Below are 57,671 nucleotides of genomic sequence, written 5' to 3'. Positions count from 1 at the left end.
TTTACACACGTTATTACGGTGTTGCTGTTGGGGCTTATTGTACCAAATAGTTACGAATACATGTTTTTACAAATAATAGCCGGTATTGTAACCATTTTAACGGTGTCTGAACTTTACAAACGTGCTAATTTATTTATTTCTGTAGGCCAAATTACACTTATTTATTTTGTGGCCTACTTTGCTTTTTTCGTGATTCACGAAGGCAGCGTTGAAACTCTAAAATGGGAAACTTTCGGTTTATTTATACTCTGTGGTTTAGCCACTTTATTTGTGCAACCGTTAATTTATGCTTTTGAAAAACTGTTCGGTCTTGTTTCCGATGTTTCGTTATTGGAGCTTTCGGATACCAATAGCAAACTGCTTAAAGAATTGTCCAATACAGCACCAGGCACGTTTCATCACTCCTTAAATGTGGCCAACTTGGCAGAAGCTGCGGCAAACGAAATTGGTGCTAACGCTATGCTCGTTAGAGTGGGTGCCTTGTACCACGATATAGGAAAAATGAAAAATCCAACCTATTTTACAGAAAACCAAGCCACAGGCATTAATCCGCATGATGAGCTAGCACCACTAGAGAGTGCGGCCATAATAATTAACCACGTAATAGATGGGATAGAAATTGCGCGAAAAAATAATTTACCAGACCGTGTAATGGATTTTATCCGTACGCACCATGGTACAAGTCTTGTGTACTATTTCTTCAAAAAAGAGGAGGAACGGGACCCGCAAGTAAAACGAGAAGATTTTATGTATCCCGGACCAAAACCTTTTAGTAAGGAAACGGCTATTTTAATGATGTGCGATAGCGTGGAAGCGGCATCCAAAAGTTTAAAGGAACCTACGTCTGCAAAAATTAACGATTTTGTTGAAAGTATTTTGAATAAGCAAATGCAAGACGATCAGTTTATTAATGCAAATATAACCTTCAAAGAAATTCAATCTATTAAAAAAGTTCTGAAACAAAAACTAGCTAATATTTATCATTTGCGTATTGAATATCCCGAATAACAGTTAATTTTTTAGTAGCATCTTGGCTTTAACATTACTTAACAAATAATTCTTTTATTTTTGTCCGTTACTCAAACTAAACACAACACTATGAGGAAATCATTATTATGTGTTCTGGCATTAAGCACAATTGTGGCTTGTAAAGATAACCAGAGCAAAACAGAAAACAGTTCACAAAATATGGCATTAACTTACCCCGAAACTAAAAAAGTAGATACGGTAGATACCTATTTTGGTACAGCGGTTAACGACCCATACCGATGGCTAGAAGACGATTATGCAGACGATACTAAGGCGTGGGTAACAGAACAAAATAAGGTAACGTTCAATTATCTCGATCAAATTCCATTAAGAGGTGCCCTAAAAGAGCGCATGGAAAAATTATGGAATTACGAAAAAATTTCAGCGCCATTTAAGGAAGGTAAATACACCTACTTTTATAAAAATGACGGTCTTCAAAACCAATCTGTTTTATACAGAAAGGACGAAACAGGCAATGAAGAAATTTTTTTGGACCCAAATGCATTTTCTGAAGATGGCACAACTTCTTTAGGTGGATTAAGTTTTACCGAAGATGGCTCGTTAGCCGCCTATGCCATTTCTGAAGGTGGTAGCGATTGGCGAAAAATTATAGTGTTAAACACCGAAACAAAAGAAATTATTGGCGACACGATTAAAGATGTTAAGTTTAGCGGTATGTCCTGGTACAAAAATGATGGATTTTACTACTCGAGTTACGAGAAGCCAAAAGGCAGCGAATTATCTGCTAAAACCGATCAGCACAGATTATTTTACCATAAATTAGGAACGCCGCAAAGTGCCGATAAAATTATATTTGGCGACTTAGAAAAGCGTCGATACGTAGGGGGTTCAGTTACACAGGATGAAAATTACCTGGTTATTACTGCAGCAAATTCCACCTATGGGAACGAATTATATGTAAAAGATTTACGTAATAATGGCCCGATAATTAAAGTGGTAGATAATTTTAATAGCAGTAATGGTGTATTAGACACAGAAGGCGATACGTTTTATGTGGTAACAGATTTTGAAGCGCCTAACAAGCGTATTGCAAAATTTACATTAAATAAGCGTAACCAGTCGGAATGGGTAGACGTTATTCCTGAAACCGAAAACGTACTATCGGTAACCAAAGGGGCCGGTTATTTGTTTGCAGAATACATGAAAGATGCTGTTTCTATTGTAAAACAATACAATTTTGACGGTACTTTAGTGCGCGATGTAGCGCTGCCTGGTATTGGATCTGTTGGTGGTTTTGCTGGTAAAAAAGAAGATACCACATTGTATTACTCGTTTACTAATTACACCGCACCGGGCACTATTTATAGCTATAACCCTGAAACGGGCGAATCAGCGGTATATCAAAAACCTGCAATCGATTTTAATTCGGATGATTTTGAGTCTAAACAAGTATTCTACACATCTAAAGATGGTACAAAAGTACCTATGATTATTACTCATAAAAAAGGTACCGTATTAAACGGTAAAAATCCTACCATGTTATATGGCTATGGCGGCTTTAATATTAGCTTAACACCTTCTTTTAGCATTGCAAATGCTGTTTGGATGGAAAATGGTGGTATTTATGCTGTTGCTAATTTACGAGGCGGTGGCGAATATGGGAAAAAATGGCACAACGCCGGGACACAAATGCAAAAACAAAATGTATTTGACGATTTCATTGCAGCTGCCGAATATTTAATAAACGAACAATACACCTCATCCGATTACTTGGCAATAAAAGGTGGTTCTAACGGAGGTTTATTAGTAGGGGCAACCATGACGCAACGTCCTGATTTAATGAAAGTAGCCATTCCACAAGTAGGTGTGTTGGATATGTTACGCTACCATACGTTTACGGCTGGTGCTGGTTGGGCATTCGATTATGGTACCGCAGAACAAAGTAAAGAAATGTTTGAATACCTAAAAGCGTATTCCCCAGTTCATAATGTTAAACCAAACGTAGCGTACCCTGCAACTATGGTAACTACCGGCGATCACGACGATAGGGTAGTGCCAGCTCATAGTTTTAAATTTGCTGCCGAACTGCAAGACAAGCAAACAGGTGCCAATCCAACGTTAATAAGAATAGATGTAAATGCAGGACATGGCGCAGGAAAATCTACCGAGGCCATAATTAACGAACAGGTAGATATTCAGGCCTTTGCCTTATATAATATGGGTATTACAACATTAAAATAACGTCAAAAACATTGTAATCCAATTTTAGGTTATCAAAAACCCGAACACCTGTTCGGGTTTTTTTATAACCCTATTTTTTATTAAAGCCACATGGGGGTTTAGGTTTAAGTTAAGGTATGGCATACCGAATTACGGATTTACGTACATACCAACTTCAACGGGTGCAAACATATGTTTGTCGGCAACAAGCTCCAAAGCCTGATTAACTTGAGGTGAGACTCTGGAATTATCTCTAATTATTTGAAGCGCTGCTGCCAAAAGCGGTTCGTTTTCGGTTCCCAAGGTACCCATATTGGCGTAATTTTCGGGAAATAAAACATCGGGAACAAGACCAAAACTATAGTCCGTATAGCCTACGGCATTTAAAGATTTTAAAACCAAAGGTTGCATGGCATACAAATGAGCTGGATTGGCGTTAATACGCCTAAAATCGGGTGCATCGTAAACAGTAATTGACGCTTGAAACTTTCCGGCGGTTTCTGTTCCTATGTGAATAACATCTATGTAAGGATCCAAACAATTAATTACCAATTCGCTTGCCGAGGCGGAGCGTTTACTGGTTAAAATATATACTTTGCTTAAGTTTAAAATATTTAAAGGAACACCATTGTCACTATTCGTGAAATAGTTGGTAGTTTGCGCAACAGATAAAGCCGACTGGATATCGGTATTCCAAACTTCGGTACTAAACACATTGCCCGTTTGTCCGGCTATCATACTGGACAACAAAATGGCGGTATTAACTGATCCTCCCGAGTTGTATCTTAAATCGATTATTAAATTTTGAACATTATTTGCTTTAAAATCGCCAAAAACAGCGTTTAATTGCGCATCAAAATTTCGCGTAAAACCGTTGTACATTAGGTAACCAACTTGTTGTTCGGCAATGGTGAATAATGCTGTTTTAAAAATAGGGTTTTCTGTTAAGGCACTTTTAGTGAGTGTAATGGATTGGCCATTTGGGATTATGGTGTCGTCCAATACATCGGGCGTGCCATTATCGTTGTAATTGGCTAAATTTATAGTAAAGCTTCTATTTTGTAGCAAGCTAGAAAAATTACTTCTGGTTAATGGCACATCATTAACCGCGTAAAAAATTGTACCGCGTGTAACACCTTGTAAACTGGCACTAGAGTTAGGTAAAACATACCCAACATAACCAAATATATTATTACTACCGTTGGGGTGTCTTACAAGTCCAAAATCCATACCAGTGCTCAAGCTTGTGCCGTTTAAGAGTTGCTCTAATTCGATGTAGTTATTGGTTATCCAGCTAAACCTATCTACTGTTTGAGGTTGGTATCGTAAATGTTCAAATAAAGCTTCGGGTGAATTAAAACTATTTAAAAAGTTTTCATATTCCGAAGTAGTAAATCTACTATTCCCTAAATCTGGTACCTCATCTTTATACAAATAGTAGGTATTTAAACCGCGCCATACAAAATTGTTTAAATCACGTACAGACGCTGGGTTATCATCCAAATCTTCAAAACATCCAAAAAATAAAAAAGCGGTAAAACAGATTAAGAATACTTTGTAAGGGTTAGTCATTTTTAAATATTTAAGCACCGTTTATGTGCAATAAAAATACTTACTTTATTACGTAATAAAAATAAATTGTAACAAATTGTTTGGTTCTGCGTCGAATACATAGAAACCATAATTTGTATCTGGACCAAACCTCATGTATGACACAGCAGGAGTTTTTAAACATTATTATGCCTTTTAAAGACAAAGTTTTTCGTTTAGCTAAACGATTGCTAGTGTCCCAGGAGGAAGCAGAAGATGCCACGCAGGAGGTTATTTTAAAGTTATGGAAAAATAAAGCAGACATAAGTCGTTATAAAAATGTAGAAGCCTTTTCCATGACCATGACTAAAAACTTTTGTTTGGACAGATTAAAATCGAAGCAGGCGCAAAATTTAAAAATTGTTCACAACAATTATGAAGATTCCAACATGTCTTTACAGGGCAGGGCAGAACTTCATGATAACCTGGATTGGGTACATAAAATTATAAATCAGTTGCCAGAGCAGCAAAAAATGGTTATTCAATTACGAGATATTGAGCAATACGACTTTGATGAAATTGCTAAAATTTTAGATATGAAACCAACAGCAGTACGCGTGGCATTATCGCGTGCTAGGAAAACAATACGCGAGACATTAATTAAAATGCATAATTATGGCATTACAAAATATTGAAAACTTACTTGAAAAATACGAAAGCGGCCAAACAAGTCTGGAAGAAGAGGCCGTATTAAAATCTTATTTTTCCGAGAAGAATTGGCCAGCTCATTTACAGGTGTATGCCGCTATGTTTGGCTATTTTGACAGCGAAAAAAATCAGGAATTTAAACAGGAATTACCCTTAAAAAATAAATCGGTGTTTTCTTTAAAATGGTTGGCCGTTAGTGCTGTTGCCGTACTGTTTTTGGGCGTGTATTTTACAACTGTTAAAAATACTGACAATGATTTAGGAACACATTCAGACCCTATGTTGGCCTACCAGGAAGTGGTGAAATCTTTGGAGCTTATTTCGCAGAGTTTAAATAAAGGTATTTACAAGGTAAATTACTTAAATACGGTTTCCGAAGGTGTTTCCAAGGTTCATTATTTATCGGAATTAGAAAATCCCGTGCAACGCATTTTTAAATAAGGCCGCCATAAAGATTACGGATATTAAAACATTAAAAACAATAATTAAAAAACAAATTTTATGAAAAAGCAACGCATTTTAATACTAGCGGTACTTCTATTAGTACCATTTTTTAATCAAGCACAAGATATTTTTTCTAAGTACAGTGAAAGTCCAGAGGTTACTTATGTATCCATTAAGCCTAAAATGTTTCAAATGTTGGCCAAAATAGATATTAATACAGACGATCCCGAGGCCCAAGAATATTTAGATATGGTTAATAGTATTACCAGTTTTAAGGTAATATCTACAGGTAATAAAACGATTTCGGCAGATGTTGCTAAATGGGTGCAATCCAAAAAATCCTCACTAGAAGAACTAATGGAAGTTAAAGACGATGGGGTAAATATGATTTTTTATGTAAAAGAAGGCAAGGATAGCAATCATGTAAGCGAGTTTTTAATGTTTGTAGATGGGTTATCTGCTGTAACCGAAAATATGGAAATAAGCACTAATGGTAAAAAACGCAGTTTTGAAACCGTGGTCGTGTCTTTAACAGGTGATATTAATTTGAATCAAATTTCAAAATTAACTCGGAAAATGAATATTCCTGGTGGTGAACATTTGGATAAAAACACTAAAAAGTAATTATACATGAGGCTCTTATTTCGTTATGTATTCTATTGTACGCTGGTAATTTTGCTTGCTACAAGTTGCAATTCTGAAGAAACGCTGCAAACTTATTTTGTTAATAATCAAGAAACACCTCATTTTATTACGGCAGATGTACCAACAGCTACAATTATTGCCGATGAATCCATTTTAACACCCGCGCAAGCAGCAGCTTTTAAAACGGTAAGGCATTTAAACTTTTTAGGTTTTAATTTAAACGATACCAATAAAGCCACCTACCATGCAGAATTAGAAAAGGTAAAGACTTTGTTAGAGCATGATAAGTATCAGGAGTTGCTTACTTTTAACGACAGTGGTAACACGGTTACTTTAAAGTATGTAGGTACTGAAACAAAAGCCGATGAAGTAATTGTTTTAGCCAATTCCGATCGCATGGGCTTCGGGATTATCCGAATTTTAGGGTCTCATATGCGCCCGGAAGATATCGGACTGTTGGTGGCGGGATTTCAAAATAATCAAGTTGAAAACATAGCGCAACTCAATACCATTTTAAATTTTTTCAAATAAGGGTAAATGCGCAATTTTGGTATTTTAAAAGTTGTCCCGCAAGAAGGTATGCCATACGCGTAAGGTACTAAATATAAGAAACTAACACAGGCAGGAAAGCCGTCCTGTGTTAGTTTTATTTTTTTCGGCGCTTAAAAAATACGATGGCTATATTTACTAAAACAACTAAAAACAGCGTCATAAAAATACCGCCTATAAAATAGTTTTCTAGCAAGCCCATAATGCCCGCCACAGAAAAACCAATACCAACAAAGCCACTTAAAATTAACGATTGTTTGTCTGTTAGCATGTTTATATACCAGTATAATTACTTGGTGTAATAGCTTTCAATTCGGTTTTAATAGCATCGGACACCTCCAAAGTATCAATAAATTGAGAAATAGACAGTTGGTTAATTGTACTATTTGTTCGTGTAAGGCCTTTTAAAGCTTCGTATGGATTTGGGTAACCTTCCCTGCGTAATATGGTTTGAATAGCTTCGGCAACTACAGCCCAATTGTTTTCTAAATCGTCAGCAAATTTTTGTTCATTTAAAAGCAATTTATTTAAACCTTTAAGGGTAGCTTTAAAACCAATTAGTGTATGGCCAAATGGTACGCCAATATTTCGCAAAACAGTGCTATCTGTTAAATCGCGCTGCAGTCTTGAAATAGGTAATTTGGCTGAAAGATGTTCAAAAATGGCATTGGCTATTCCTAAATTACCTTCACTATTTTCAAAGTCAATTGGATTTACTTTGTGGGGCATAGCGGAGCTACCCACTTCGCCCGCTTTTATACGTTGCTTAAAATAATCCATGGACACATAGGACCAAATATCGCGATCCAAATCGATTAGAATCGTATTAATGCGCTTTAAAGTATCAAATAAAGCAGCCATATAATCGTAATGTTCTATTTGCGTTGTGGGGAAGGAATGATGTAACCCCAACGTTTTTTCAACAAAATCTTTTCCAAACTGTTTCCAATTTATTTCCGGATAAGCTACATGGTGTGCATTAAAGTTACCCGTGGCGCCACCAAATTTTGCGGCATTAGGAATGTCTTTCAGCAAGTTACATTGCATGTGTAATCGGGTAATAAACACGTCTATTTCTTTTCCTAAACGTGTTGGCGATGCTGGCTGGCCGTGGGTTCTTGCTAGCATTGGAATAGCTTCCCATTCCTTGGATAAAGCTGTTAATTTTTCTAAAACCTTATTATATTCTGGCATGTATACATGTTCTAAGGCATCTTTAATGCTTAACGGTACTGCAGTATTGTTGATGTCCTGCGAGGTTAAGCCAAAATGTATAAACTCCTTGTATTGTGAAATGCCCAAAGCTTCAAATTTTTCCTTAATAAAATATTCTACGGCTTTTACATCGTGGTTGGTTACTTCCTCAATTTTTTTTATCGCAGCAGCATCTATGGCCGTAAAATTGGTGTAAATGGCGCGCAAATCGCCTATCAAACCTTTGTCAAAATTGGCTAATTGTGGCAATGGTACATGGCAAAGTGCAATAAAGTATTCAATTTCAACCTGAACCCGGTATTTTATTAAACCTTCTTCCGAGAAAAAAGGCGCTAATTCATTAACTTTATTGCGGTAGCGGCCATCTATTGGCGAAATGGCATTTAAGGAGGATATAGACATGGTTGTTGTGTTTTAAAGGTTGCGAATATACGTATTTTTAGACCAATTTTTAGTGCCTAAACGCGATGTTTTTTTACTTATTTAAGTGATTTTATGTACCTTGAATTTTTATTTTAGACACATGAAACAATTTCTACTTTTCGCTTTTATTATGATTTCACTTACTAGCGGCGCTCAAGTTTATAAACTAGCGGAGCCTTTGGCGCATACCTATTCAATTGTGGCGCGCGATTCGGTAACGGGAGAGATAGGGGTGGCTGTTCAGTCGCATTGGTTTAGCGTGGGGAGCTTGGCTATTTATGCCCACGCTGGTGTAGGCGCTGTGGCCACACAATCCTTTGTAAATCCTAGTTATGGTCCTAATGGTTTGGAACTTATGAAACAAGGTATGAGTGCGCAAAATGCATTGGACAAATTAATAGCAGAGGATACAGGCGCTCCTTACAGGCAGGTTGCTTTTTTGGATAATACAGGTGGTACGGCGGCTTATACCGGATCGCTTTGCATTGCAGAAGCAGGACATATTACTGGTAAGAATTTTTCTGTGCAAGCCAATATGATGCTTAAAAATACCGTTTGGCAAGCTATGGCTCAAGCATTTAAAAATACCACAGGTAGCTTAAGCAAGCGCATGCTAGCCGCTATGAAAGCGGCCGAAGCAGAAAAAGGGGATATTCGCGGTAAACAGTCGGCTGCCATTTTAATCGTAAAGTCGGAAGCTACCGGCAATATTTGGGATGATACGCTAATGGATTTGCGTATTGAAGACCATCCAAATCCAATACAAGAACTGGAGCGCCTTATGGACATACATAAAGCCTACGAATTTATGAATAAAGGCGATTTGGCAACAGAAACGGGTAATACTATGGCCGCCGAAACGTATTACTTAAAAGCACAAGCACTGTATCCAGATAATTTGGAAATGCAATTTTGGTACGCCATAAACCTGTTGAACAACAAAAATTTTGAAAAGGCAACCCCCATTTTAAAACGTATTTACACGGCTAATTCAAATTGGAAAGTACTAACAAAGCGTTTAGTAGCGAGCCAATTGTTAAAAATATCAGAATCGAAACTGCAAACTATTCTTTCCCTGTAAATGTAGTTGGCAGTTGGAAACCTTAAAGATAGTTTAACCGAGTTTATAAAAATAATAATGCTGCTATAATGTCCAGAAAAAGGCTTATTTTGCTACATTTGGTTTATGAAAAATACCAACTTAAAAACTAAATATAAAATAGCTTTGGTACTCCTATTGGTGCTAATCTTAATACAATTTTTTGGTCCAGCTAAAAATAACGAAGGCGTAGAGTCTTTCGAGCCGTTTTTAGCAGAAACCAATCCACCAGAAAATGTAAAAACCATTTTAAAAGCGTCTTGTTTTGACTGCCATAGTAACCACACCAATTACCCGTGGTATGGTACTATAACACCTGTAAATTATTGGTTGGATGCGGATATTATGGCGGGAAAAAAACAATTTAATGTGTCTTTGTGGCCGGGCTATTCCAATAAAAAAAAGGATTATAAGCTGAAAGCCTTAATGCGGGTTATGGATTTTAGGAAAATGCCTTTAAAAAGCTATGCTAATTTTCACGAGTCGGCAAATTTATCGGATGAAGAAATAGCTAGTGTTGTAAATTGGGCCAATAATATGCGCATTGTATATAGTATTAATTCTATTCCCCAATAAGCCTTTCCGGCATGATAACAAAAAACAAATTACTTATAATTGGTGCCGTGTGGCCAGAGCCTAAAAGTTCGGCAGCAGGAAGCAGAATGATGCAGCTAATTGCCCTTTTTAGGGCCCAACAGTATAACATACTTTTTGCTACAGCTACAAGTAAAACAGACAATGCGCACAATTTGGCCGCCGAGGGAATTAATACGGTGCCTATAAAACTAAATGACGCCAGTTTTGATGAGTTTATTAAAAAGGAACAACCAGATATTGTTCTTTTTGATCGCTTTATTACGGAAGAACAATATGGCTGGCGTGTAAGCGAACAGTGTCCGAATGCCTTATTAATTCTAGATACAGAGGATTTACATGGCTTAAGAAAAGCCCGAGAATTAGCGTTTAAAGTTTCTGGCAATTACAGAGATTTTTTGGCAAATTCAGTTGCCAAACGTGAAATAGCCAGTATTTACCGCTGCGATTTGAGTCTTATAATTTCGGAAGCAGAAATGAATCTGCTACACACGTATTTTAAAGTACCCTCTAATTTGCTTTTTTATGTACCGTTTATGCTTGATGAGGTAACTATAAAAAAGCAAAAAGCAATACCTAGTTTTCACGAACGCATGCATTTTGTAACGGTGGGTAATTTTTTTCATAAACCTAATTACCAAGCAGTATGGCATTTAAAAAAGCACATTTGGCCGGGAATTAAGCAGCAGTTATCACAGGCAGAATTGCATATTTATGGCGCTTATGCAGACCAAAAGGTAAAGCAACTTCATAACGAACAAACGGGATTTTTAGTCAAGGGTTTTGTTAGTGATATAAACCAGGCCATGCAAAAAGCGCGCGTGTGTTTGGCTCCCTTACAATTTGGAGCGGGTTTAAAAGGCAAGTTAATAGATGCCATGATTAATGGTACACCAGCCATTATGAGTAGTATTGCTGCTGAAGGTATGTTTGGTTCGTTAAAACCTAACGGCTATATTGCGGACCAACCAGACCTATTTATTGCAAAAGCTGTAGCGCTTTACAACAACGTGCAAGACTGGCATGTCATGCAAAAAAATGGTTATGAGGTTATTAATACCCGGTTTAATGCACATTTATTTAACACCCACCTTTTAGAAACCATTGCCTCCTTGCAGATTAATTTGGCCTTGCATCGTGAAGCAAACTTTACTGGTAGTTTACTGCAGCATCAATCTATGCAGGCCGCAAAGTTTATGAGCAAGTGGATTGAATTAAAAAACGCAACGTCTACCCATACATCTTAATTTTCCTGTAATTCTACAAAAATATGCTATCGGCGGCAAAGTTCTTTTTCATAGCTTTGCGCCTTTAATAACATAAGATGATTTCAGTAGATAATTTAGCAGTAGAATTTAGCGGAAGCACCCTATTTAGCGGCGTTTCATTTACTATAAATGAAAATGATAAAATTGCCCTAATGGGTAAAAATGGTGCAGGAAAATCCACAATGATGAAAATTATTGCCGGTGTTCAAAACCCCACTCGTGGGCACGTGCGCTTTCCTAAAGATGCCGTTATTGCCTATTTACCACAACACTTACTTACCGAGGATAATTGTACCGTATTTGAGGAAGCCTCCAAAGCATTTGCACATATTTTTGCAATGCGCGACGAAATAAATGCTTTGAATAAAGCTTTAGAAACCCGAACCGACTACGAATCTGATGCCTATATGGATATTATTACCAAGGTAGCAGATTTAGGCGAAAAGTTTTACGCTTTAGAAGATGTTAATTACGACGCCGAGGTAGAAAAAGCCCTGTTAGGTTTGGGTTTTAAGCGTAGCGATTTTAACCGACAAACTAGTGAGTTTAGCGGGGGCTACCGCATGCGCATAGAATTAGCTAAAATATTGCTGCAAAAACCCGATCTTATTCTGTTAGACGAACCTACTAACCATATTGATATTGAATCGGTAATCTGGCTGGAAAACTTTTTGCTTCATAAAGCTAATGCTGTTGTGGTTATTTCGCACGATAAAGCTTTTATTGATGCTATTACGAATAGAACCATTGAGGTTACCATGGGGCGTATTTACGATTACAAAGCAAACTACTCGCATTATTTACAATTACGCGCAGAAAGACGCGAACATCAAATAAAAGCTTATAATGAACAGCAGCGATTTATAGCAGATACCAAGGCTTTTATTGAACGTTTTAAAGGAACATACTCAAAAACCAACCAAGTAAACTCGCGCGAGCGTATGTTGGAAAAATTAGAAATAATTGAAATTGATGAGGTAGATACATCGGCTTTAAAATTGCGATTTCCACCAGCACAACGCTCTGGCGATTATCCGGTAATAGTAAAAGATTTATCGAAGTCTTATGGAAATCATGTGGTATTTAAAAACGCCAATATGTCTATTTATAGAGGTCAGAAGGTGTCTTTTGTGGGAAGAAATGGTGAGGGAAAATCTACCATGATTAAAGCCATTATGGGGCAACTAGACGCAACAGGCACTTGTGCGCTTGGTCATAATGTACAAGTGGGTTACTTTGCGCAAAATCAAGCATCGTTACTGGACAATGATCTTACTGTTTTTCAAACAGTTGATGAGGTAGCGCAAGGCGAAGTAAGAACACAAATAAAAAACATATTAGGCGGTTTTATGTTTAAGGGGGACGATATTCATAAAAAAGTTGGCGTATTGTCTGGTGGCGAAAAAACGCGACTTGCCATGGTAAAATTACTTTTGGAACCCGTTAATCTACTTATACTGGATGAGCCTACTAATCATTTGGATTTAAAAAGTAAAGAAGTTTTAAAAGAAGCCTTACTCAATTTTAATGGCACTTTAATTTTAGTATCTCACGACCGCGATTTTCTTCAGGGACTGTCTGAAAAAGTTTTCGAATTTAAAGACCAACGCGTTATAGAGCATTTTGAAACAATTGACGATTTTTTAAAGCGCAACAGAATAGAAAACTTGAAGGAAATAGACTTGCAGTAACTTCCTGTTACTGCGGTTGCGCTTGTTTTAAATAGTTTTTTATTACTTTTTGTACACCTGTTGTAGCAGGTTCTTTTATAACCGTTAGTTGCTTATTTTGTATGTGGGACGGATTAGGGTCTACAAAATAAATAGGGATGTTATCGGGTACATAATGCACCAAGCTAGCAGCTGGGTATACTTGCATACTGGTGCCCACAACCAACAAAACATCGGCTGTTTTACAAATTTCCATCGCCGTTTCAATCATCGGAACTGCCTCGCCAAACCAAACTATATGTGGCCTAATTTGGTGGCCATTTTCGCATGTATCGCCCAATTTTATATCGGTTTTCCAATCCATAATAGCACCACTATTATGAGTACTTCTGGCTTTAAATAGTTCGCCGTGTAAATGAATAACATTGGTGCTTCCGGCGCGTTCATGCAAATCGTCTACATTTTGCGTAATAATACTTACTTTATAATGGCTTTCTAGTGCTGCTAAAGCTTTGTGAGCTTGGTTTGGTTTTACAGTTAGCAGTTGTCTGCGGCGTTGGTTGTAAAAATCTAGTACCAGAGCGGGATTGTCATGAAATCCTTCAACAGATGCCACCTGCATAACATCATGCCCTTCCCATAAACCATCGGCATCCCGAAATGTTTTAATACCACTTTCTGCGCTCATGCCTGCGCCCGACAATACAACAAGATGTTTCATAATACGAGTTAGCTATATAATTTGTTTAAAAATAGAGATAAAATACCTTTCCATTTTTAAATGTTAGTTAAAATTGTAAATTTAGGGCATCTTTAAAACCCTTATATGAAACAGTCCTTTAAATTGTTTGCTTACCTAACAGGTTTGCTATTAGCGTTTAATTGTGCTAGCGATGATAACATTTCGCGTATCGATTCCAAACTAATAGCTACAACCTATACCTTTACTGCTATTAATAATCCGGCTATAACGGGAGAAGCGCGACTTATAAAAAATGAGGATGCTTCGGTAAGTATAGAAATTAAATTATCGGGAACCACTGGAACTGAATTTTATCCGGCTAGCATTCGATTTAATACTGCGGCAGAAGGTGGGGCCGTGGTAGTGGATTTAACAGATGTTAGTAGTGCCACAGGACGAAGTAAAACCACTTTTTCAACTCTAAACGATGGCTCTGACATCACTTACGAAACCTTATTGGATTTTGACGGTTTTATAGATATTCGTACGGATATTAGTAGTACCGCAACTATAATAGCACAAGCAGATATTGGGCAGAACGAATTAACTGGTACCACAAAAACATACAGTTTAAATACGCGCGATGTCCCAGGGATTAGTGGAAGTATTAAATTTTCTGAACGTAAAAATGGCGAAGCTCTAGCCCGTATTGAATTATTAAATACGGTTGCTGGCAGTGTGCATCCAGCGCATATACACAATAACACAGCGCTGGAAGGAGGCGCTATTGCCTTTACATTTAATCCTGTGAGTGGCGATACCGGTGTAAGCCGCACAAACCTTTCCATGCTTGATGATGGAACACCTTTTAACTATAGTAATGTGGTAACGTTTAATGGTTATGTAAATGTTCATGCAAGCGAAACAGATTTAGGAACTATTGTGGCACAGGGCGATATTGGTAAAAATGGTTTAACGGGCGAATTTGTGTCCTATCCACTTAATGAACTGGATGTACCAGGCGTACAAGGAACAGCTACATTTTTTAAGCGTGAAAACGGTAACGCGTTGGCGGTTATAGAACTGGAAAATACCACAGCAGGGCTTATGCATCCGGCTCATATTCATGCCAATAACATAAGCACAACAGGACCGGTTATTTTAAGTTTTAATCCCGTTAATGGCGATACTGGCAAAAGCCAAACAAACATTACCCAATTAGACGATGCCAGCGCTTTTGACTACAATGCGGTTTTGCAGGTTGACGGTTATATAAATGTGCACGAAAGTGCTACTAATTTAAACACCATTATAGCACAAGGAAACATTGGCATTAATGCCGCCAACTAAACGTTATGGCAAATGGTTTTAAGCCGTTTATGGTAGTTATTTGAAAAAGATGATAGATCGGCAGTTACTAAATTATTTAGAAGGGTTTTTAACCACCCATAGGCGCGAGAAGTTCTTGCAGGTGTTAGCTGGGCGTACCAAGCATTTTACTGTGGCAACAGAGGATGTGTATCAGCTGCATAACACCAGCGCTGTAATAAGAAGCTGCGACGTATTTGGTATTCAAAATGTGCATATAGTTGAGGAACGCAATAGCAAACGCATAGACCGAGAAATTGCTATGGGCGCCCAAAAGTGGGTGGATTTAAAAAGGCATCACCGTGTAAAAGATGCCATAAAGCATATTAAACAAGAAGGTTATCAAATTATTGCTACCACACCGCATACAAACGATTGCGATTTGCATGATTTTGATATTACAAAAAAGTCTTGCTTTTTCTTCGGAAGAGAAACAGAAGGCTTATCTGAAGACGTATTGGAGACAGCCGATGGTTTTTTGAAAATCCCGATGGTGGGCTTTACAGAAAGTTTAAATATTTCTGTATCGGCTGCAATTATTTTGCAACACGTAACTACCAAACTTAAACAAAGCTCTATTTCGTGGCAGCTTACCGAGGAAGAGAAACTAGAAAAACGACTAGACTGGGTAAAAAAGACCTTAAAAAGCTACGATGAGGTTGTGGCACGCTATTATCAGAACATATAATCCTGTATTTTATAGAAACTATAGTGCCTTTATTACCTAATACAGAAGGTTTAAAAACGTGTTTGGTAGGGTGTTAAGTGTTATATTTTTTTGCTTTAGTAAGGTGTATTTGGTTTAAACACATGTTTTTTGGTTCGCAATGAAATAGCTAAAAAACATATAAATAAAATTACTTTCCCAAATAAATAGCCGTAGCCATATTCGGTTAATCGGTTTAAATCGGATATTAGTATTTCGGCAATATTTACTAAAAGCATAAGCGCTATTAAAGCCGACATGTAAAATGCAAATTTTTTCATAACGGGGAAAAGTTTAGCAGGTTTGCATCGTGTACAAACCTGCTGTACTTGTTATTTTGTAACAGTTGTTGTAGATGGTGTGTAAATACCAAAAGTTATGGCAGCAACCAAACCGTTAACAAAAGTTTGTCTGGTAAAAACGGTATAGTTTTCGGCGCCTTTAGCCATATCTTTAGAATCGGATACACCTGCTGGTGCTAAACCAAAGATAAGATAGTGGTTCCAAGAAGTTGTTTCGTTGTTTCCTTGAGCACCTTCACCTACAACACTTGTGTACGAGTAACAAGATGATAATAAGATTGTGGCTGTAAATAAAACAGCCATCATTTTTAATGGGTTTTTCATCATTTTAAGTTTTAATGATTTATTGGTTAAAAAAAAATTGCCGTGTCACTGGGCCCAGTTTTCCGGTTATTCAAATATAGTAATAAGTGTAAAATTACAAATGAAAATAACCTTGAAAAAGTAGGATTTTTCTTAAAAAATAGAACGGTTGAGGAAGAGCGAAACTATTAAAAAATACGCAGCAGTATTTGTAGCCTGTGGTACAGGTTTTTCGCTTTTAAAGAAGTTGTGCAATTACGATAAACCGACTGCACGTAACAGCCTGTGTTGTTTGGCTAGAAAGCGGCAAATTAGCGGTTTTTTCTACCTCGGCTTAACACTTTGTACTCCTCGTAACATTCGCTTATGGCATCCAGCATTTGAAGATCGTTGGCGCTGTTTATAAAATCGGCTGAATAATTGCATTGTCTTACAATTTCGTCTAAATCCACCCGATCTACTTGTAGTAAAACCATTAACATTTCTCTGTCGAAACGCGAAGCCAATAAATTTCTAATTTCATCGTCTTGTTTCATTTGCTTCAGCTTTTTCATTTCGTTCGGATTTCTTCCAAACATTTTATACAGAAAATCGGCTGGATTAAATATGGCTCCGAGTGCTTTGGTTATGGCGTTGCTTCTATTTCCGGCTTCGTAGCCTGTAGATGGTAATCCGGATATACTATAGCGGTAGTTATTGTTAATAGGCACATTTTGAATATCTACTTCTAAAATGCCTGTTAAGCGAAACTCATTTATAACCACTTCCTCTAGGGCTAATGCAAGTTCGTTTAGTTGTATGGTAGCGGTTCCAAATTTTATCCAATCGTTGGTCACTCTTACTTTAATAGATTTAAATCCTAAATAGGAGAGGTGCAAGGTGTCATTGGCAGATGCCCGCAAAGTAAATTCGCCTTCCGCATTGGTTGTGGTTCCAATTACTTTTGTAATGTTTACAATGTTTACCCGTTCTAGCGGTTCGCCTTCTGAAGCATTTATAATAACACCGTTTACGTAGGTGTCGGTAGTTTGCGAAAACCCCAAGGATAAGGTAAGTATGGTGCTAATTAATACAAGGTACTGCTTCATGCGGACTAATTTAAACATAAAAGTACTAAACAAAAAAATAGATTTCTTATTTAGTACTTAATTTTACGTATTATTAACAGTTACTATTAACGTCTGGAGCGTCGCGGACGGTCTAAGCTATGCGACTCGCTTCGGGAACTGGCTGTTTTTGGCTTGTCGTTACCCTCGGAGCGTCTGCTACGTCTGTTTCCAGAGGCTGCACTGCGCTCACGTCCTGCACCGGACCGGCGTTCTTTGCGATCGCCATCAAAGGATTTGCGTTTGTTGCCAAAACCACCTCCAGCACTACGGCGTTTGTTTCTGCTGGTACTGCGACCTTTGTCTTCGCTTACTTCTACATTAACAAAGCGACCTTCATGTTTAAAATCTGTAAAGAATGCCAGCACTTTATCCTGCAAACTTTTATCTGTTGTAAAAAATGAAAAGCTATCTTTTACATCCACTTTAAAGACGTCGTCTCTGCCTAACTCTAAAACCTCTTTAAGGAAGTCTTTTAATGTCATCCAATCGTATCCATCCTTACGGCCCACGTTTATAAAATAGCGGGTATCGTTGGCGCTTTCGCCGTTACTGCTGCGCGATTCGGATACGGGTTGGATACGCGATTTTTGGTAATAATTATAAAACCTTGTAAATTCTACTGAAAAAAACTTTTTAATTAGTTCGTCTTTGGTTGTGTTTTCAAACAGTGTGTTTATACGCTCTAAATATTGTTCAATTTCCGGATTAATTTCGGTATTGTGAATTTTATTGGCAAGAGACATCAGCTGCACTTCACAAATTTCCATACCATCGGGAATGTCCTTTTTAATGAAGTCCTTTTTAATAATGCGCTCGATGCTTTTAATTTTACGTACCTCACTTTTTGAAACAATAACCATAGAGATACCCGTTTTACCGGCTCTTCCAGTTCGTCCAGAGCGGTGCGTGTACACTTCAGGTTCGTCTGGTAATTGGTAATTAATAACATGGGTAATATCATCTACATCTATACCACGTGCTGCTACATCTGTAGCTACAAGCATTTGAATTTGCTGGTTTCGAAACGATTTCATTACCAAATCGCGTTGATTTTGGCTTAAGTCGCCATGCAAAGCGCCTGCACTATATCCATCTTCAATAAGTTGTTCGGCAATTTTTTGGGTGTCGCGTTTTGTTCGGCAAAAAATTACCGAAAAAATATCTGGATTGGCATCTGCCAAACGTTTTAAGGCCGCGTAACGATCGCGCGCATTAACTAGGTAATACTCGTGTGTTACCTGGTTGGTACTTTCGTTTTTATTTCCCACGGTAATTTCAACCGGACTAACCATAAAATGTTTTGCAATATTTGCTACTTCTTTTGGCATGGTTGCCGAAAATAACCAAGTATTTTTTTCTTCTGGGGTATGCGCTAAAATATCGGTAATGTCCTCTTTAAAGCCCATGTTTAGCATTTCGTCGGCTTCATCTAAAACAGCATATTCTATTTTAGAAATATCCACCAATCGGCGTTTTATCATATCCTTCATCCGGCCCGGAGTTGCCACAATAATCTGGGCACCTCTTTTAACATCGCGTGCTTGGTCCGTTATACTAGCACCACCATAAATAGCTACCACATTTAGGCCTTTACAATATTTGCCGTATGCTTTAAGTTCGTTGGAAATTTGCAAACACAACTCTCGTGTTGGCGATAGTATAAGCCCTTGCGTTGTGCGACTCTCCAAATGTATTTTTTGTAACATTGGAAAGCCAAAGGCTGCAGTTTTTCCAGTACCTGTTTGGGCTAAAGCCACTAAATCTGTGTCTTGCTCTAATAAAACTGGGATTGCTTTGTTTTGGATGTCGCTGGGTGTTTCAAAACCCATATCCGTAATAGCTTGTAGTAGGTCTGGATTAAGACCTAAATCTTGGAATGTATTCATTCGTTTTTATAAGTAATCGATTATATCTTGCAGTGTTACAACAGAAGAGAATCGACGTACTTAACCTAAACTTCCAGCAACACATCCTCACCTTGAGGAATTTTTTAGCAGCATTTTTTGTTGCTGTTAAATTTCGTGCAAAGGTAGTTTTTTATTTTTAATTTCAGCAGATTTTGTAAGCGAATGTTTATGGATGGTTTTTTGGAAACGAATTAAGCCTCAATAAATTGAAACGGTGGCTTATTTTTTAGGTGTGTTTTTAATAACTATATAGGCTAACGGATTTGTTATAAAATCTTTAATACTTAAGCGAAAAACTTGTCCGAGTTTTTTAATTTTTACACCACGGGATTTTAGTACCAATAAAAAGGTTATAGAAAAACTAACAATAAAGTTTATTAGTCCTATAAAAAGTACGCTGGTTACAGCCATTGCAATAGTGCTAAAGGCAAAACTGTGATTTACAAAACCATATCCTATATTAGCAGAACTAAATGCTATATGCCTTATGTCCACTGGAAATGGCAATATATAAGAGGCTAAAAAGGCCGAACCAAGAAAAAAACCAAGACTAATATTACCGGCATAAATACCAAGGTTTCGCTCTATTACCAAAGCTATGTTTAGCAATGCATCTTGCGAAAAGAAACGACTTAAAAAACTATTATGCTGAATGCGGTAAGCCAGTTGTATGGCTTTCACTTTATTGTCGAAATATCCAGAAATAAAACCGGAGATAGCTAGAAATACACCGGCAATAGCTGCAAAATACAAGGCACCTCCAGAAATAGGAAACACATCGTTTACCAATTTAATAGCTTTGTAAGTAGACACTACTTCTATATTGGATGCTAAATTTAAAATGATGGCTATAACAGTTCCAATTGATAAAGCCATAAGAAAATTACCCATAAGAGAAATAAACTGACTGCGAGAAATTTTACGGAGTAACATAATAATGTCCTGCAGCGAATCTACTTTTAAGTCGCCATCCTTGTCTATATGCTTGGCAATTGTAGAAGCCGTCATGGCAGGTTGTTTGGTTGCAATTGTGCCGCCAACCAAAAAAACAATAATAAAACAAAGCGCATAGTTTATGCTAAATAAGAAGGCCTGTGGCAAGGTGCCTTCTACATGGGCGCTTATTAAAATTTTAAATAGTGTAAATATGGCTATTATAAAACCGCCTAGTAAGCCTTTTTTAAAAAATGTATAATATTCCTTGGTATCGTCTGCTACATATTTTTCGCCTTTTTGAGCTGTGTGTTCCACTATTTCCAAGGCCAATAAATCTGTATGTGCAATAAAATATTTGGATAAACTATTTTTTTCTTTGTTATAGGTAATATAATCCGCTATTAAAAAATCCCATTTTGATGCTGTATGCAGCTCATTTTTTAAATCGAGTAAGGTTTTAATGCGTCTTTTGTAATTTATTAAATTTTTGGTTACCACCGTTAAATGCAGAGAGGTGCCAATTATGTTTTTGTTTTTTCGCAATTTTTTAATGGTGGTATGTATGGCATCTAAACTATCGTGAAATGCCTCTGCTTGACAACTACCATGTTTAGAAAGATTACTAGCTTGATAAAGTAGTGTTTTATAACAGCTAGAATTTATACCCAATTTTTTGAAGTAGGTTTGAAATTTATAATCTAAACCATAGGATACTATTTTTAGCGATAAAGCCGTAATAGCCCGATCTAAATCTTGAGAAATAGCAATTTTATTTTCTGAATTTGTTAGAAAACTTTGAATGTTTGCGGATAATGTGGCTTGTTGCCCTTTGTCAATTTCAGTTTTAAAATAAAATTCAATGGTGTTTTTTTCTGGAATATCGGGAATGAATTTTTTAAAAATACGGCTTGAAAAACCACCCAAAAACCCATAGTTTTCCATTAAAGAGTATTTAACAAAAAACGAATAGAATGAAATATTAGAAATTAAAGTGTTGTTTTTCAATAGGTTGCTTGTTTTTGAAAAAATGATTTCTGGAGTTTCAATTTACCTAAAAAAAACTACTGCCAAAACAATAATAGATAAAATTTATGTAAATAAATCCTTTTAAAAATACGTGTTTATTGGGTATCATAGTATTTCAATTCTGGGATGTGATACAAAAAATAATGACTGTTTTGTGGCAGTAACCATGTTTTCTTTTTAGTTAAAACCGCATAAAAAAACCAGAGGGTTTAGCTCTGGTTTCTTGGTATGGTATTAATCTATTTGCAAATAGGTTGCAATGTGTAAAAAATGTGTTTATTGCAATTAACTTAAGCGCGCGATTTGCGTTTTTTCATTTTCTTTTCTTCTAACTTTTTAAGAATTTTTTCTTGTCTTTTAGCTTGAATTTCTTCTTTTGAAAGCTTTTTACGTAAAACTGCCATAATATGTAAATTAAAATATTAATAATAATTGGTAAACTACAAATGGTGCTTGAAGGTGCATTCCATGCGTTTATTTAGCAACCAAGCACCTGAATAGTACTTAAATTTGAAAACTAAAAAAAGGGTCAGGCATCCGCATAAAGCCTGATTACTTCAGGAAGACTTTTCGCTTTTTGGAGATAGCAGCGCAAACGTTAGAACAAAACAAAGCAATAATTACCTGTTGCTGCAACATTTTCGTTACTAGTAAAGGATTGTTTAACATGTTCTTAAAATTAAATTTGCTTAATTAAAGTTTAAAGATAGCCCTTAAAGGGTAGCTTTCCAAATATGTTTAACTTATTTTAACTATTTAAAAAACAGAAGTTTAAATAACTTCAAAAGTAGGCTATGTAGCTTGTGTATTACCACTAAAATTATACCCTGTTTTCTATTTTATTTGTAGGCCTGGCAAGTTTGTTTCAGTTTTTAATTTTAAATAGATTTTATTTCCGCAAATACAATTAAAAGTTATACTTTATGGGTAATTTGCCTATTGTATTAGATATTCCGTTTATGAAAATAAATAATAACAGACATTGGATACGTGTTTACAGTGTTATTGCTGCTGTACTTATTACCTTGTATTACATACTAAATTTGGCCTTTTTTGATACGTACCAAACGTATTTGCCCTTTATTAGAAATTTAGTTTTAAGTTTATGTTTAATCTGTATAATCCTATTAATAAGTAGGGTAGTTGCTAAAATTATTCACAAACAAGATCATTTGGAAGGCGATAGGTATAACCTATTACGTATTGTTAGATTTTTAGCATTGGTGTGCAGTTTAATAGTAGTGGCCTCCTTTTTATTTCAGAATATTGTTGCAGCCGTGGTAAGTTTCGGACTTATTTCTTTGGTTGTTGGTTTTGCACTACAAGCGCCCATTTCCTCGTTTATTGCTTGGGTGTATTTAATTTTTAGACGCTCTTATTTGGTAGGCGATAGAATTCAAATTAAATCTTTTCGAGGCGATGTTGTAGAAATAGGTTATTTAGATACCTCTATTATGGAATGTAGCGGTGATTATTTGGGTAATGATAGAAGCAGCGGCCGTATAATTAGGTTTCCTAATAGCTTAATTCTTCGGGAGGAAATTATAAATTATTCTGGTTCTGAAGCGCCTTTTATTTGGAATGAAACACCAATTCAAATTGCTTATTCAAGCGATATACAATTTGTAGAGTCTTGTTTATTGGAAGCTGCCAACACCGATTTTAAAGTAGCGTACCCCGAACATTACAGGCAAAAAAAACAAGGGTGGCAGCCCGAAGTTTATTTTAGGGTAAACGCCTATGCTTGGATGGAAGCTGTTATTTCGTATCCGGTGATGCCAAAAGATGCTACCGGCCGAAGAAATAGAATTTTGCGTCTCGCCTTACCTCTATTAAACGCAGCTCCAAATAAAGTACAGTTTCCAGAAGGCACAAACCGATAATGTCCGAATTACTTTATAACAATACGTTGCGTGTAAAAAGCATTGTCTGAATGAATTTTTAATACATATACACCAGGCTTTAGCGCGTTAACAGACATATTAAACTGATTAACTTGGTGGTAATTTTTCTTAACAACAAGCTTTCCTATTATATCGGTTATGAATACATTTAGCTGATTGTAAGTATTGGGTAACACAATATATAAAGTACTGTTTGTTGGGTTTGGGTAAATTTTTAAAGCCTTTTTGGTAATAGCTTCTGTTGCTAAACTGGTTATTTCAATGGTCTCAACTTTACGATTAACTTGGTCACATTTTCTAACTGTTAAAGTTACGGTATAAGCGCCTACTGAAGCATAGGTATGCACAGGATTACTTAATGTAGAAGTGTTACCATCGCCAAATTCCCATAACACCGAATCGTAGTCAGCACTAGTATTGGTAAAGGCAACGGTGCTGGCTGTTACGGTGCTTGTAAAATTGGCCCATGCAGGGTTAACCGTAAAATTCCAATCCGACAGGTTATCGAAAACAACCAATTTCGCTGCGGTTTTAATTGTATTTGCTTGTTCCAGGGGTAAGCTAGAATGCCATGTTATTTGAGTAGGATCTTTTTGATAAATAAGGGTGTAAAATGCGCAGGCTGCTGCGTAGGAACCAACTACCGATGGGTGCGAGCCATCGTTGGTATATAAGTTTATACTTGGGTTTTGGGTGCGTAAATAGCGCCAAAGGGCACCAACCGGAGATACTTTAGCTTGGTTGGTAGCAGCCATAAACATATAAGTAGTGTATATGGCATTGTCCATACCTTCATAGGTGCACATCCACGGCATATCTGGACAATTGCTTGAATCGCCATTTTCTCTGCCCCAAGTCATGTAAAACAAAGGTTGCGCGCATGTATTGCTATTTCGAATAGCTTGGCTTAATTGCGAGGCGTAGGGGTACAACTCGTTTTCTTTATAGCTTTCTGGGAAGGCTGTTTCCTGACTCTGGGCTTGTAACACCACATAATCCCATGAATTGGCATTTATTTTTTCTAAACTGATTGTGTTGGTAGCATGGTTTATAAACCGATAACCACCAGGTGTATGGGCGTCATAAATTAGGTTGTCGCCTGTACTGAGGGCCATATTACTTACCATGTTAGGTAAATTATTATAGGCCGTATAACTATTGCCAAGAAAAAGTACTTTTTTAGTAGTCTGACCAAAAATTTGCGTCGTGGTAAGTAAAAAAATGGTAATGCTAACAATTAGATATTTCATAAGTAATATTTGTTTCTTGACTACAGCCGTCATTTTAGTAATAAACGTTTTAGGGTGTAGGCGACATAAAAAACACCATTTTTAATTAGTTACTAAAGGGTATTTAAAAAAGCTACTAATTTTTTTACGGCCTTACCTCTGTGTCCAATTTGGTTTTTTTCTTCCAAACTTATTTGTGCAAACGTTTTGGTATGGCCAACGGCTTTAAAAATAGGATCGTAGCCAAAGCCTTCTGTACCCGATTTGTTGGTGGTAATTTCGCCTTTGCAAATGCCTGTAAATGTGTGTAACTGGCCGTTTATTTGTAAGGCTATAACCGTTTTAAATTGCGCAGAACGATTGCTGTGATTTTCTAAATTTTTAAGTAGTTTCGTCATGTTGTCATCTGCGTTGCGTTGCGGGCCAGCATAACGGGCAGAATACACACCCGGTTCACCATGCAAGGCTGTAACTTCCAGACCGGTGTCGTCTGCAAAACAATCGTACCCATAATGTGTTTTTATATAATCTACTTTTTGAATAGCGTTACCTTTTATAGTGTCCTGGGTTTCTGGTATATCCTCATGGCAGCCTATATCGGCTAAACTTAAAACCTTAATATGTTTGGGTATTAAGTGTTGGACTTCTTTTATTTTATTTAAATTGTTTGTGGCAAAAACGAGTTGCATATTTTATAATTAAGCGTATTTTTAACTTTTTACAAATGTAGTTCAAATTCTGTATCTTCTAATACCTTTAAGCCTGTATGCATAAAACTTCGGTTTGGTTAATAAGTTTTTTATTGGTTGGTTTTACCGCACAATCACAAATATTTAAAATAGCAGATTCTTCAAAAGTGGTTAAAGTGGTAGATAGCATGCTAATTGATCGCGATTTATCTAATTATTCACTTCGGGTGTTTTCAAATTACAAAGTAAAACGCTTTACCTTGCGCGATGCCGATTCTAAAACCCGTTTTATCCCTAATAATCAGTTTGGGATTGGTTTTGGGTTTGCCAGTCGGAAAATAATAGTCGATATAGCCTTCAATTTAAAAACAAACAAAGAAGAAATAACCAACCGTTTCGATTTGCAGGGTACTACCATTCTTGGAAAAAATCATTTAGTGGGGTTGTCTATTCAAACATACAAAGGTTTTAATGTGCGCAACAATTATAACGATCCAACGGTGTTTAGAAGCGACATAAAATCTACAACGGTAGGCTTTAATTACTTGTTTATGCTCTCGGAAATAGAGTTTTCCTTTGCGTTGCTAAAAGCAGGTTTAGCGCAACGCAACAAAAGCGTATACCTAACAGGTGGTCTGGGCTTTTTTGGAATACACGATTATTTCTCGGGTAATAACGGCGTTCTGTCTAGTTTAGGACGTGAAAATTATAACACGCAAGGTCACGTTAAACGCTACAGCTCGCAATCTGTTGGCCTATTGGGCGGATTTATTTCGGCCTTTATGTTACCAAAAAATATCATTGCCTCCTTTAATATTATGCCTGGAATTGGCATTGTGAATAAAAAAGTAACCACCTTAACAGATAGTTATAAACCCGGTAAACCGTTTTTATTTAAATTGGATTATACAGCAGCTTTGGTGTACGATGTGGAGCGCTTTTACGTCAGTTTAATTTACGATGGCAGCGCCTATGCCACTAGTTTGGGCTATGACAATACCCAACAATTTAGTTTAAGCAAGGCTAAATTGGCTTTTGGCTATAAATTAAAGGCCAAAAAAAAGGAGAAATAGTTAATCCTTTTATAATTTATTAGCAAATAAGCTTTTAAATGCTATTTTTAGAGAAGAAAGATTATAGGCTTAATAAACTATGAGTTTTATCATTTTTAATGCCTAATTAGGATAGTATATTTGAGTAATTAATAACATAAAAACACGATACATTATGACAATAAATTTTCAATATGTAAACTTAGATACCAGTGAATCATTATCAGCGTTCACCAGAGAAAAATTACAATCGCTTATTAAAAAATACGACTGGTTAATTAATTGCGATGTGCAATTTAAAAAAGAAAACAGCACCAAGGATACAGGTTTTATTTGCAGTATGGAGTTAAGCTTACCTGGGCCGCGTATTTATGCTATTTCCAATGAAAAGAATTTTGAAGCTGCCGTAAAAGAAACAATCAGCGATTTAGAAAAACAGCTTAAAAAACGCAAGCATACTTTTTCTGTAAAATAAATATACTTAAAGTCTTACCTATGATGATACGGTTCGTTTTTTAGAATGGTAAATGCACGATAAAACTGTTCTACTATAAACAACCGTATCATTTGGTGAGAAAATGTCATTTTAGATAAAGACAACATACCTTGTGCTTTGTTATAAACCGCTTCCGAAAACCCATAGGGGCCACCAATAACAAATACCAATTGCTTTATACCCGAGTTCATGTACTTTTGAAGGTATTCTGAAAAGGCAATTGAGTGCATTTGTTTCCCTTTTTCGTCCAACAAAATAAGCGTGTCCGTGGCAGCTAATTTGGATAAAATTAAGGCGCCTTCTTTTTCTTTTTGCTGTGTTTCACTTAAATGCTTTACCTTTTTTAAATCGGGTATTATTTCAAATTCAAACTTAATATAATGGCCCAATCTGTTTTGGTAATCAGTTATTAAACTGGCCAACAGTTTGTTGTCGGTTTTGCCAATGGCGAGTAATTTAATGGTCATATGCAAATGTATTATTTTTAAATAAAACAAATTTATTTTTATTGGCAGACGCTTGCTAAATCCGGCAGGCAGATTCGAACAAATAATGCTTTAAATTAATTGGGCCAAGTATGTAGTAGTTTGCTGCCGCAGTAAGCGGCTTTCCCTTGTTTTTTTTAGGGGTATTCTGTTCTAATTTGTTAAAAATGCTATATTTTCGTGATATCTTAAATTAATGGGAATATGATAAGTGCAGCACAATTTAAAACGGAAATAGATTTAATAATAGCCAATGCCATCCGGGAAGATGTGGGCGATGGCGATCATAGTTCTTTGGCCTGTATTCCAGACACGGCAACAGGTAAAGCAAAATTATTAGTAAAGGACAACGGCATTATAGCGGGTGTTGATTTTGCGAAGCAAGTTTTTAATTACGTAGATCCAGCTTTACAAATGGAAATATTAATTCCCGATGGGCATGTTGTTAAAGAAGGCGATGTGGTATTTTATGTGGCAGGCCCTTCACAGTCCATTTTAAAGGCCGAACGTTTGGTGCTAAATGCCATGCAGCGCATGAGTGCAATTGCCACTAAAACCAAGCAGTTTGTAAGCCTGTTGGAAGGAACCAACACCAAAATATTAGATACCCGAAAAACCACACCCGGCATTCGCGCTCTAGAAAAATGGGCGGTAAAAATTGGTGGTGGCGAAAACCACCGCTTCGCACTTTACGATATGATTATGCTTAAAGATAATCACATAGATTTTGCAGGCGGTATTACGAAAGCTATTGAAAAAACGAAAGCCTATTTAAAAGAAAACAACAAGGACTTAAAAATAATTGTAGAGGCCAGAAATTTGGAAGAAGTGGCTGAAATATTAAAAACCGATGGTGTTTACCGTATTTTAATTGATAACTTTAATTACGAGGACACCAAAAAAGCGGTAGCATTAATTGGTAACACATGCTTAACCGAGAGTTCTGGTGGCATTACAGAGCGTACCATTAGAAAATATGCCGAGTGTGGTGTTAATTATATTTCTTCAGGTGCATTAACGCATTCGGTGTATAATATGGATTTAAGTTTGAAGGCAGTTTAGCCGGAAACAACCCAGTAATAAGGTAAGTTTAAACATTGGCGAATACACACCTTGGCTTTAAAAATATCGCCATGGCAAGGTATAAAACTAAAAAAACAAGATGTCGGAATCGGTAGAGAAAAAACTAGCTAAAATACCAGTGGTAAATATTTTGGTTAGACTATTAAAAAAAATAAAACTACCAGGTCTGGAAGGTTTATCGGTGTACGATTTAATGGAATTGTATATTATTGGTATTCTAAAAGGTGCCATAACAACACGCGCTAGCGCTATTGCCTTCAATTTTTTTACCGCTATTTTCCCGTTTTTACTTTTCATCCTAATCATTATACCCTATATACCAATTACCGATTTTAAATTGGAATTTCAAGCCTTTTTAAATTCGTATCTGCCACCAACAACATCAGAATTTTTCTTTTCAAATATTTTTGAAAATATCGATAGTACGGAGCGAGGTGGTTTGTTATCCTCGGTATTATTAATTTCTATTGTGTTAATGGCCAATGGTATTAGCGCAGTTTTTGCTGGTTTTGAAAGTTCGTATCATGAGCAATTAGCTAGAAACGTATTTAAACAATATGTGTATGCCCTTGGGGTGGCTTTGATTTTGGCTTTCTTATCCATTATTACCGTGGCTGTTTTTGGGTATTTTCAAATTTATATAATTGGAAATCTAGAAATGTATGGCTACGTGGACAAAGATACCACTACTATGTGGGTGTATGTGGCAAAATTTCTGTTTTTAATAACCATGATTTATCTAGCTACCGCGGTTTTGTATTATTTTGGTACAACAGAAGGAAAAGCGTCTAGGTTTTTTTCGGTAGGCGCTTTGTTTACCACCTTTTTAATTGTGGTAACATCCTATTTATTTGGTGTGTATATTGAACATTTTTCCAAATATAATGAGCTGTACGGCTCTATTGGTGCGCTGTTAATTTTGCTGTTTTATTTATGGCTTAATAGCAATATTTTACTGTTAGGTTACGAACTTAACGCTTCTTTAAACCGGTTAAAAAAAGAGTATTAATATGGACGGGCATTTTATAGATGTTATAATTCCAATTCCTATTGAAAATGCGTTCACATACCGCATAACCGAGGCGGAATCTAAATTTATAGTACCAGGTGTTCGGGTTTCTGTACCTTTCGGAAAAACAAAAATATATACAGGGATTGTTTTAAAAGTACACAACCAAGCGCCTTTGGTTTACGAGGCAAAAGATATTCATCAAATTTTAGACGAATCACCGCTAGTAACACCGCAGCAATTTAAATTGTGGCATTGGATAGCCAGCTACTATATGTGCACGCTTGGCGATGTTATGCGGGCTGCACTTCCGGGGGCTTTTATTTTGGACAGCGAAACCATTATTTCTAAAAATTCGCGTTCGGAATTGCAAGCTGATGCCCTTCAAGACGATGAGTTTTTGGTGTTCGAAGCCCTAAAACAACAAACCTCGCTCACCATTCAAGATATTAGTGGTATTGTAGATAAAAAAAATGTGTTACCACTCATTAAACGCCTACTAGAAAAGGACGTTATTTCGGTTCATGAAGAAATTTATGATAAGTATACGCCCAAATTGGTTAAGTATGTTAAGCTACAAAGTAATTTTAGCACGCCCAATGCGTTACAAGCGCTTTTAGAAGATTTACACAGAGCGCCTAAACAACGCGAGGTAGTAATGACGCTGTTTTCATTAGCCGCAAAAACTAAAAAACCCATTCCGGTATCCCAATTAACTACCGCTAGTAACAGCTCCACAGCTACCGTAAAAGCGCTTATTGATAAAAATATTCTTGAAGAATACGTTATTCAAATAGATAGAATTCAGCATGATGCTGTAGAAACCGAAAACTCCAAGCATTTAAATAAACCCCAACAAGAAGCATTAAACGCAGTACAAGAAGCGTTTAAACAGCAAGATGTTGTTTTGTTGCACGGTGTAACGGCATCCGGTAAAACAGAAATATTTGTAAAGCTTATAGAACAGGCTTTAAAACAAGGGAAACAGGTGTTGTATCTGCTACCTGAAATTGCACTTACCACACAACTAGTTTCCCGCTTACAAAATTACTTTGGCGAACAGGTGGCGGTGTATCATTCCAAATATTCTGGAAATGAGAGGGTAGAGGTGTGGCACCATGTGTTACAAAATGCTGCAAAAGCGCAGGTTATACTTGGCGCACGTTCGGCTGTGTTATTACCTTTTCACAACTTGGGTTTAATAATTGTAGATGAGGAGCACGAACAGTCTTACAAGCAGTTTGATCCAGCGCCACGTTATCACGCTAGGGATACAGCCATTGTTTTGGCTCAAATTTTTAAAACGAAAACGCTTTTAGGGTCTGCTACCCCTAGTTTGGAAAGCTTCTACAACGCCCAACAAAACAAATATGGTCTTGTAACCTTGGCAACGCGTTTTAACGATGTCATGATGCCAGAAATTGAGCTAGTAGATTTAAAAGATAAGTACAAGCGTAAACGCATGAAGGGGCATTTTAGCGATAGACTCCTGGAGGAAATTACCGAAACATTAGAAAATGGGCATCAAGTTATACTATTTCAAAATAGGCGTGGCTACGCACCAATAATAGAATGCCAAACTTGCGGCCATTCGCCGCAATGTCCTAGTTGCGATGTTAGTTTAACCTATCATCAGTATCGCGATCAGTTGCGCTGTCATTATTGCGGCTATTACAGTGTTATGGTTAAAACATGTAATGCCTGTGGTAGTGTGGATTTGGACAATAAGGGTTTTGGTACCGAGCAGGTAGAAAAAGAAGTCTGTATGTTGTTTCCAGAAGCCAAAGTGGCCCGCATGGATTTGGACACCACGCGTGGTAAATATGGCTACGAAAAAATAATTAGCACGTTTGAAAACCAGGAAGTAGACATTTTGGTAGGGACTCAAATGTTAACAAAAGGGCTAGACTTTAGAAATGTCATGTTAGTAGGGGTTATGAATGCAGATAATATGCTTAATTTTCCTGATTTCAGAGCTCATGAACGTAGTTTTCAATTGCTTTTACAGGTTTCCGGTAGGGCTGGCAGAACCGATAAACGCGGCAAGGTTTTAATTCAAACTTATAATCCATATCATAATATTTTGCAGCAAGTGTCTACCAACAACTTTTTGCAAATGTATAAGGAGCAAATGGACGATCGGTTTAATTTTAAATATCCGCCTGTGTACCGACTAATTAAAATTACCTTAAAACACCGGGATTTTAATAAGGTTAATACGGGAGCCGATTGGTTTGCCAAATCTTTAAAACAAACGTTTGGCAGCTATGTATTGGGGCCAGAATTTCCACCAGTATCCAGGATTAGAAATCAGTATCATAAAAATATTATGGTTAAAATTCCACAAAAACAGTCGCTTGCCAAAACAAAAAAAGCCATAAATAAAATAAATACAAGTTTTGCTAGTGTAAAGGATTTCAGACCTATTCGTGTGGTTATTAATGTAGATAATTATTAATAGCGCATGTAAACAGGTTCATAGATAAAAAAAATCCCGATTTTATAATCGGGATTTTTTTAAATGTTGTTTAAAGCATCAACAAGCTGTGTTTTTTTATTTCTACTTAAGGGTATTTCGTAAGCACCAACTTCTACGTTTTTACTGTTAAAGCGGTCCACTTTGTCTAAATTAACGATATACGATTTGTGAATGCGCAGGAATTTGCCTTCAGGAAGTTCTTTTTCAAAAGCTTTCATGGTAGATAAAACCACAAGACTGGTATCTTCGGTAACTAACTTAACATAATCGCCTAGGGCTTCAATCCATTTAATATCTTTAATATAGACTTTACGTTTTTTCAGGTTGCTTTTAACAAAAATATGTTCCCCTTCGGTTTCATTAAAGTCTAACTTCAGTTTGTGCTGTTCTACAGCTTTGGCCACAGCTGTATTAAATCGTTCTTTTGTAATAGGCTTGTGTAAATAATCCGTAGCATCGTAATTAAACGCTTTAAAGGCATATTCTGTTTTACCAGTTACAAAAATAATTTGAGGTTTGTTATTTAACACGTCTAGCAATTCAAAGCCATTTAAAACGGGCATTTCAATGTCTAAAAATATTAAATCTACCTTATGCGTGTTTAGGCCGTTTTTGGTTTCCAAGGCACTGCTGTATTCGGCAATTAAGTTTAAAGACGGATTGTTTTCTATTAACTTAACAATTGAAAGGCGTTGTATGGCGGAATCGTCAACTACTACACAGTTTAATGTCATAACAAATTATTTTATTCGGTTAAGATATCGACAATAGTACAAAAAATTCGGACAAAAACCAAAAAACATCGTTAAAACGTTTGCATTCACAAAAAATTAACAGGAAATTTATACGTTTGTAGGGCTGTTAATATACTTTCAAATAAAGTTGTAAGATAGAAAATAAATAATTAATTTTGCAGCCATTTTTAACATTAAAATAGATTTTTATGAATCATTATGAAACTGTTTTCATCTTAAATCCCGTTTTGTCTGAAGTACAGATAAAGGAAACAGTACAGAAGTACGAGGATTTTCTCGTTTCTAAAGGAGCCAAGATGATAGCGAAAGAAGATTGGGGCTTAAAAAAATTAGCTTACCCAATTCAAAACAAAAAAAGTGGTTTTTACCATTTATTTGAGTACCAAGTAGCTGGTGAGGTTATTGCACCTTTAGAAGTAGAGTTTAGACGCGACGAGCGTTTTATGCGTTACTTAACAGTAGCTTTAGATAAGCACGCAGTAGCTTGGGCAGAGAGAAGAAGAGTTAAACTTAAAGAAAAAGCCTAATTATGTCATCTATAGAGCAACAAGCAAAAGGAAAAAAAGACGGTGAAATTAGATATTTAACACCGTTAAATATAGACACAAGTAAAGCGAAAAAATATTGCCGTTTTAAAAAGTCTGGTATTAAGTATGTGGATTATAAAGATCCAGACTGGTTATTAGGTTTTGTTAATGAACAAGGCAAAATTTTACCAAGACGTTTAACAGGAACTTCTTTAAAATACCAAAGAAAAGTATCTGTAGCTATTAAAAGAGCGCGTCATTTAGCATTAATGCCATATGTGGCCGATTTATTAAAATAAAATACTCATAACAATGGAACTTATATTAAAACAAGACGTTGAAAATCTAGGATTTAAAGACGATATTGTAACTGTAAAGAATGGTTATGGGAGAAATTATTTAATTCCTCATGGCCATGCTATTTTAGCTACTACATCTGCTAAAAAAGTGCTTGCCGAAAATTTAAAGCAACGTGCTTTTAAAGAAAAGAAAGCTATAGACGATGCTACTAAAACGGCCAATGCACTAAAAGCTTTAAGTATTAAAATTACAGCTAAAGCAACAGAAGGTGCTTCTGCAGGCGATAAATTATTTGGCTCTGTAACAAAAGTCGATTTAGTAGAAGCTTTTGAGAAAGAAGGCCATACTATCGACAAGAAATATATTAGTATTACCGGTGGTAATATTAAGCGTCTAGGTCAGTACAATGCGGTTATTCGTTTACACCGAGAAGTAACTTTCGAATTACCATTCGAAGTTGTTGGTCAGGCGTAAAATAGCATTTTTTACCATATATTTAAAACCGTTTGGAGCCTTTCTAAACGGTTTTTTTAATTTAATTTCATCCAGCTATGATTCGATATTTACTAATAATTGGTACGTTTATTTTATGTTCTTGCCAGCACACCACCAAACAAAGCAGGCAGCAGCAAGCACCAAAGCTTGTTAACTCTACATTACTAGAAACCTTAAAATACCAGCCTCATGCTACACCAATTATTAGTGTGCATAGGGGCGGCGTAGGACTACCTAATTATCCTGAAAATTGTTTAGAAACCATGCAATATGTTCACGACAGTATTGTGGCTGTATTTGAAATTGATATTGCCAAAACGAAAGATAATGTGTTGGTTTTAATGCATGATAATAGCTTGGAACGCACCACTACAGGAACCGGAAAATTAGCCAATTACAACTACCAAGAATTACAAGCTTTTTATTTAAAAGATGATTTTGGGCAAATTACTAATTTTAAAATACCCACTTTTCAAGCGGTGCTAAAATGGGCCGTGGCCAATCAGGCCATTCTAACTGTAGATATTAAACGAGGCGTGGATGTAGCCCAAGTTATACATGCCATCCGGACACTAAAAGCCGAAAATAATAGTGTTATTATTACCTACGATGTGGCGCAATCTAAAAAGGCCCACCAACTGGCACCGGAGTTGTTGTTATCGGTATCAGCAAGAAATCAGCAAGAGTTGGATTGGCTTTTGGAATCAAATATTCCCACAAAAAATATGTTAGCCTTTACAGGCACGCGTTTATCGGATACCAGTTTGTATCGTAACATTCATACGCAGGGTATTAAAACCATGTTGGGTACACTCGGGAACCTGGATAAGCAAGCCGCAAGTAAAGGCGACTCCTTATATGTAACATGGCACAAAATGGGCATAGATATGTTTGCAACAGATAGGCCTTTTGAGGCAGCTAGCGCATTACAAATTCAAAAAAATAATTAAAAATAGAAACGTACAAAAGCAATGAAATACGCACGGTTAACTAAAGAACAGTTTGAATCCCTACACCAAGAGTTTATTAATTTTTTGGCCACTCAAACCATAACAGCTGCGGAGTGGGATGATATAAAGAAAAACAAACCCGAAGTAGCCGAACAGGAACTAGATGTATTTAGCGATTTAGTTTGGGAAGGTGTACTAAATAAAGTGGCCTATATTGAACATATTTCTCCACAACAAATGCACTTGTTTCATACAAACGAAACCAATATGCACGTAATAGCTGTAAAGCTTAATAACAACATCGATTTAACAACGAAAGAGGGTTTTAATTGGTTGCGCGAAAATTTAATGAACGATCAGGTTGAATTTTTACAGGCTCATAAAACCTATTCGGAGGATAAAAATTCCGATAAATTTCAACTCATACAACAAGGTGGCGTTATTACAAAAGGTGCCTTATATACCTATTTTAACAAGCTAATTAATTAGACTATTGGTATTGTTGAAATCCCAAAAAGGGTTTCAAATTATTCTGCTATTTTTGCAACATAGGTTGTAAAGTTTCTACCCAAAAAAGAACAATAGCAATGCAACACACATATAAAAACAACTATTAACTTTTAAAAATATACCAACTATTTGGTACTAAATATGGCACACAAACCAAGTATACCTAAAGGCACACGCGATTTTAATCCCGAGCAGGTAGCCAAACGAAATTATATTTTTGAAACCATCCAAGAAAGTTTTGAAACTTTCGGTTTTCAGCCTATTGAAACGCCAAGTTTTGAAAATTCTGAAACCCTTATGGGAAAGTATGGTGAAGAAGGCGATAGGTTAATATTTAAGATTTTAAATTCGGGCGATTTTTTAGCAAAAGTTAACAATACGCTTTATGCTTCTAAAGATTCCCAAAAAATAACAACTACTATTTCGGAAAAAGCCCTGCGTTACGACTTAACAGTTCCGTTTGCGCGCTATGTGGTACAACATCAAAACGATATCGAATTTCCTTTTAAACGCTACCAAATGCAACCCGTTTGGCGCGCAGACAGACCTCAAAAAGGGCGTTTTAGAGAATTTTATCAGTGCGATGCCGATGTGGTTGGTTCTACCTCATTATGGCAGGAAGTGGAGTTTATTCAATTATACGACCGGGTGTTTACAGCGCTTAAATTACCTGGGGTTACCATAAAAATAAACAACCGTAAATTGCTTTCTGGTATTGCTGAAATTATTGGTGCTAGCGATAAGTTAATAGACTTCACCGTAGCGCTAGATAAATTGGATAAAATTGGGCCAGAAAAGGTAAAAGCGGAAATGATTTCTAAAGGAATTTTGGAAACTAGCATCGCCAAATTACAGCCGCTATTTGAATTGTCTGGCGATTTTAACGCGCAAATAACGGCTTTAGAAAGTATTTTGGCACAATCGGAAATAGGCAAAGCGGGTATTGCAGAATTAACGTTTATTCACAAGGCGATTTCCGAATTAGAACTGGAAACGGCTGCTTTAAAATTGGATGTTACCCTGGCACGAGGATTAAATTATTACACAGGGGCTATTTTTGAAGTTGCTGCTCCAGAAGGCGTTCAAATGGGATCCATTGGTGGTGGTGGCCGCTACGATGATTTAACGGGTATTTTTGGATTAAAAAATATGAGTGGTGTGGGCATTAGTTTTGGATTGGATAGGATCTATTTGGTCCTGGAGGAATTAAACTTGTTTCCAGAAACAGTTAGTAAAACAATAGATGTTTTGTTTATTAATTTCGGCGATGCCGAAGCACTTTTTAGTTTAAAAGCCATCAAACAATTACGCTTACAAGGTATTTATGCCGAGTTGTATCCGGATGCTGCTAAAATGAAAAAGCAAATGAATCACGCCAATAAGCGAAACATTCCCTACGTAGTGCTAGTAGGAACCGAGGAGCTAACGCAAAACACCTTTACTTTAAAAAACATGAAATCTGGCGAACAAGAGAATCTATCCTTAAATTCCCTTATTCAGAAAGTAAAAGCATAAAAAGAGACGTTAGTCGTGCAGGTTTTTTCTGCATATCGTCTTAACTAAAAAGCCTTGAAGCATAAACTTCAAGGCTTTTTTTCAGGGATTTGTTTATTGGTTATTTTATAATCACTTTTTTACTTAACGTGCCATTATTAGCTGTGCGTAATTTTATAATATAAGCACCACTGGCTACTTTAGTTAATTTAATGTTATGGTAATGCGTTGTTTCTAAATCAGTTATTCTTAAAATGCGTTGTCCTAAAACAGACATGATTTCTAAAGTTTCTATAGCTAACAAGTTTGGATTGTTAATTATTAAACTTTCCGAGTTATTTGCATAATAAACTTGTAAGTTAGCTTGGTTTTCTGGCTCCGAAAGGTCTAATACCGCGCCATTGTTAAAGGTTACTTCAAATCGGTTCTCGTAATTGCCAGCAGTTACATAAATGGTATAAGCTCCGGCGGTCCGTAAATTGTGGTAAATACCTAAATCTTTATCATGTAAATAAATGGCTAAATTATCCGGAATGTATTCCAAACGGTCTAAACCAATGGTAATTTCACCGTTTTCACTGGTTTTTATTTGTAACGGCAATATGGTTTCGCTCAAAAAGGCATTTATACCTTGAATGGTGTATTTGTCGTTATTTATAAGCCAGGACATATCATCTACTTGTACTTCGTTTAGCGGCGCATCATAACCCCAATCGCTGTCTAGGGTAGCATTGGTATCGGCGGTTACTAAAAGCTGTCTGTGCAAGCTATTAACAGATTGGAAACCGAGTCTAATTTTCATGCGGGTATCCTCTGTTTCTTCTGGTGCCCAAGTTTGCCTAATAAAAATGGAGCTACTTGTGCCTTCTTTTACAAATCGGCGTTGGCCATTATTAAAGTTTAAATTACCATCTCTAACACCTGCTACAAAGAAACCTTGTCCTACAGGAATGTAACGGCCCGGTGTTTTGGTTGGCGTGCCGCCATTGTCGAAATACGGATTACTGGCACCAATAGAAACAGCCGGCGTGCCTCCAGAAAAATTATACGCTGCATAACCGCCTTGGTATTCTGCTAACACATGCGATCCGCCGCCCCAATGTTCCCAAAAGTAAAGGGTCCCACTAATAAGCATATCGTTGCCGGGGCCACCAGGCGTAGGACCATTATCGCGCATAAATTGTTGAGCATCCATGGCGGAGGCATAAGGATTACCAATTAAATATTCGTTTCCAGCATTTATAGGCAAACTAACAGGCCCATTGTTTGGTTTGCCATGAAACACATAGTTCTGCTCTTGGTGTATATTGCCCAAGGTGTTTGTAGCGCCCTTCATGGTAAAGCCTTCGCCTGCCAAAATAGTGCCTGTATTGCGCACATGCTGCCAAGACGGATAGTCGTCTGTTAAACGGTTATTAAACTTCCAAATCCAGTAATGGGCTATTTGTAAGTTGGTACCACTGCTAGAGCCATCGTAACCGTTTATATAGCTTATGTTTACCGGGTTAAGTGGGTTGGTCCCATCTTTCATTATATGATCGTTTAATGTAAAGCTGTAAGTATTATTTGAGGAAGTATCTGTTATTCCAACCGGCGAACTCCAATAGTTATAGGTGTACAAATCGCTGGTTCCTTGTTGGTCTTTTTCCAAAATACCATTGCTTCCTACAACTAAATCACTGTCTGTGGTTTGTATGAGTTGCGATTCGCCTTCTAAATCCAATTTTCCTGATAGCTGTAAGAAATGCGATACAGTAAGCCCAAAACCTATTTCCAAGATATTATTACCTAATACGGTTACGGTATTATTGGCAAGATGCAAGGCTAATAATTGCCTGTTACCATTGCTTGAAGCAGCCAATCCTGTGTTATCTATGCTTATGTTGTGGCGTGTTTCTACAATATTCCAATTAATTGTTTTGGTGGTATCAGCAATTGCATTACCTCCGGGAATGGTTTGTAAAGCCCCATTTTTCCAGGTGCTAGCTATGTTCCAGTTGGTATGATTATCGGAAATATAGGGTAATGGTGCCGTTTGTTTGGCAACCGTACGAAGCGTATTTAATGCGCCCATATGGCCGTTTCCAGAATGGTCTAGCGTATTGGTAAACAGGTACGAGCTCATGGGGTAGTAGCCAATTAAATTGCTCCATGGTACACTGGCAATATCATTTTTAGTGGGTGTCATGCTATTGGCTATAAAATACGAACCACCAACAAAACCAGAATTGTTTTCAATTTCTTGATTCATTATAAAGCGCATTTGTGCTTCGGTTAAGGCGGTATTCCAAACACGAACTTCGTCTATAAATCCTGTAAAATAAGCCTCTGGTGCCGCCGCGGCTGCCGCACCTAATAAAAAGACTTCGTTTGTAGTTGGCGGACTTTGTTTGGGCGCTTGGTTATCTAAAATACCATCAATATATAACTTGGCTTCGCCACTTTCATAAATAATGGCTAAATGGTGCCAAGTGCCAGCCGGAATAACCGTATTGGAGGTGATGCGCTGCAGCGTTCCTGAAGCCGCTTTCCAGGAAACTTCAAATCTTCCCATAGCATTTATTTTAAAATCGTAACCTTGGGAGTACGAGGCGTTGCGTTTGGATATAATGGAGCTGTTTAACGCGGTGGACGCTCTGTTAACCCAAGCCGACAAGGTAAAAGCACTTGCATTTAAATTGTAAGCCTTTGGCATTTTAATATAATCCGAACGGCCGTTAAAGTAAACCGAACGTTCGTATTGGCGTAGCGGTGCCCAACCAAAAGTAATGTACTTGGTGCCTGTAAAATCGTAATTTGTTTTTAATATGGGAGTACCCAATTCGTTAAAACCATCCGACATAAGGCGCACTTCGGCACCAGAACTAAAGTCTGGCGTGTCCGAAATAAACATGGCATATTGGCCATCTGTTGGATTCACTGTTCTAATAGCACTTCTTAAAATGGCAACTTCAACTTCTGGAATATTATGGGTGCCTGCAACGGTTTCCACAACCTGCCATGTTCTAGCAATACCCTGCATTTGCACACGGGTTCCTCCCGGAATTGTCGGGCTTAAATCCGCACTTAAGTCAATGTTTATAATGCGTGCCGCATTGTCCAAATCAACTCCATTATTACCCCACATTAAAAAGGATTTATCGCTTAACGCACTGCTATTGTTACTTGAGTTGGTATTAGAAATACTGCCAACCCCCATGGTTAGTACACCTTGACCGCGGGTAGCACCGTCCAATGCATTGTTTACGCTTCGCGATTGCTTTTGAAGCAGATTCGAGTCATCATCGCGGCCAATACCTGCTATATCGTAATTAAATGCCGTATCGTGGGCTTGGTTCCAAATTACTGTACCATCGCTACTTACATAATTTTGCGACACCCCGTTAGTACCTAATGTAATGCCGTATTTTATGGCTAAATACGATTGGATGCGGTTGCGTTCTTGCGTTAAATTGGCATCGTTTTTTCGGGAGGAATAGGTAATTATTTCGCACATACGCCCATTTAAGGAGGCTTCCCAGCCTTCACTGCGGCCAATCCAGAAACGCGAATTGTTTACATTTACAAAGGAAGCGATGTCATTTTGGCGGTATTCAATATCGGTGGCATTATAGTATAATTGCTGTCTGGTGCCGTTGCCATTGTTTCTAGCATTAATAATACCCACATTGTTATAGCTGGTATTTGGGCCATCTTGAACAGCGTAGCCATTGTTTGGAATGGAACTATTATAGGTATCTAAAGCAAACGATATGGTTTCGTTTGAAATTCTTCCGGTGTAATTGCCAAATCCAATTCCTGTAGCATCGGAGGCATTGGTTGTAATATCGGCATCGCCACAAAATACATCCATAAACCCAAAGGAATTGTTTAATTCGGTGTCATCTGGAATAAACACAACAAACATATCTTGGGTGTACAATCCGGAAGAACCCTCTAAAAATTGGGTGTTGGTATTGTCGTACGAGTAATCGGAGTCGGTACTTACAGTGGTAAATGAGTTTTCGAACTTGATAACAGGATTAAAATTAACATTTTCTTGGGGTGTATCTAAGTAGGTGGGCTCTTGTCCTGCTGTATGAACAGTTGCATTGGCGCCACGCCCTTGGTCCGCCCAAAGGGAAACACCATTACCGCTGCTATAACTTAATCCGCTATTAGATTTTAACCAAAGTGCCAAATCGTTAGTCACGCCACCAGGGCCCGAACTTAAGGCTAAAACGCCCGTACCTTGTATGATAAAATTAAACGGATTTTCGTTACTATCGTTGTTGTTTATAGAAACTGTGGCTGTTACCGTGCCTGCCACGGTAGGTGCAAAACGAATTACAAAGGAGCTACTACTGCCAGGGGCAATAACACTGCTGCTTGGTTGCGTTTGTACGGAAAATGCAGCATTTCCAGAAACAGATACTAAATTGGTGCCACCTGTTAAATTTAATGGTGCGTTTCCTGTATTATAAATGGTAAAGCTATGATCTAGATTAGTTCCTGTACTAATGGCACCAAAATCGGTATTATCGGTGGCACTAGGCGCTGTATCATTATCTGCAATACCAACACCGTTTCCAGAAACTTCTATTTCAGGCCCCAGTATACCCGTAATTTCAATATCATCGTATACATTCCATTCGTTGGTTCTGCTATTTCTTCCTACAAACCGGATAACGGCATTGTTAGGAAGGTTTATAAAAGCACTGTTTAAGGTAACGCTGAAACTTCTTTGGCTATCTAAATTGTCTGCGCCATAGCGGTAGACGCCAATTCGATACCAGTTAAGGCCATCAAAATATTCTAAATCAAAGCCGTCCGTACTTTCTAAATTGGAACTACTTAAGGTACAAAATGATATAGTTACTTCGGAATAAGCCGATAGGTTGTAAGCGGGCGAGGTAACCACCGAACTGTAGCTGTTGTAATAAGTATAAAGTGCGCCATAAGCCGTACAGCTGTTTGCATTAAAGTTGCGACCAGAATAATAGCCGCCATCTTGCCAACCTTCAAATCCAGTGCTAAACGTATGATAAGCAATGGTAGTTTGGGCTTGAATATGCTGTGTACTTATTAAACAGCCAAATAAACAAGAAATAAGGATATAGGTAGTTAATTGTTTCATGGGGTTTTGTATTAAATAAGTTTTATATAAAGCCAGCTGCTACAAAGCATGCGGCAGGGATAAAGGGCTCTATTTTATAAAATGGCTATAGTAAGGCCTTTAGTTTTTAAAAGCGATAGGTTATTTAAAAAGAGGGAATTTATGTTTACGGGCAATTACGTCTAAGTAAGTAAGTAAAGCAGTGAGGAAAGTAGAGTAGGTGCTACGGTGCTTATTTGTGAATTTGAAATAGGGACTAAACAATTCGGGAACCTGTTTTTTAAAAAATAGTAGCTTCAGGAACCGTTGAAAATACCTATTTTGAAGGGGCTTTTCAGATAAAATCGGGTGGTTTTTTGTGGGGATTTTTGGTAATAGTCTTATCATATAGGTAGCATTGGTTAGGCTAATATATTATTTTAATTTTTAATTAGTCTACAAAAAGCATAAAAATTCGACGAAATACCAAATTTTCCAAAAATGTCCCTATATCGTGATTCTTTTTAAGAAATTGTTAACGTTTGTTAAGCTGGCTTTGCGGTGCCTATAACAGGAATTTAGGGGCAGTCCAAAAAAAAACCAACGCCTGTTTGGCATTGGTTTAATTACAGCTGTTTTTAGCAATTTAAAAGAGTACTTTTTTACTGGTTATACCTTTTTCGGTGCTAATTTGTACTATGCCATAACGCTCATTAGCGATATTTAGGGGAAGCTTAACCGACTTTTTATAAATCCTTGGAAAGCTAGCAATACGCTTTCCAACTATATTGTAAACATCAATTTGTTTTATAAGCTGGTTGGACTGGCATGCTAATTCTTTGGTGCGTTGCAAATACGCAATATTGGTTTTATGCTCGTTAAAAGCGGCTACATGGAGCTCATTGTCTGATGTGGTACTAGCAACCGAACCATCCATAAAGGCCAAATAAAACCGATTGTGATACGTGCCCTCTGTAACAACCTGCTGGTACGATACTTCGTTTAAATGGGTGTAGCTGTCATTTTCAGCATCGAATAAATATACATCAATAGGTGTTTCAAAATTTTCTAATTTATCCAGGGAAATTTCAACAGCACCGTTATTGCTAATAAACATACCAAATGGATACTGTTTGGTAGCATCAAAAGCACCAACACCTTGTATTATAAACCGTCGGTTTTCAATAATCCAATTTAAATCGTCTGGAAAATTTTCAATGTTTTCGGCGTCGTAGCCATAGTCTATACCATCGGTTGCGGCATTGTCTGGTGTAAAACCAAGTAACAAATGGCGCACATAACCGTTAGGCATGGTAAAGTTGATACGAACAAGTTGTGGGTTGTCGTTTAAAGTTTGCGGGTAACTGGCTGTGTTGGCTGCTATTGGGGAGGTGCCCAGTAGGAAGGCACAAGCAAACCATGTAAATAAGTAGGTTAAATTTTTCATTTTTGTAGGGTTTTAAATGAATTTTGGTTGATTTGAGACCCGCAAGATAAAAAATATCGGTAAAAAAACCTATGAAATACAAAAAAAATCGATGAAATGCGTTTTTGCATCCGCTTGACGCTCATGGCATTGCCAAAAAAAACCGCTCCTTTTACAGAGCGGCTTCACTAAATTTAGTTTTAAAAATAACGGTTTAAAGACCCGAAACAACTACTTTTTTGGTAATCCGGCGGTTGTTTGCAGTATATACTTGTACTATATAATTTCCTGCAGATACGCTACTTACAGTAAGTTCTGTGCTATTAGGATTCTGCGTTGTTTCCCAAGTTTGTACAGTTTGCCCTAACATATTTAAAAGTTGTACTTGCTTAATTTGCATGTTGTTAGGCAATTTTATAACAATTTGTTGTCTGGTATGTACATAATTTACAACCGCTTGGTCTGGGGTATTTTGTGTTACGCCCAAACTGTTAGGATCTTGAAAAACTATAAAGAAGCGATTATCGTATACACCAGCTTCCAACGTAATTTCGAAAGCACTCTGGTTTATGCGGTGCACATTTCCTAAAAGCGCATCGTAAACATATACATCTGGAGCAGCATCAAAATTTTCAGTGGCCGTAAGCCCAATGGTTGCCAAACCTGTAACCCCCATTTTAACGGCAAGAGGATACATACTGTTTGTATTAAACGCACCTACACCTTGAATAACATAGGTGTTGTTATCTATTAAAAACGACATATCGCTTGGAAAATAATCGTTATTACGGGCATCATAGCCAAAATCTACCGCATCTGTTGCCTCGTTATTAGGTGTAAAGCCTAACAAGATATGTCTTAAAGCGCCTTCTGGTGTTTTAAAATTGAAGCGCAAACGCTTTATAACGTCATTTTGGCCTTCGGTTTGCGCGTGTTGGTTGGTTTCATTTCTAAAGAAAACCGACGTATTTGCCTCCGATTCTTTTTTGAAAGCGCGTTGCCCATTATTAAATGTAATGGTTCCGCCATTGTCACCTACCACATAAAAACCTTGTCCAACTGCAATATAACGACGTGGTATTTTATCAATGTCGCCTACGGAATCCAATCCAGAAGGCGGACTTGTAGCTGCATTGCCACCTAATAAGTTGTAGGCGGCATAACCACCTTCATAATTGCTGGTAACGTGGGTTCTGTTGGTTTTGGAATGCTCCCAGAAATATAAAGTACCACTTATAACAGACGCGTTATCGTTTATAAATGCATTTGCATCTATTGCCGATGGATACGGATTACCAATAAGTGCTTCATTACCACTTGTAACTGGTTGGTTAATAACACCGTTGTTTGGTTGGCCTACAAAGGTATAATTTTGTAAATCGGTTTCAGGATCGCCCACACCGCTTCCTTTCATAGTAAAGCCAAGTCCAACAGGAACATTGTAGCTTGGCGAAATATAATTCCAATCGGCATAGGAGTCTGTTGGGTAGTTTTCGTATAAATACAACCAACGGCTGCTTAAGGTTACGGGATTACTGCTTCCTGTGGCGTTATGTGCCGAAACCCAATTTACAGGGTTTGCGCCGTCGTGTAATACAGAACCAATTTGAAAGGTGCTGCCATTGCTACTTACTGGGGAGGACCAATAATTATAATTATATAAGTTGGTAGTACCTTGCTGATCTCGATGTAAGGCTCCTGTACCGGTATAATCTACTTGGCTATTGGCAGGTTGTAGTAATTGCGATTCGCCTTCTAAATCTAACACACCATCTATTTTTAAATAATTAGTTATTTGTAATACCTGGTTGTTATCTACCGTGTAGCGGTTTGCCGAAACCAATAAACCTTGCAGCGTTGTAGCGCGGTTACCAGAATTTACTGCCGAAACTGTTTTAACAATATTCCAATCTACGTTATTGGTATTCGGAATCATTTGGACGCTTCCGTTCTCCCAGGTAGCGGCATTGTCCCAAGTGCCACCGGTGCTACTACTTACATAAGGTAGTGGCGCGCTTTCATTTTGTTGGCTCATCATATTGTTTAAATTGCCATTTACACCCACATTTGCCAACAGCACACCGTTGGCTATATCAACAGTATCGCCAGAAAAGCGGGCTACTTGATTCATTTGGTAATAGCCAATTAAATTATTCCAGTTTAAACCCAAAATAGGCTGCGGAATAATAGCGCCTTGTACGGCTGTTCCAGACTGTTTAATTTCCTGATTCATCATCTGGCGAATTTGTGCTTCCGTTAAAGCGACATTCCAAATACGCAGTTCGTCTAAATCGCCTTTAAAAAACTGATTAGGCTTTTGGTTATTTCTATATTTACCACCTAAAAAGGTATTATGGTTGGTGGCACTAGGTGGCACCACATTTAGGCTATTTGAAAATTTACCATCTATATACATCCTTGCGGTGGTGCCATTGTGAGTTACGGCCACATGGTACCAACGGGTCGTGCTAATTGTTTCACTGCTGCGTAAAACGGTGTCGTTCATTGAAAACGTCATTCTGTTGCCACGAATACTTAAATCGTAGCCCCCGTTGTTATTACCTCTATCCCGTTTGGCTAAAATATTTTGTCTACCCCCTGGGATAGAATCTGGTTTTACCCAAATTTCAATACTAAAGGTACTGCCTAAATTATAAGCGTTTCCAAAATTGGCATAGGTACTTGTACCATCAAAAAATAGGTTATCGCCACAATCTGGAAAATTAACTGTAACACTTGCTGTGGAATTGCCACAAGAACCATTATTAATGGTCCAGGTTAAGGTGTATTCGAAACCACTTTCGCCTGTAAATTCACTATTTGGATTACTGCTATCTTCAAAACTAAAATAGCTACCTGCCGGATTGGATACTGCGGTCCATTGGCCCGAACCATTGGCGTTTAATGCAACAGTAGTATCGTTACAACTGCTTGGTGCAGCCGAGCTGATACTTGCTGTAGCAACCACCACCGGATTTACAGTAACCGAACTGCTGCTTGTTATAGAACCTCTGGGCGTGGTAATGCCTATGGGGCCTGTAGTACCATTACCAACTGTTACAACAAGGGTATTGGCGGCTGTACTAACAATAGTAGCCGCTGTGCCACCAATGTTAACAGCTGTTACATCGTCCAAATTGGTACCTGTAATGGTTAGATTTTCGCCGGCACACACCGTACTAGGCGAAAAACTAGTAATAGTGGGTTTTTTTAATTCGTAGGTAATACGTACCTGTCCGTTAGCACCGTCGCCGCCGTCTGCTGGTACTGTAATAAAAAGTAAAAATAAACCTGCATCTCCGCCGCCGCCGCCGCCGCCAGGTGTGGTACCGTTACTCCCATCACTATTTTCTCCGCCTGAACCTCCGGTATTGTTTATGTTACCTGCATTTCCACCGCGCCCGCCAATATAACCCAAACCAGATCTTTCAGCACCTCTACCATCTTGACCATTAATATTTGTTGTACCATTAAAACCAGAACCACCAGCACCGCCGCCATTTTCATTATCACCAGCGCCTCCAGCACCGCCATTGGCCCTAACCGTTACTGCGCTTGGGATAAAGGTAACTGTAGAGGCACCACCATTACCACCATTGCCACGATTACCACTACCACCATTACCAACACTGTAATTAAAGGTGTTTCCGGGTGCCACATTAAAAATTCTTTGGGCATAGCCACCGCCACCGCCCCCAGATCCTGGTCTTGTGTAGAAGGTTGATCCACCACCACCACCACCGGCGCCCCATACTTCTACGGTAGCCCTAATGGCAAATTCGGGGGCGGTACTGGTACCCGAGCCTGTTGAGGTATTTACGTTTTGAGCTTGGCCAACAGTGGTTAAAGCAAAAAAGCCAAGGCCTATTAAAAATTGGTGTAAGCAGGTTTTTGTAGCGCCTTTTAAAGAGGAAGTGACAAACCTATTGGTAGTAATTGGCTTCTTGGTAAGCCAGGCATTTGTTTTTTGGAGCTGTTGTAATACGTTTTTCATAAATTGGTTGTAGCGTTTAATGACGTAATAGGACCGCTAGGTTGTTTTGGACAACTTCAAGCACCGATTACCAATTACGTAAAATCATTATTTTGAGGGAGTTCAAATTTACCGCGCGTTGTTGTGGTTCTCAAATATAATCGGCAAAGTGCCTAATTAATCTTTGTAAGTTTATTTCTACAAGTAGTTAGTTAGCTGAAAAACGGTTGTTTACCGCTTTTACATTCGGTGGTAGTAACAAGCGCCACGTGCTTAAGCACTTATAGTAGTTGTTCTGCCACGCTTTTGGCTATGTTACAGGTAACCCATTTGCATATTTTAAAAGCTAAAAACAAGGCCATTCGGGCTGGGAAAATTGCTTTAATTTTCGTATTTTAGGTGTTTTGGCAACCTGAAATCCTTACCCTGGTTTTTAGCTGGAAAAGGTATTGAAAAGCACCTTCTGTACACGCCAAATTGGGACGTTGAACCTTGGTTTCAATTTGTAATCAGGACTTTTTTAAAGGGATGTTTTTCAGCAGGAAATTGGAGTTACTTGTCGTGACATTAGGCGTATTTTTTTGCGGCTGTTAATTAATTAAAATGGTGTATTTCAAAAGTAAAAAAGAGCCAAATAACGACCTTTTTAAAAACGGTACTAATGGCGTTTAAATAGGCGCCAGACTAATAGAGTAGTGTGAAATAAGTATAATATGGTTTTAGATTCAAAAATTCCAGAAGGACCACTTCAAGAAAAATGGCAGAATTATTTAGCACAATCGCGTTTAATAAATCCAGCTAATAAAAAAAAGCTTCATATTTTGGTAGTCGGTTCTGGCTTGTCTGGGGCCGGTGCGGCTGCCACATTAGCCGAAATGGGTTATCAAATTACCTGTTTCTGCTATCAGGATTCGCCTAGACGCGCGCATTCGGTTGCGGCACAAGGCGGGATTAATGCGGCTAAAAATTACCAACACGATGGCGACAGTGTGTGGCGTATGTTTTACGATACCTTAAAAGGAGGCGATTTTAGGTCGCGCGAAGCCAATACTTACCGTTTAGCGGAACTTTCGGCACCTTTAATAGATCATTTTGTGCAGCAAGGTGTGCCGTTTGCGCGCGAGTATGGCGGCGTTTTGGCCAATCGTAGTTTTGGTGGTGTGCAAGTGCAGCGTACCTTTTATGCCCGCGGACAAACGGGTCAGCAGTTAGTATTGGCAGCCTATGCGCAGTTGTCTAAAATGATACATGCCAAAAAAGTAACCATGCTACCCAAGCACGAAGTGTTGGATATAGTGGTTATAAATGGGCAAGCAAAAGGTGTAATTGCCCGGCAGTTGGAAACAGGCACCCTGGTTAAATTTGCTGCCGATGCCGTTGTTTTGGCCACCGGTGGCTACTCGCGCGTGTTTCGCTTATCCACATTGGCCATTGGTTGTAATGGTAGCGCTATTTGGAAAGCCCATAAACGCGGTGCTTTTTTTGCAGCACCAAGCTTTACACAAATTCATCCAACAGCCTTACCACAAACCAGTAATGCCCAATCTAAATTAACCTTAATGTCTGAATCGCTGCGAAACGACGGACGGATTTGGGTACCTAAAAAAAAGCAAGACACCCGCAAACCGCAAGACATTCCCGAAGCCGAACGCGATTATTATTTAGAGCGCCGCTATCCCAGCTTTGGCAATTTAGCGCCGCGCGATATTGCGTCAAGAGCTGCAAAAGAGCGTATTGATGCCGGATATGGAGTGGGGCCCTTAAAAAATGCCGTGTATTTAGATTTTAAACACGCTTTAGAACGCATAGGAAAAGCTGGTATTGCCGATAAGTATGGTAATTTGTTTGCCATGTACGAAAAAATTACAGGCATTAATGCCTATAAAGAACCCATGAAAATATCGCCAGCGGCCCATTTTTCAATGGGCGGTCTTTGGGTAGATTATGAGTTAATGACAACCATTCCCGGGCTTTATGCTATAGGCGAATGTAATTATTCCGATCATGGAGCCAATAGGTTAGGAGCAAACTCGTTATTGCAAACCAGTATAGACGGTTATTTTATTTTGCCCAATACCATAAACACCTATTTAGCGGACGCTTTGCAACAGCCACGCCCAGACGTTAATCACCCAGAATTTCAAGCTGTGGCCAATGAGGTATCTGGGCAAATTGCCAAACTAATGGCCGTAAATGGCACCCGAACCACAGACGATTTCCACAGGGAACTCGGAAAAATTATGTGGCAAGAATGTGCTATGAGCAGGCATAAGGCTGGATTAGAAGCGGCTTTAAAAGCCATTGAAGCCTTAAAGCAGGCCTTTTGGACCGATGTTAAAATTCCGGGTCGTGCCGATAGCTTAAACCCTGAATTAGAAAAAGCCCTGCGCTTGGCAGATTTTATTGAATTAGCGCAATTAATGTGTACCGATGCCCTGCAACGCAATGAATCCTGTGGGGCCCATTTTAGAGAAGAATACCAAACACCAGAAGGCGAAGCTTTACGCAACGACGCCGATTTCGCCTATGTATCGGTTTGGGAATATACGCCCGAAGGCTTCAATTTACATAAAGAACCCTTACGTTTTCAGTACGTACAACCAACTGTAAGAAGTTATAAATAAGCAAGTATGGATGTAACATTTAAAATATGGCGACAAGCAGACAGCCATACAAGCGGTGAATTTAAAACCTACAAATTAAGTGGTTTGTTGGAAGACATGTCGTTTTTAGAAGCATTAGATTATTTAAACGAACAATTGGTTTTAGACGGTCAAGAAGTGGTGGCTTTCGAATCGGATTGTCGGGAAGGCATTTGCGGCCAATGTGGTGTGGTTATAAATGGAGAAGCCCACGGGCCACATGCACACATGTCTACCTGCCAATTGCACATGCGCAGCTTTAAAGACGGTGCAACCATTGTGGTGGAGCCTTGGCGTGCAGCCGCATTTCCGGTGGTAAAGGATTTAGTTGTAAACCGCTCGGCTTTAGACAGAATTATAGAACAAGGCGCCTATATAACCGCTAAAACAGGAACCGCACCAGAAGCTAATGCTATTTTAATACCTAAAAAAGTTGCCGATGCCGCCATGGATGTTGCCGCTTGTATAGGTTGTGGTGCTTGCGTGGCAGCTTGCAAAAACGCTTCGGCAGCCTTGTTTACCGCTGCTAAAATAAATCACTTAAACAAGCTTCCACAAGGCCAACCCGAGGCACATGAGCGTTTAATGGCCATGACCAAACAAATGGCCCTAGAAAATTTTGGTAGCTGTTCGTTTACAGGGGCCTGTGAAGTGGTTTGTCCGGCGGGTATTAGCATGAGCAGTATAGCAGAAATGCATAAACGCTACTTACAAGCTAAATTGTTTGGTTAAAGTAAACTTAAAATGTTGTTTTTGTTATTAGCTTAAAAAAAATGTGTTAATTTTAATCGAAGAATGCCGACTGGCAATTACAAAACACGAAAAACGCCTATTATTTTTTGTTTGGTATTGTTAATTTTATGACTTTTATCATAGGATAAAAAAACGGCTCCTTCTAATTTACATATTTAAAACAAGACGCAATTAACATGAAAAATATATTACTACCAACCGATTTTTCAAATAACGCTTGGACGGCGGCGCTTTACGCTTTTCAGTTATTTAAACAAGAAGCCTGTACCTTTTACTTTTTACATTCAACGATGCTTAAAGCTTCAACAGGTACCAGTTTCTCCAGCAAGCTATCGCGTGTTATGACGGAGAATGCCCAAGAGGATTTAACCGAGTTAAAATTGAAAGCAGAAGCTGAAAATGCCAATCCAAAGCATAGTTTTGAGATTATTTTATGTACCTACGACCTACAAGATGCCATAGAGTCGGTTTGCAACCGTCAGAATGTGGATATGGTGGTTATGGGCACCAAAGGAATAACCGGTGCGCTGGATATTGTATTTGGTACAAACACCATCGATACCATTAAGAATTTAAAATCCTGCCCGTTGTTAGCCATTCCAGACGATTTTGAATATGAAGTTCCCACGCAAATAGCCTTTCCAACAGGATTTATTCGCACCTATGGCAAAACATTAGAACCGCTAATAGCCTTGGCCAATTTGCACGGCGCACACATTCATGTTGTACATATTAATACTGAAGATGAATTGTCTGAAGACCAGCAACACAATTTGGCACAGTTAAAAATAGCTTTAGAACACCATCCACATACATTACACTGGCTTCCCGATTACGATAAAAAGGAGCGAGGTATAACCGAATTTATAAAAGCATCGGAAACCAATATTTTGGCCATGATAAACTACAAGCAAACCTTTATTGAAATTCTTTTAAACGAACCGGTAATAAAAAAGATAGGCGCGCAATTAAAAATTCCGTTTATGGTAATTCCAGGTTAAACATCTGTGAAATATTTTGTTTGTAGCTGTAAAGCCTTAATTTTGTTTTAAATACTAACTAATAGTCGTTATGAAACACCATATTTTAATACCAACAGATTTTTCCGATAATGCCTGGACAGCAGCCAAATATGCTTTACAATTGTATGCCAACGAGGCCTGTACCTTTTATTTTTCGCATGCTTGGACCTTTATTAACTCGGGTGTTAGAACGCAGCTATCAGAAAGTTATATAAAACCTTTTCGCGATGAAGCCAAAGCTAATTTAGCCGAAGTCGTGCAAGCAGCAAAAGCAGAAACAAGCAATGATGCCCATGAGTTTGAATCTATTTTTTCTATTGGCTCTGTAGAAGATGCCATTGAATTTGCTGTAAAAGAAAAAGGCATTACCATGGTTGTAATGGGTACCAAAGGCGCCTCTGGTGCGCAAGAATTTTTATTTGGAAGTAATACCGTGTCGGTTGTAAATAAAATGCGCAGCTGCCCTGTTTTGTTGGTGCCAGATAATTTTAGCTACCGCAAACCTTTAAAAATTGTATTTCCATCGGATTTTAACCGCTTCTTTGGTGACGAATTGCAGGTAATTCGCGCCATGGCCGATTTACATAATAGCCATATAGATGTGCTTCATATTCATAAAGAAGAGTCGCTTAACGCCAAGCAAAAGGAAAATGTAGCCATGCTAAAAACCTATTTTGAAGCTTATAAACACCAGTTTAATTGGTTATCCGATTCAGGTAAAAAGGAACAAGCCATAACTACTTTTATAAAAGAAGAAAATGCCGATATGCTAACCATGATTAATTACGAGCACAGTTTTGTAGAAAACTTAATTAAAGAACCCGTAATTAAAAAAATGGGCTACCACTCGCTTGTGCCATTTTTGGTTATTCCGCGAGTAGATTAAGTTTTTACGTTAGTTTAACCTACCTATTATAGGTATTCAGGTTTACAAAACAAGCCATTCAGAAGCTTGTTTTGTAAGCCTGTTTTTTTTTGGCATTATGCTGAAAAATTTCACTAAAAATCCCTGTTTTTTACACGTGTTTTTTAAAATAATTTTCGCCTTAAAAAAAAGTAATTTTTTCCTGTTTTACCACCAATACCAATCCCTACTTTATAAGCATCTTTTAGTCAATAACTTGTCCGCTTTTTAAATAGTTAAAAATATCTTTTTTCTAGGTTTTTAGGGTTTTAAAAAGCCTTACTATGACTTTTATCATAGATTCTGCTCTATATAATTTGGACATTTGTAATAGAATTAAAAACAAGCAAATTATGACAAACACAAGAGCACATGTTTTACGAACATTAGGAATTATTTCATGCCTTTTATTAGTATTTAATACAGCACAGGCGCAAGAGTTAAAATTACAAAATAATCAGTCTTCTTTAACCATTGCAGGGACCTCTAATTTACACGATTGGACCATTGATGCCGAAAAACAAGCTGGGTTTTTGGTTTTTAACAATTTGGAAACGGGCGACCTCGAAAAATGCGCCATTACCATAGATGTAAAAGGTTTGGAAAGTGGTAAAAATGCCATGAATAAAAATACGTACGAGGCATTAAATTACGACGACTATAAAACCATTACTTTCAACTTAACAACGGTAAATGAAACCACTAGTAAAGGTAACAATGTGTACCTAGTGCGCACCAAGGGCCATTTATTTATTGCTGGTGTTAAAAAAGAAATTGACTTGGATTTAACCATGACTATTTTAGGCCATCAAGTAACTTTAGAAGGCGAGAAGCCATTAAAAATGACCGATTATAATGTAGAACCTCCAAAAGCCCTTTTTGGCACCGTTAAAACAGGCGATGAGGTAGTTATTTCATTTAAAAACAAATTTAGTATCTAATAAAAACAAACAAAAACCTTAAAACTAATTAAAATGATAGCAAATTTAAAAAACACACTTCTAGTCATAGCTATTTTAGCAGGATGTAGCTTATATGCCCAGAATAGAAACCTAGACAACTACAGGCAGCCAGATAAAAATGGTGTTAACGTTTTCGAGCCTGTTAAAGACACATTAACAACCTTTGAAAATGTAAAAGTACGTATTGGCGGTTCCTTTGCATTACAATTTCAGGCCATTGATAACGAAAACTCGGGTATTACACCTTTACGAGAAGTAGGATATAACTTTAATTTGGCCACAGCTAATTTAGATTTAGACGTTGCGCTTTACGATGGTATTAACTTACACTTAAGAACTTATTTATCGTCTAGACACCACCCAGAGCCTTATGTAAAAGGTGGCTATATTACCATTGATAAATTGGATTTTGTAAGCAAAGGCTTTTTAAGCGATATTATGAAGCATGCTACCATTAAAATTGGGCATATGGAAAACAACTATGGCGATGCTCATTTTAGAAGAAGTGATAACGCCCAAACTATTTACAACCCATTTGTAGGTAATTTAATAATGGATTCCTTTACAACCGAGGTAGGTGCAGAGGTATATTACCATACCGATAATGGCTTCTTTGGTATGCTTGGATTTAGTAATGGTAAACTAAACCAAAAGGTAACTAAAGTAGACGGTTCTACTGGAGGTGCGGCATTGTTAGCCAAATTAGGCTTCGATAAGCAATTAAACGCCGATTTAAGATTCCGTTTAACAGGCTCGTTATACAACACCGGTTATGCACAAAACGTGTATTTATACAGCGCAGATAGAGCAGGGTCTAGATATTACGATATTATGCAAGATGCTGCCACAGACAGAGATGATTTTAGATCTGGACGTTTTAACCCAGGATTTGGTAACAAAATTACAGCCATCATGATTAACCCATTTGTAAAATATGGTGGATTGGAATTTTTTGGAACAGTGGAGCTTACCTCGGGAAGAAATAGCAGTGAAGTGGACAGACGTAAAACACAACAATATGCCGGAGAGCTTATTTACAGATTTGGTAGCACAGAAAACTTCTACATTGGTGGTCGTTATAACCTAGTAGATGCTGAATTAGCTAGTGGTGAAGATGCTAAAATTGACCGAATTCAAGCTGGAGCTGGTTGGTTTTTAACTAAAAATATTTTAGTAAAAGCTGAATATGTTAACCAAAACTACACAGATTTTCCAGTAGGAAGTCTATATGACGACGCTAAATTTAACGGTGCTGTTGTGGAAGCTGTTATTAGTTTCTAAAAGCTTAATACATTATTTCATAGTATAAAACTAATCTTTTAGCACACACAACATAGCCCAGGCTAGGTGTTAAAAGATTAGTTTTTATTTTTTCAATCAAAAACCCATTAATTATGATTAGTATTAGAATCCTCTTGTATCTTTCTACGCTAGCAACCTTAATTTTTGGTATCCATACATCAAAATTAAATAAGACCGCTGTTACCGTATCTCAAAACAGTTCGTTAGTATTAAAAGGGTCTAGTAACGTAAACAATTTTTCCTGCCATTTTAATATGCAGGAATTAAAAAATCCAATACCTATAAACTATTATTTAGCTTCCAATACCATTGCTTTCGAGAAAGCCACGCTTGTTTTGCATAGTGATGCTTTTGATTGTGGCGGTAAAATGATAAATAAAGACTTTCAAAAAACCCTAAAAGCAGACGCGCATCCGCAGATTTTTTTAAGTTTAAAGGAAATAAAACGAACCAATAACCCAGACATTGTAAATGCCCAAGTTGCTATAGAAATAGCCGATATAACGCGTAATTACCAATTACCATTGCATTTAAGCGGTACACACGAATGGCATGTTACAGGCGATTTAAAAATTAACTTAAACGATTTTGATTTGGAAACGCCTAAAAAGTTGTTTGGGATGATTTCGGTACATGATATTATTGAAATAGACTTCAATTTACATTTAAAGGTTTAAAAAAAAGAAGCTGCTCCCAAACCAGTCTGAAGCTACCTTGGTTTTGCAAAACATTACTGTTTAAAAGCAGGTTGGTTACACACGTAAAATTGATATACCAAACGTTCAAAATGTAGGTGCTACTGTGTTGCCAACTCACAGGTATGTGTATAATTAATTTCGTAAAAAAGGTGGCTATTTTATCCTGTTTTTATCCTGTTTTTTACCAGAAATATAGCATAATTTACCATAAATAGGACTTTTAAAAAGGAAGTTGAAAAAGGGCTATAAAACAAAAAAACCCCGCCATTACTAGCGAAGTTTCTTGTGAGCCCGATAGGATTCGAACCTATGACCGCCTCCTTAGAAGGGAGGTGCTCTATCCAGCTGAGCTACGAGCCCGTAACCCTAAAAATATTGTCGGGGTGGCAGGATTCGAACCTGCGACCTCCGCGTCCCAAACGCGGCGCGATAACCGGGCTACGCTACACCCCGAAAAAAATAAATTGTAAAAGTTGTACGGAAGAAACCTGAAAACAACTTTGCATGGTTATCTAAAAAAAAGCGGAGAGACAGGGATTCGAACCCTGGCGACACTTACGCGTCGACAGATTAGCAATCTGCTCCATTACCACTCTGGCACCTCTCCTTTATTCTATAAGAACGTTCCTTTGAATTCGGATGCAAATGTAACTAACCAATATCAGTAACGCAACTATTTTTATTGATTTTTTTAGTAAAAAATTTAAAATATTGGTTTTTTTGTTAGGCTCTAAAAATAACCAGCTAGTATTGAGCGGCTAAAAGGTTTTTGGCCCGTTTGTAGGAAATACTGCTAAAATCGTTTATCACCAAATTGGCTGTGTCGTAATTCTGATTTTTGGAGTGTTTACTGTTATAAGCTACACAAAAAATACCAGCACCGTTGGCAGCTTTTATACCGTTTGTGGAATCTTCTATAACCAAACACTGTTCTTTAGCATATCCAGATGCTTGCGCTGCTTTAATAAATATTTCCGGATGTGGTTTGGAGGCTTTTAAATCGGCGCCACTTAATTTGGCTTTAAAATATGGATTTAATTGAAACCGATCGAAAACACTGTTAATGGTTTGCATAGAAGCTGAAGAGGCTAAAACCAGCGTGACACCATTTTGGTGGTAATCTTGAATAAGATCAAGCACCCCGGGAATAAGTTGTAAACTGGCATCGGAAATAAATAATTCTTTAAAAATACGGCGCTTTATTTGTACCAAATTCTCCGGTGCTTCCAGTAATTCGAAATCGGTGCACAGCCTTTTGCAAACATTTATAGTGGACTGTCCTGTAAAGGATTCGTATTGAGCCGTGGTAACTGGTAGTTTTAAGGTTTTGAACATGCCATAATAGGCTTTTTTATGCAACGGTTCGGTGTCTACAATTACACCATCCATATCAAATAATACTGCTTTTAACATTGTGGTTTGTGCTTTTAATTTTTTTAGAAGCTAACAACGCTCCTGCTTTAATTTTCGGTTACTTTTTTACATTCAATAACAATACGCTCTTGGTGCATATTTGTGGTAAAAAACAGATAGCTAGTGCCGCCATCGGCAATTTTGAATTTTTTACGAATATCGGCCACAGACTCTGGGAAATTACGGGTACTAATATTAGCTTTTTTAATGCCCAATGCTTTTATGTTTTTTTTAGTGTACGGATGTGTAGCCGTAATGCTAAAAGTACGTCCCGGAAATTCCAGAAGCTTTTGATGTGTGTACAGGTGTGTATGTTGTTCCAGTTTATAGCAGTTAAATGCTTGGGCAATG

Annotated in this window: 49 protein-coding genes and 3 tRNA genes (2 of these 52 cut by a window edge); 31 read left to right on the top strand and 21 right to left on the bottom strand. The window is 37.6% G+C overall.

The annotated features are described in order from the left end of the window. On the top strand, positions 1-1,008 hold the final stretch of the coding sequence (locus ACFSQP_RS04290) for an HD family phosphohydrolase (protein ID WP_376892054.1). Its footprint begins 1,041 nt before the window's first position; the window shows 1,008 of its 2,049 coding nt (coding positions 1,042-2,049); the start codon falls outside the window, past its left edge; it ends in the stop codon at positions 1,006-1,008. A gap of 90 nt (positions 1,009-1,098) precedes the next feature. Next, a complete protein-coding gene (locus ACFSQP_RS04285; protein WP_376892052.1) occupies positions 1,099-3,231 on the top strand; it encodes a prolyl oligopeptidase family serine peptidase in 2,133 nt (710 codons plus the stop codon). 129 nt (positions 3,232-3,360) lie between these two features. Here ACFSQP_RS04285 and ACFSQP_RS04280 read toward each other — a convergent pair whose 3' ends face one another. Then, complete coding sequence (locus ACFSQP_RS04280; protein WP_376892050.1) at positions 3,361-4,782, bottom strand: S41 family peptidase; 1,422 nt, start codon at positions 4,780-4,782, stop codon at positions 3,361-3,363. A 137-nt stretch (positions 4,783-4,919) separates the two neighbouring features. Between ACFSQP_RS04280 and ACFSQP_RS04275 the strand changes: the two genes are divergently transcribed. The 4 genes from ACFSQP_RS04275 to ACFSQP_RS04260 are packed head-to-tail and all read left to right on the top strand — an operon-like array spanning position 4,920 to position 7,068. Continuing rightward, entirely contained in the window at positions 4,920-5,435 is a 516-nt protein-coding gene (locus ACFSQP_RS04275; RefSeq protein ID WP_376892048.1) for an RNA polymerase sigma factor, read from the top strand. Continuing rightward, positions 5,416-5,889, top strand: coding sequence for a hypothetical protein (locus ACFSQP_RS04270; protein ID WP_376892045.1), 474 nt, complete (start codon positions 5,416-5,418; stop codon positions 5,887-5,889). The genes ACFSQP_RS04275 and ACFSQP_RS04270 overlap by 20 nt, the downstream gene beginning before the upstream one ends. A 60-nt stretch (positions 5,890-5,949) precedes the next feature. Then, on the top strand, positions 5,950-6,516 hold the full coding sequence (locus ACFSQP_RS04265; RefSeq protein ID WP_376892043.1) for a DUF4252 domain-containing protein: 567 nt from the start codon (positions 5,950-5,952) through the stop codon (positions 6,514-6,516). 6 nt (positions 6,517-6,522) lie between these two features. Beyond that, positions 6,523-7,068 carry a DUF4252 domain-containing protein gene (locus tag ACFSQP_RS04260; protein WP_376892041.1) on the top strand — a complete coding sequence of 182 codons (546 nt, stop codon included), beginning with the start codon at positions 6,523-6,525 and terminating at the stop codon, positions 7,066-7,068. 115 nt (positions 7,069-7,183) lie between these two features. Here ACFSQP_RS04260 and ACFSQP_RS04255 read toward each other — a convergent pair whose 3' ends face one another. Beyond that, on the bottom strand, positions 7,184-7,357 hold the full coding sequence (locus ACFSQP_RS04255) for a hypothetical protein (RefSeq protein ID WP_376892039.1): 174 nt from the start codon (positions 7,355-7,357) through the stop codon (positions 7,184-7,186). Positions 7,358-7,359: 2 nt separating this feature from the next. Further along, positions 7,360-8,703: an adenylosuccinate lyase gene (purB, locus tag ACFSQP_RS04250; protein ID WP_376892038.1), complete on the bottom strand. Its 1,344-nt coding sequence runs from the start codon at positions 8,701-8,703 to the stop codon at positions 7,360-7,362. A gap of 121 nt (positions 8,704-8,824) precedes the next feature. Here purB and ACFSQP_RS04245 point away from each other — a divergent pair, with 121 nt between their 5' ends. The 4 genes from ACFSQP_RS04245 to ACFSQP_RS04230 all read left to right on the top strand — a co-directional run bounded on the left by ACFSQP_RS04245 (position 8,825) and on the right by ACFSQP_RS04230 (position 13,376). Further along, a complete protein-coding gene (locus ACFSQP_RS04245) occupies positions 8,825-9,805 on the top strand; it encodes a DUF1028 domain-containing protein (protein WP_376892036.1) in 981 nt (326 codons plus the stop codon). A 105-nt stretch (positions 9,806-9,910) separates the two neighbouring features. Continuing rightward, entirely contained in the window at positions 9,911-10,399 is a 489-nt protein-coding gene (locus ACFSQP_RS04240; RefSeq protein WP_376892034.1) for a heme-binding domain-containing protein, read from the top strand. 11 nt (positions 10,400-10,410) lie between these two features. After that, on the top strand, positions 10,411-11,664 hold the full coding sequence (locus tag ACFSQP_RS04235; protein ID WP_376892031.1) for a glycosyltransferase: 1,254 nt from the start codon (positions 10,411-10,413) through the stop codon (positions 11,662-11,664). 77 nt (positions 11,665-11,741) lie between these two features. Next, positions 11,742-13,376 carry an ABC-F family ATP-binding cassette domain-containing protein gene (locus tag ACFSQP_RS04230; protein ID WP_376892029.1) on the top strand — a complete coding sequence of 545 codons (1,635 nt, stop codon included), beginning with the start codon at positions 11,742-11,744 and terminating at the stop codon, positions 13,374-13,376. A 7-nt stretch (positions 13,377-13,383) separates the two neighbouring features. Here the strand turns inward: ACFSQP_RS04230 and ACFSQP_RS04225 are convergent, their stop codons facing one another. Next, entirely contained in the window at positions 13,384-14,076 is a 693-nt protein-coding gene (locus ACFSQP_RS04225; protein ID WP_376892027.1) for an SIR2 family NAD-dependent protein deacylase, read from the bottom strand. A 105-nt stretch (positions 14,077-14,181) separates the two neighbouring features. Here ACFSQP_RS04225 and ACFSQP_RS04220 point away from each other — a divergent pair, with 105 nt between their 5' ends. Beyond that, entirely contained in the window at positions 14,182-15,387 is a 1,206-nt protein-coding gene (locus tag ACFSQP_RS04220) for a CHRD domain-containing protein (RefSeq protein WP_376892026.1), read from the top strand. A gap of 49 nt (positions 15,388-15,436) precedes the next feature. Then, complete coding sequence (locus ACFSQP_RS04215; RefSeq protein WP_376892025.1) at positions 15,437-16,093, top strand: TrmH family RNA methyltransferase; 657 nt, start codon at positions 15,437-15,439, stop codon at positions 16,091-16,093. A gap of 95 nt (positions 16,094-16,188) precedes the next feature. Here ACFSQP_RS04215 and ACFSQP_RS04210 read toward each other — a convergent pair whose 3' ends face one another. The 5 genes from ACFSQP_RS04210 to ACFSQP_RS04190 all read right to left on the bottom strand — a co-directional run bounded on the left by ACFSQP_RS04210 (position 16,189) and on the right by ACFSQP_RS04190 (position 21,673). Next, on the bottom strand, positions 16,189-16,392 hold the full coding sequence (locus ACFSQP_RS04210; protein WP_376892024.1) for a hypothetical protein: 204 nt from the start codon (positions 16,390-16,392) through the stop codon (positions 16,189-16,191). A gap of 51 nt (positions 16,393-16,443) precedes the next feature. Next, entirely contained in the window at positions 16,444-16,737 is a 294-nt protein-coding gene (locus ACFSQP_RS04205) for a Bor family protein (protein ID WP_376892023.1), read from the bottom strand. A 290-nt stretch (positions 16,738-17,027) separates the two neighbouring features. Continuing rightward, positions 17,028-17,804, bottom strand: coding sequence for a carboxypeptidase-like regulatory domain-containing protein (locus ACFSQP_RS04200; RefSeq protein ID WP_376892022.1), 777 nt, complete (start codon positions 17,802-17,804; stop codon positions 17,028-17,030). Positions 17,805-17,890: 86 nt separating this feature from the next. Further along, positions 17,891-19,711, bottom strand: coding sequence for a DEAD/DEAH box helicase (locus tag ACFSQP_RS04195; protein ID WP_376892021.1), 1,821 nt, complete (start codon positions 19,709-19,711; stop codon positions 17,891-17,893). A 240-nt stretch (positions 19,712-19,951) separates the two neighbouring features. Further along, entirely contained in the window at positions 19,952-21,673 is a 1,722-nt protein-coding gene (locus ACFSQP_RS04190; protein ID WP_376892018.1) for a hypothetical protein, read from the bottom strand. 944 nt (positions 21,674-22,617) lie between these two features. Here ACFSQP_RS04190 and ACFSQP_RS04185 point away from each other — a divergent pair. After that, entirely contained in the window at positions 22,618-23,577 is a 960-nt protein-coding gene (locus ACFSQP_RS04185) for a mechanosensitive ion channel family protein (RefSeq protein ID WP_376892017.1), read from the top strand. Positions 23,578-23,585: 8 nt separating this feature from the next. Here ACFSQP_RS04185 and ACFSQP_RS04180 read toward each other — a convergent pair whose 3' ends face one another. Together ACFSQP_RS04180 and ACFSQP_RS04175 are read right to left on the bottom strand one after the other, a co-directional pair. Then, positions 23,586-24,848, bottom strand: coding sequence for a PKD domain-containing protein (locus ACFSQP_RS04180; protein WP_376892016.1), 1,263 nt, complete (start codon positions 24,846-24,848; stop codon positions 23,586-23,588). A 92-nt stretch (positions 24,849-24,940) separates the two neighbouring features. Further along, positions 24,941-25,516, bottom strand: a complete 576-nt coding sequence (locus tag ACFSQP_RS04175; RefSeq protein ID WP_376892014.1) for a non-canonical purine NTP diphosphatase — start codon at positions 25,514-25,516, stop codon at positions 24,941-24,943. Positions 25,517-25,593: 77 nt separating this feature from the next. Between ACFSQP_RS04175 and ACFSQP_RS04170 the strand changes: the two genes are divergently transcribed. Together ACFSQP_RS04170 and hpf are read left to right on the top strand one after the other, a co-directional pair. After that, entirely contained in the window at positions 25,594-26,589 is a 996-nt protein-coding gene (locus ACFSQP_RS04170) for a DUF4421 family protein (RefSeq protein ID WP_376892013.1), read from the top strand. Positions 26,590-26,743: 154 nt separating this feature from the next. Then, a complete protein-coding gene (gene hpf, locus ACFSQP_RS04165) occupies positions 26,744-27,043 on the top strand; it encodes a ribosome hibernation-promoting factor, HPF/YfiA family (protein ID WP_376892011.1) in 300 nt (99 codons plus the stop codon). Between the two features lie 14 nt (positions 27,044-27,057). Here the strand turns inward: hpf and rlmH are convergent, their stop codons facing one another. Further along, complete coding sequence (rlmH, locus tag ACFSQP_RS04160; protein WP_376892008.1) at positions 27,058-27,531, bottom strand: 23S rRNA (pseudouridine(1915)-N(3))-methyltransferase RlmH; 474 nt, start codon at positions 27,529-27,531, stop codon at positions 27,058-27,060. 222 nt (positions 27,532-27,753) lie between these two features. On the opposite strand from rlmH, the gene nadC reads away from it, so the two are divergent. The 3 genes from nadC to priA all read left to right on the top strand — a co-directional run bounded on the left by nadC (position 27,754) and on the right by priA (position 32,099). Next, positions 27,754-28,611 carry a carboxylating nicotinate-nucleotide diphosphorylase gene (nadC, locus tag ACFSQP_RS04155; protein WP_376892007.1) on the top strand — a complete coding sequence of 286 codons (858 nt, stop codon included), beginning with the start codon at positions 27,754-27,756 and terminating at the stop codon, positions 28,609-28,611. A 100-nt stretch (positions 28,612-28,711) separates the two neighbouring features. Further along, entirely contained in the window at positions 28,712-29,641 is a 930-nt protein-coding gene (locus ACFSQP_RS04150) for a YihY/virulence factor BrkB family protein (RefSeq protein ID WP_376892005.1), read from the top strand. Between the two features lies 1 nt (position 29,642). Continuing rightward, positions 29,643-32,099, top strand: coding sequence for a replication restart helicase PriA (gene priA / locus ACFSQP_RS04145; protein WP_376892003.1), 2,457 nt, complete (start codon positions 29,643-29,645; stop codon positions 32,097-32,099). Positions 32,100-32,158: 59 nt separating this feature from the next. Here priA and ACFSQP_RS04140 read toward each other — a convergent pair whose 3' ends face one another. Continuing rightward, a complete protein-coding gene (locus tag ACFSQP_RS04140) occupies positions 32,159-32,854 on the bottom strand; it encodes a LytR/AlgR family response regulator transcription factor (protein WP_376892002.1) in 696 nt (231 codons plus the stop codon). A 209-nt stretch (positions 32,855-33,063) separates the two neighbouring features. On the opposite strand from ACFSQP_RS04140, the gene rpsF reads away from it, so the two are divergent. The 6 genes from rpsF (at position 33,064) to hisS (ending at position 37,172) form a co-directional block, all read left to right on the top strand. Continuing rightward, positions 33,064-33,402 carry a 30S ribosomal protein S6 gene (gene rpsF / locus ACFSQP_RS04135; protein ID WP_376892000.1) on the top strand — a complete coding sequence of 113 codons (339 nt, stop codon included), beginning with the start codon at positions 33,064-33,066 and terminating at the stop codon, positions 33,400-33,402. Then, entirely contained in the window at positions 33,402-33,701 is a 300-nt protein-coding gene (rpsR, locus tag ACFSQP_RS04130; protein ID WP_376892119.1) for a 30S ribosomal protein S18, read from the top strand. The genes rpsF and rpsR overlap by 1 nt, the downstream gene beginning before the upstream one ends. Positions 33,702-33,714: 13 nt before the next feature. Further along, positions 33,715-34,176 (top strand): 50S ribosomal protein L9, encoded by a 462-nt coding sequence (gene rplI, locus ACFSQP_RS04125; protein WP_376891998.1) that lies wholly within the window; start codon positions 33,715-33,717, stop codon positions 34,174-34,176. A 77-nt stretch (positions 34,177-34,253) separates the two neighbouring features. Next, entirely contained in the window at positions 34,254-35,147 is an 894-nt protein-coding gene (locus ACFSQP_RS04120) for a glycerophosphodiester phosphodiesterase family protein (protein WP_376891996.1), read from the top strand. Between the two features lie 21 nt (positions 35,148-35,168). Then, the gene (locus tag ACFSQP_RS04115; RefSeq protein WP_376891993.1) at positions 35,169-35,636 is read left to right on the top strand and encodes a DUF6495 family protein; all 468 of its coding nucleotides are present in this window, start codon (positions 35,169-35,171) and stop codon (positions 35,634-35,636) included. A 162-nt stretch (positions 35,637-35,798) separates the two neighbouring features. Next, entirely contained in the window at positions 35,799-37,172 is a 1,374-nt protein-coding gene (gene hisS, locus ACFSQP_RS04110) for a histidine--tRNA ligase (RefSeq protein WP_376891991.1), read from the top strand. Between the two features lie 100 nt (positions 37,173-37,272). Here hisS and ACFSQP_RS04105 read toward each other — a convergent pair whose 3' ends face one another. The 3 genes from ACFSQP_RS04105 to ACFSQP_RS04095 all read right to left on the bottom strand — a co-directional run bounded on the left by ACFSQP_RS04105 (position 37,273) and on the right by ACFSQP_RS04095 (position 47,645). Beyond that, positions 37,273-42,267 carry a LamG-like jellyroll fold domain-containing protein gene (locus tag ACFSQP_RS04105; RefSeq protein ID WP_376891990.1) on the bottom strand — a complete coding sequence of 1,665 codons (4,995 nt, stop codon included), beginning with the start codon at positions 42,265-42,267 and terminating at the stop codon, positions 37,273-37,275. A 604-nt stretch (positions 42,268-42,871) separates the two neighbouring features. Further along, on the bottom strand, positions 42,872-43,672 hold the full coding sequence (locus ACFSQP_RS04100; protein WP_376891988.1) for a hypothetical protein: 801 nt from the start codon (positions 43,670-43,672) through the stop codon (positions 42,872-42,874). Positions 43,673-43,865: 193 nt separating this feature from the next. Beyond that, positions 43,866-47,645, bottom strand: a complete 3,780-nt coding sequence (locus ACFSQP_RS04095; RefSeq protein ID WP_376891986.1) for a LamG-like jellyroll fold domain-containing protein — start codon at positions 47,643-47,645, stop codon at positions 43,866-43,868. Between the two features lie 692 nt (positions 47,646-48,337). On the opposite strand from ACFSQP_RS04095, the gene ACFSQP_RS04090 reads away from it, so the two are divergent. From ACFSQP_RS04090 to ACFSQP_RS04060, 7 genes are all read left to right on the top strand, one after another. Continuing rightward, complete coding sequence (locus ACFSQP_RS04090) at positions 48,338-50,248, top strand: fumarate reductase/succinate dehydrogenase flavoprotein subunit (protein ID WP_376891984.1); 1,911 nt, start codon at positions 48,338-48,340, stop codon at positions 50,246-50,248. 6 nt (positions 50,249-50,254) lie between these two features. Beyond that, complete coding sequence (locus tag ACFSQP_RS04085) at positions 50,255-50,998, top strand: succinate dehydrogenase/fumarate reductase iron-sulfur subunit (protein WP_376891982.1); 744 nt, start codon at positions 50,255-50,257, stop codon at positions 50,996-50,998. Between the two features lie 197 nt (positions 50,999-51,195). Continuing rightward, entirely contained in the window at positions 51,196-52,020 is an 825-nt protein-coding gene (locus tag ACFSQP_RS04080) for a universal stress protein (RefSeq protein ID WP_376891980.1), read from the top strand. Between the two features lie 70 nt (positions 52,021-52,090). Continuing rightward, positions 52,091-52,927, top strand: a complete 837-nt coding sequence (locus ACFSQP_RS04075; protein WP_376891979.1) for a universal stress protein — start codon at positions 52,091-52,093, stop codon at positions 52,925-52,927. 371 nt (positions 52,928-53,298) lie between these two features. Beyond that, complete coding sequence (locus ACFSQP_RS04070; protein WP_376891978.1) at positions 53,299-53,886, top strand: YceI family protein; 588 nt, start codon at positions 53,299-53,301, stop codon at positions 53,884-53,886. A gap of 33 nt (positions 53,887-53,919) precedes the next feature. Further along, positions 53,920-55,188: a hypothetical protein gene (locus ACFSQP_RS04065; RefSeq protein ID WP_376891976.1), complete on the top strand. Its 1,269-nt coding sequence runs from the start codon at positions 53,920-53,922 to the stop codon at positions 55,186-55,188. 113 nt (positions 55,189-55,301) lie between these two features. Then, a complete protein-coding gene (locus ACFSQP_RS04060) occupies positions 55,302-55,886 on the top strand; it encodes a hypothetical protein (RefSeq protein WP_376891975.1) in 585 nt (194 codons plus the stop codon). 307 nt (positions 55,887-56,193) lie between these two features. On the opposite strand, the gene ACFSQP_RS04055 is transcribed toward ACFSQP_RS04060, so the two are convergent. The 5 genes from ACFSQP_RS04055 to ACFSQP_RS04035 all read right to left on the bottom strand — a co-directional run. Beyond that, positions 56,194-56,267: transfer RNA gene (locus tag ACFSQP_RS04055), tRNA-Arg, on the bottom strand. Positions 56,268-56,285: 18 nt separating this feature from the next. After that, a tRNA-Pro gene (locus ACFSQP_RS04050) sits at positions 56,286-56,360 on the bottom strand. 70 nt (positions 56,361-56,430) lie between these two features. Then, positions 56,431-56,514, bottom strand: a tRNA-Ser gene (locus tag ACFSQP_RS04045). Between the two features lie 137 nt (positions 56,515-56,651). After that, complete coding sequence (locus ACFSQP_RS04040) at positions 56,652-57,320, bottom strand: HAD family hydrolase (RefSeq protein WP_376891973.1); 669 nt, start codon at positions 57,318-57,320, stop codon at positions 56,652-56,654. 47 nt (positions 57,321-57,367) lie between these two features. After that, positions 57,368-57,671: the 3' end of a THUMP-like domain-containing protein gene (locus ACFSQP_RS04035; RefSeq protein ID WP_376891972.1), read on the bottom strand. Its footprint extends 884 nt past the window's final position; only the last 304 of its 1,188 coding nucleotides appear in the window; its start codon lies off the right edge, out of view — the gene reads right to left on this strand; the stop codon is at positions 57,368-57,370.

This window comes from Bizionia sediminis (assembly GCF_042684585.1).
Lineage (GTDB): Bacteria > Bacteroidota > Bacteroidia > Flavobacteriales > Flavobacteriaceae > Algorimicrobium > Algorimicrobium sediminis.
This window is presented reverse-complemented; position numbering and strand designations above follow the sequence as displayed.

Bases quoted from the DNA above. Each gene is read 5' to 3' on its own strand.
- ACFSQP_RS04285 (WP_376892052.1), top strand. From the start codon at position 1,099: ATGAGGAAATCATTATTATGTGTTCTGGCATTAAGCACAATTGTGGCT.
- ACFSQP_RS04280 (WP_376892050.1), bottom strand. From the start codon at position 4,782: ATGACTAACCCTTACAAAGTATTCTTAATCTGTTTTACCGCTTTTTTA.
- ACFSQP_RS04275 (WP_376892048.1), top strand. From the start codon at position 4,920: ATGACACAGCAGGAGTTTTTAAACATTATTATGCCTTTTAAAGACAAA.
- ACFSQP_RS04270 (WP_376892045.1), top strand. From the start codon at position 5,416: ATGGCATTACAAAATATTGAAAACTTACTTGAAAAATACGAAAGCGGC.
- ACFSQP_RS04265 (WP_376892043.1), top strand. From the start codon at position 5,950: ATGAAAAAGCAACGCATTTTAATACTAGCGGTACTTCTATTAGTACCA.
- ACFSQP_RS04260 (WP_376892041.1), top strand. From the start codon at position 6,523: ATGAGGCTCTTATTTCGTTATGTATTCTATTGTACGCTGGTAATTTTG.
- ACFSQP_RS04255 (WP_376892039.1), bottom strand. From the start codon at position 7,357: ATGCTAACAGACAAACAATCGTTAATTTTAAGTGGCTTTGTTGGTATT.
- purB (WP_376892038.1), bottom strand. From the start codon at position 8,703: ATGTCTATATCCTCCTTAAATGCCATTTCGCCAATAGATGGCCGCTAC.
- ACFSQP_RS04245 (WP_376892036.1), top strand. From the start codon at position 8,825: ATGAAACAATTTCTACTTTTCGCTTTTATTATGATTTCACTTACTAGC.
- ACFSQP_RS04240 (WP_376892034.1), top strand. From the start codon at position 9,911: ATGAAAAATACCAACTTAAAAACTAAATATAAAATAGCTTTGGTACTC.
- ACFSQP_RS04235 (WP_376892031.1), top strand. From the start codon at position 10,411: ATGATAACAAAAAACAAATTACTTATAATTGGTGCCGTGTGGCCAGAG.
- ACFSQP_RS04230 (WP_376892029.1), top strand. From the start codon at position 11,742: ATGATTTCAGTAGATAATTTAGCAGTAGAATTTAGCGGAAGCACCCTA.
- ACFSQP_RS04225 (WP_376892027.1), bottom strand. From the start codon at position 14,076: ATGAAACATCTTGTTGTATTGTCGGGCGCAGGCATGAGCGCAGAAAGT.
- ACFSQP_RS04220 (WP_376892026.1), top strand. From the start codon at position 14,182: ATGAAACAGTCCTTTAAATTGTTTGCTTACCTAACAGGTTTGCTATTA.
- ACFSQP_RS04215 (WP_376892025.1), top strand. From the start codon at position 15,437: ATGATAGATCGGCAGTTACTAAATTATTTAGAAGGGTTTTTAACCACC.
- ACFSQP_RS04210 (WP_376892024.1), bottom strand. From the start codon at position 16,392: ATGAAAAAATTTGCATTTTACATGTCGGCTTTAATAGCGCTTATGCTT.
- ACFSQP_RS04205 (WP_376892023.1), bottom strand. From the start codon at position 16,737: ATGAAAAACCCATTAAAAATGATGGCTGTTTTATTTACAGCCACAATC.
- ACFSQP_RS04200 (WP_376892022.1), bottom strand. From the start codon at position 17,804: ATGAAGCAGTACCTTGTATTAATTAGCACCATACTTACCTTATCCTTG.
- ACFSQP_RS04195 (WP_376892021.1), bottom strand. From the start codon at position 19,711: ATGAATACATTCCAAGATTTAGGTCTTAATCCAGACCTACTACAAGCT.
- ACFSQP_RS04185 (WP_376892017.1), top strand. From the start codon at position 22,618: ATGGGTAATTTGCCTATTGTATTAGATATTCCGTTTATGAAAATAAAT.
- ACFSQP_RS04180 (WP_376892016.1), bottom strand. From the start codon at position 24,848: ATGAAATATCTAATTGTTAGCATTACCATTTTTTTACTTACCACGACG.
- ACFSQP_RS04175 (WP_376892014.1), bottom strand. From the start codon at position 25,516: ATGCAACTCGTTTTTGCCACAAACAATTTAAATAAAATAAAAGAAGTC.
- ACFSQP_RS04170 (WP_376892013.1), top strand. From the start codon at position 25,594: ATGCATAAAACTTCGGTTTGGTTAATAAGTTTTTTATTGGTTGGTTTT.
- hpf (WP_376892011.1), top strand. From the start codon at position 26,744: ATGACAATAAATTTTCAATATGTAAACTTAGATACCAGTGAATCATTA.
- rlmH (WP_376892008.1), bottom strand. From the start codon at position 27,531: ATGACCATTAAATTACTCGCCATTGGCAAAACCGACAACAAACTGTTG.
- nadC (WP_376892007.1), top strand. From the start codon at position 27,754: ATGATAAGTGCAGCACAATTTAAAACGGAAATAGATTTAATAATAGCC.
- ACFSQP_RS04150 (WP_376892005.1), top strand. From the start codon at position 28,712: ATGTCGGAATCGGTAGAGAAAAAACTAGCTAAAATACCAGTGGTAAAT.
- priA (WP_376892003.1), top strand. From the start codon at position 29,643: ATGGACGGGCATTTTATAGATGTTATAATTCCAATTCCTATTGAAAAT.
- ACFSQP_RS04140 (WP_376892002.1), bottom strand. From the start codon at position 32,854: ATGACATTAAACTGTGTAGTAGTTGACGATTCCGCCATACAACGCCTT.
- rpsF (WP_376892000.1), top strand. From the start codon at position 33,064: ATGAATCATTATGAAACTGTTTTCATCTTAAATCCCGTTTTGTCTGAA.
- rplI (WP_376891998.1), top strand. From the start codon at position 33,715: ATGGAACTTATATTAAAACAAGACGTTGAAAATCTAGGATTTAAAGAC.
- ACFSQP_RS04120 (WP_376891996.1), top strand. From the start codon at position 34,254: ATGATTCGATATTTACTAATAATTGGTACGTTTATTTTATGTTCTTGC.
- ACFSQP_RS04115 (WP_376891993.1), top strand. From the start codon at position 35,169: ATGAAATACGCACGGTTAACTAAAGAACAGTTTGAATCCCTACACCAA.
- hisS (WP_376891991.1), top strand. From the start codon at position 35,799: ATGGCACACAAACCAAGTATACCTAAAGGCACACGCGATTTTAATCCC.
- ACFSQP_RS04105 (WP_376891990.1), bottom strand. From the start codon at position 42,267: ATGAAACAATTAACTACCTATATCCTTATTTCTTGTTTATTTGGCTGT.
- ACFSQP_RS04100 (WP_376891988.1), bottom strand. From the start codon at position 43,672: ATGAAAAATTTAACCTACTTATTTACATGGTTTGCTTGTGCCTTCCTA.
- ACFSQP_RS04095 (WP_376891986.1), bottom strand. From the start codon at position 47,645: ATGAAAAACGTATTACAACAGCTCCAAAAAACAAATGCCTGGCTTACC.
- ACFSQP_RS04090 (WP_376891984.1), top strand. From the start codon at position 48,338: ATGGTTTTAGATTCAAAAATTCCAGAAGGACCACTTCAAGAAAAATGG.
- ACFSQP_RS04085 (WP_376891982.1), top strand. From the start codon at position 50,255: ATGGATGTAACATTTAAAATATGGCGACAAGCAGACAGCCATACAAGC.
- ACFSQP_RS04080 (WP_376891980.1), top strand. From the start codon at position 51,196: ATGAAAAATATATTACTACCAACCGATTTTTCAAATAACGCTTGGACG.
- ACFSQP_RS04075 (WP_376891979.1), top strand. From the start codon at position 52,091: ATGAAACACCATATTTTAATACCAACAGATTTTTCCGATAATGCCTGG.
- ACFSQP_RS04070 (WP_376891978.1), top strand. From the start codon at position 53,299: ATGACAAACACAAGAGCACATGTTTTACGAACATTAGGAATTATTTCA.
- ACFSQP_RS04065 (WP_376891976.1), top strand. From the start codon at position 53,920: ATGATAGCAAATTTAAAAAACACACTTCTAGTCATAGCTATTTTAGCA.
- ACFSQP_RS04060 (WP_376891975.1), top strand. From the start codon at position 55,302: ATGATTAGTATTAGAATCCTCTTGTATCTTTCTACGCTAGCAACCTTA.
- ACFSQP_RS04040 (WP_376891973.1), bottom strand. From the start codon at position 57,320: ATGTTAAAAGCAGTATTATTTGATATGGATGGTGTAATTGTAGACACC.